General features: G+C 65.8%; 55 protein-coding genes and 3 pseudogenes (2 of these 58 running past the window's edge). 43 read left to right on the top strand and 15 right to left on the bottom strand.

The features are described from left to right. From C2U31_RS01810 to C2U31_RS01795, 4 genes are all read left to right on the top strand, one after another. Window positions 1–67, top strand: the 3' end of a protein-coding gene (locus tag C2U31_RS01810; RefSeq protein WP_103271274.1) for an NAD-dependent epimerase/dehydratase family protein. 803 nt of this gene lie to the left of the window's left edge; 67 of the gene's 870 nt are visible here — the last part of the coding sequence; the start codon falls outside the window, past its left edge; it ends in the stop codon at window positions 65–67. 14 nt (window positions 68–81) lie between these two features. Further along, window positions 82–486, top strand: coding sequence for a DoxX-like family protein (locus tag C2U31_RS01805; protein ID WP_103271273.1), 405 nt, complete (start codon window positions 82–84; stop codon window positions 484–486). Beyond that, complete coding sequence (locus tag C2U31_RS01800) at window positions 483–962, top strand: DUF2269 domain-containing protein (protein WP_103271272.1); 480 nt, start codon at window positions 483–485, stop codon at window positions 960–962. Before C2U31_RS01805 ends, C2U31_RS01800 begins: the two co-directional genes overlap by 4 nt. A 111-nt stretch (window positions 963–1073) precedes the next feature. Further along, a complete protein-coding gene (locus C2U31_RS01795; RefSeq protein ID WP_103271271.1) occupies window positions 1074–1841 on the top strand; it encodes a phytanoyl-CoA dioxygenase family protein in 768 nt (255 codons plus the stop codon). Between the two features lie 8 nt (window positions 1842–1849). Here the strand turns inward: C2U31_RS01795 and C2U31_RS01790 are convergent, their stop codons facing one another. After that, window positions 1850–3286, bottom strand: a complete 1437-nt coding sequence (locus tag C2U31_RS01790; protein WP_103271270.1) for an MFS transporter — start codon at window positions 3284–3286, stop codon at window positions 1850–1852. Between the two features lie 223 nt (window positions 3287–3509). Here C2U31_RS01790 and C2U31_RS01785 point away from each other — a divergent pair, with 223 nt between their 5' ends. Both C2U31_RS01785 and C2U31_RS01780 read left to right on the top strand, forming a co-directional pair. Next, window positions 3510–4400, top strand: coding sequence for a helix-turn-helix transcriptional regulator (locus tag C2U31_RS01785; protein ID WP_103271269.1), 891 nt, complete (start codon window positions 3510–3512; stop codon window positions 4398–4400). 83 nt (window positions 4401–4483) lie between these two features. Continuing rightward, a complete protein-coding gene (locus tag C2U31_RS01780) occupies window positions 4484–5377 on the top strand; it encodes a DMT family transporter (protein ID WP_103271268.1) in 894 nt (297 codons plus the stop codon). Window positions 5378–5416: 39 nt separating this feature from the next. Here the strand turns inward: C2U31_RS01780 and C2U31_RS01775 are convergent, their stop codons facing one another. Next, window positions 5417–5785 (bottom strand): hypothetical protein, encoded by a 369-nt coding sequence (locus C2U31_RS01775; protein WP_103271267.1) that lies wholly within the window; start codon window positions 5783–5785, stop codon window positions 5417–5419. Here C2U31_RS01775 and C2U31_RS01770 point away from each other — a divergent pair. Together C2U31_RS01770 and C2U31_RS01765 are read left to right on the top strand one after the other, a co-directional pair. After that, a complete protein-coding gene (locus tag C2U31_RS01770) occupies window positions 5762–6397 on the top strand; it encodes a PadR family transcriptional regulator (RefSeq protein ID WP_199770935.1) in 636 nt (211 codons plus the stop codon). The two genes, C2U31_RS01775 and C2U31_RS01770, sit on opposite strands and share 24 nt — an antisense overlap. A gap of 27 nt (window positions 6398–6424) precedes the next feature. Beyond that, window positions 6425–7240 (top strand): siderophore-interacting protein, encoded by an 816-nt coding sequence (locus C2U31_RS01765; RefSeq protein ID WP_103271266.1) that lies wholly within the window; start codon window positions 6425–6427, stop codon window positions 7238–7240. Window positions 7241–7319: 79 nt separating this feature from the next. Here C2U31_RS01765 and C2U31_RS01760 read toward each other — a convergent pair whose 3' ends face one another. Then, on the bottom strand, window positions 7320–8222 hold the full coding sequence (locus C2U31_RS01760) for a LysR family transcriptional regulator (RefSeq protein ID WP_103271265.1): 903 nt from the start codon (window positions 8220–8222) through the stop codon (window positions 7320–7322). A gap of 100 nt (window positions 8223–8322) precedes the next feature. On the opposite strand from C2U31_RS01760, the gene C2U31_RS01755 reads away from it, so the two are divergent. Continuing rightward, a complete protein-coding gene (locus C2U31_RS01755; protein WP_103271264.1) occupies window positions 8323–9171 on the top strand; it encodes an oxaloacetate decarboxylase in 849 nt (282 codons plus the stop codon). Between the two features lie 475 nt (window positions 9172–9646). On the opposite strand, the gene C2U31_RS01745 is transcribed toward C2U31_RS01755, so the two are convergent. Both C2U31_RS01745 and C2U31_RS01740 read right to left on the bottom strand, forming a co-directional pair. Further along, window positions 9647–12550, bottom strand: a complete 2904-nt coding sequence (locus C2U31_RS01745; RefSeq protein WP_103271263.1) for a WG repeat-containing protein — start codon at window positions 12548–12550, stop codon at window positions 9647–9649. Beyond that, window positions 12547–15834, bottom strand: coding sequence for a WG repeat-containing protein (locus tag C2U31_RS01740; RefSeq protein ID WP_103271262.1), 3288 nt, complete (start codon window positions 15832–15834; stop codon window positions 12547–12549). The genes C2U31_RS01745 and C2U31_RS01740 overlap by 4 nt, the downstream gene beginning before the upstream one ends. Before the next feature lie 390 nt (window positions 15835–16224). On the opposite strand from C2U31_RS01740, the gene C2U31_RS01735 reads away from it, so the two are divergent. After that, entirely contained in the window at window positions 16225–17475 is a 1251-nt protein-coding gene (locus C2U31_RS01735) for an MFS transporter (RefSeq protein ID WP_233772597.1), read from the top strand. 42 nt (window positions 17476–17517) lie between these two features. Here C2U31_RS01735 and C2U31_RS01730 read toward each other — a convergent pair whose 3' ends face one another. Together C2U31_RS01730 and C2U31_RS01725 are read right to left on the bottom strand one after the other, a co-directional pair. Further along, window positions 17518–17898 (bottom strand): cupin domain-containing protein, encoded by a 381-nt coding sequence (locus C2U31_RS01730; RefSeq protein WP_103271261.1) that lies wholly within the window; start codon window positions 17896–17898, stop codon window positions 17518–17520. Between the two features lie 95 nt (window positions 17899–17993). Further along, the gene (locus tag C2U31_RS01725; protein ID WP_233772595.1) at window positions 17994–19064 is read right to left on the bottom strand and encodes a S9 family peptidase; all 1071 of its coding nucleotides are present in this window, start codon (window positions 19062–19064) and stop codon (window positions 17994–17996) included. A 256-nt stretch (window positions 19065–19320) separates the two neighbouring features. Between C2U31_RS01725 and C2U31_RS01720 the strand changes: the two genes are divergently transcribed. Beyond that, on the top strand, window positions 19321–19560 hold the full coding sequence (locus C2U31_RS01720; protein ID WP_103271260.1) for an Arm DNA-binding domain-containing protein: 240 nt from the start codon (window positions 19321–19323) through the stop codon (window positions 19558–19560). Next, window positions 19557–20105, top strand: a complete 549-nt coding sequence (locus C2U31_RS01715; RefSeq protein ID WP_103271259.1) for an ureidoglycolate lyase — start codon at window positions 19557–19559, stop codon at window positions 20103–20105. Before C2U31_RS01720 ends, C2U31_RS01715 begins: the two co-directional genes overlap by 4 nt. Window positions 20106–20129: 24 nt before the next feature. Here the strand turns inward: C2U31_RS01715 and C2U31_RS01710 are convergent, their stop codons facing one another. After that, on the bottom strand, window positions 20130–20822 hold the full coding sequence (locus C2U31_RS01710; RefSeq protein ID WP_103271258.1) for a S24 family peptidase: 693 nt from the start codon (window positions 20820–20822) through the stop codon (window positions 20130–20132). Between the two features lie 236 nt (window positions 20823–21058). On the opposite strand from C2U31_RS01710, the gene C2U31_RS01705 reads away from it, so the two are divergent. The 4 genes from C2U31_RS01705 (at window position 21059) to radC (ending at window position 25012) form a co-directional block, all read left to right on the top strand. Next, window positions 21059–21634 (top strand): hypothetical protein, encoded by a 576-nt coding sequence (locus C2U31_RS01705; RefSeq protein ID WP_233772593.1) that lies wholly within the window; start codon window positions 21059–21061, stop codon window positions 21632–21634. Between the two features lie 256 nt (window positions 21635–21890). Continuing rightward, window positions 21891–23090 carry a site-specific integrase gene (locus tag C2U31_RS01700; protein WP_001062689.1) on the top strand — a complete coding sequence of 400 codons (1200 nt, stop codon included), beginning with the start codon at window positions 21891–21893 and terminating at the stop codon, window positions 23088–23090. Next, window positions 23087–24151 (top strand): YhcG family protein, encoded by a 1065-nt coding sequence (locus C2U31_RS01695; protein WP_003092331.1) that lies wholly within the window; start codon window positions 23087–23089, stop codon window positions 24149–24151. Before C2U31_RS01700 ends, C2U31_RS01695 begins: the two co-directional genes overlap by 4 nt. Window positions 24152–24502: 351 nt before the next feature. Then, complete coding sequence (gene radC, locus C2U31_RS01690) at window positions 24503–25012, top strand: DNA repair protein RadC (RefSeq protein WP_003092330.1); 510 nt, start codon at window positions 24503–24505, stop codon at window positions 25010–25012. A gap of 66 nt (window positions 25013–25078) precedes the next feature. Here radC and C2U31_RS01685 read toward each other — a convergent pair whose 3' ends face one another. Beyond that, window positions 25079–27535 (bottom strand): AAA family ATPase, encoded by a 2457-nt coding sequence (locus C2U31_RS01685; protein WP_001223964.1) that lies wholly within the window; start codon window positions 27533–27535, stop codon window positions 25079–25081. Between the two features lie 392 nt (window positions 27536–27927). On the opposite strand from C2U31_RS01685, the pseudogene C2U31_RS01680 reads away from it, so the two are divergent. Further along, window positions 27928–28608, top strand: a pseudogene (locus C2U31_RS01680) (DUF932 domain-containing protein); the annotation flags it as partial. Window positions 28609–28681: 73 nt separating this feature from the next. Here C2U31_RS01680 and C2U31_RS01675 read toward each other — a convergent pair. The 3 genes and pseudogenes from C2U31_RS01675 to C2U31_RS01665 form a co-directional block, all read right to left on the bottom strand. Next, window positions 28682–29302: a DUF3313 family protein gene (locus tag C2U31_RS01675; protein WP_000837791.1), complete on the bottom strand. Its 621-nt coding sequence runs from the start codon at window positions 29300–29302 to the stop codon at window positions 28682–28684. Window positions 29303–29317: 15 nt separating this feature from the next. After that, on the bottom strand, window positions 29318–29713 hold the full coding sequence (locus tag C2U31_RS31185) for a multidrug efflux SMR transporter (protein ID WP_369869777.1): 396 nt from the start codon (window positions 29711–29713) through the stop codon (window positions 29318–29320). After that, window positions 29605–30144 (bottom strand): annotated as a pseudogene (locus C2U31_RS01665) (TetR/AcrR family transcriptional regulator); the annotation flags it as partial. The gene C2U31_RS31185 and the pseudogene C2U31_RS01665, both read right to left, overlap by 109 nt. 100 nt (window positions 30145–30244) lie before the next feature. Here C2U31_RS01665 and C2U31_RS01660 point away from each other — a divergent pair. The 4 genes from C2U31_RS01660 (at window position 30245) to C2U31_RS01645 (ending at window position 33319) form a co-directional block, all read left to right on the top strand. Next, window positions 30245–31648: an efflux transporter outer membrane subunit gene (locus C2U31_RS01660; RefSeq protein WP_000078291.1), complete on the top strand. Its 1404-nt coding sequence runs from the start codon at window positions 30245–30247 to the stop codon at window positions 31646–31648. A gap of 93 nt (window positions 31649–31741) precedes the next feature. After that, window positions 31742–32647 (top strand): LysR family transcriptional regulator, encoded by a 906-nt coding sequence (locus C2U31_RS01655; RefSeq protein ID WP_000405670.1) that lies wholly within the window; start codon window positions 31742–31744, stop codon window positions 32645–32647. Between the two features lie 32 nt (window positions 32648–32679). Further along, window positions 32680–32943, top strand: a complete 264-nt coding sequence (locus tag C2U31_RS01650; RefSeq protein ID WP_000717310.1) for an EexN family lipoprotein — start codon at window positions 32680–32682, stop codon at window positions 32941–32943. 58 nt (window positions 32944–33001) lie between these two features. Next, window positions 33002–33319: a multidrug efflux SMR transporter gene (locus C2U31_RS01645; protein ID WP_000539741.1), complete on the top strand. Its 318-nt coding sequence runs from the start codon at window positions 33002–33004 to the stop codon at window positions 33317–33319. Between the two features lie 228 nt (window positions 33320–33547). Here C2U31_RS01645 and C2U31_RS01640 read toward each other — a convergent pair. From C2U31_RS01640 to C2U31_RS01630, 3 genes and pseudogenes are all read right to left on the bottom strand, one after another. Next, window positions 33548–33727, bottom strand: a pseudogene (locus C2U31_RS01640) (integrase core domain-containing protein); the annotation flags it as partial. 101 nt (window positions 33728–33828) lie between these two features. Further along, complete coding sequence (locus C2U31_RS01635) at window positions 33829–34359, bottom strand: hypothetical protein (protein ID WP_000043569.1); 531 nt, start codon at window positions 34357–34359, stop codon at window positions 33829–33831. Window positions 34360–34640: 281 nt separating this feature from the next. Then, window positions 34641–35546 carry a LysR family transcriptional regulator gene (locus C2U31_RS01630; RefSeq protein ID WP_023093368.1) on the bottom strand — a complete coding sequence of 302 codons (906 nt, stop codon included), beginning with the start codon at window positions 35544–35546 and terminating at the stop codon, window positions 34641–34643. A 305-nt stretch (window positions 35547–35851) separates the two neighbouring features. Here C2U31_RS01630 and C2U31_RS01625 point away from each other — a divergent pair, with 305 nt between their 5' ends. From C2U31_RS01625 to C2U31_RS01515, 22 genes are all read left to right on the top strand, one after another. Beyond that, window positions 35852–37849 (top strand): conjugal transfer protein TraG, encoded by a 1998-nt coding sequence (locus tag C2U31_RS01625; RefSeq protein ID WP_001163195.1) that lies wholly within the window; start codon window positions 35852–35854, stop codon window positions 37847–37849. Next, on the top strand, window positions 37846–38322 hold the full coding sequence (locus tag C2U31_RS01620) for a ribbon-helix-helix protein, CopG family (RefSeq protein ID WP_000085131.1): 477 nt from the start codon (window positions 37846–37848) through the stop codon (window positions 38320–38322). Before C2U31_RS01625 ends, C2U31_RS01620 begins: the two co-directional genes overlap by 4 nt. Then, complete coding sequence (trbB, locus tag C2U31_RS01615) at window positions 38319–39389, top strand: P-type conjugative transfer ATPase TrbB (RefSeq protein ID WP_023093367.1); 1071 nt, start codon at window positions 38319–38321, stop codon at window positions 39387–39389. The genes C2U31_RS01620 and trbB overlap by 4 nt, the downstream gene beginning before the upstream one ends. After that, on the top strand, window positions 39386–39772 hold the full coding sequence (locus tag C2U31_RS01610; RefSeq protein ID WP_000150010.1) for a TrbC/VirB2 family protein: 387 nt from the start codon (window positions 39386–39388) through the stop codon (window positions 39770–39772). Before trbB ends, C2U31_RS01610 begins: the two co-directional genes overlap by 4 nt. Next, window positions 39769–40038: a VirB3 family type IV secretion system protein gene (locus C2U31_RS01605; RefSeq protein WP_003092280.1), complete on the top strand. Its 270-nt coding sequence runs from the start codon at window positions 39769–39771 to the stop codon at window positions 40036–40038. The genes C2U31_RS01610 and C2U31_RS01605 overlap by 4 nt, the downstream gene beginning before the upstream one ends. A 12-nt stretch (window positions 40039–40050) precedes the next feature. Then, complete coding sequence (gene trbE / locus C2U31_RS01600) at window positions 40051–42501, top strand: conjugal transfer protein TrbE (protein WP_000933135.1); 2451 nt, start codon at window positions 40051–40053, stop codon at window positions 42499–42501. Further along, window positions 42498–43241, top strand: a complete 744-nt coding sequence (trbJ, locus tag C2U31_RS01595; protein WP_003092277.1) for a P-type conjugative transfer protein TrbJ — start codon at window positions 42498–42500, stop codon at window positions 43239–43241. Before trbE ends, trbJ begins: the two co-directional genes overlap by 4 nt. A 12-nt stretch (window positions 43242–43253) precedes the next feature. Beyond that, window positions 43254–43580, top strand: coding sequence for a hypothetical protein (locus tag C2U31_RS01590; RefSeq protein WP_014603538.1), 327 nt, complete (start codon window positions 43254–43256; stop codon window positions 43578–43580). Beyond that, complete coding sequence (trbL, locus tag C2U31_RS01585) at window positions 43577–44944, top strand: P-type conjugative transfer protein TrbL (protein ID WP_023093366.1); 1368 nt, start codon at window positions 43577–43579, stop codon at window positions 44942–44944. The genes C2U31_RS01590 and trbL overlap by 4 nt, the downstream gene beginning before the upstream one ends. A gap of 18 nt (window positions 44945–44962) precedes the next feature. Continuing rightward, a complete protein-coding gene (gene trbF / locus C2U31_RS01580; protein ID WP_001211312.1) occupies window positions 44963–45667 on the top strand; it encodes a conjugal transfer protein TrbF in 705 nt (234 codons plus the stop codon). Then, entirely contained in the window at window positions 45664–46656 is a 993-nt protein-coding gene (gene trbG, locus C2U31_RS01575; RefSeq protein ID WP_000776560.1) for a P-type conjugative transfer protein TrbG, read from the top strand. Before trbF ends, trbG begins: the two co-directional genes overlap by 4 nt. A 2-nt stretch (window positions 46657–46658) precedes the next feature. Next, window positions 46659–47939, top strand: a complete 1281-nt coding sequence (locus C2U31_RS01570; protein ID WP_003092274.1) for a TrbI/VirB10 family protein — start codon at window positions 46659–46661, stop codon at window positions 47937–47939. Continuing rightward, complete coding sequence (locus C2U31_RS01565; protein WP_000108283.1) at window positions 47936–48181, top strand: DUF2274 domain-containing protein; 246 nt, start codon at window positions 47936–47938, stop codon at window positions 48179–48181. Before C2U31_RS01570 ends, C2U31_RS01565 begins: the two co-directional genes overlap by 4 nt. 523 nt (window positions 48182–48704) lie before the next feature. Continuing rightward, on the top strand, window positions 48705–49172 hold the full coding sequence (locus tag C2U31_RS01555; protein WP_103271255.1) for a phage tail tube protein: 468 nt from the start codon (window positions 48705–48707) through the stop codon (window positions 49170–49172). A 5-nt stretch (window positions 49173–49177) separates the two neighbouring features. Beyond that, window positions 49178–49654, top strand: coding sequence for a phage tail assembly chaperone (locus C2U31_RS01550; RefSeq protein ID WP_103271254.1), 477 nt, complete (start codon window positions 49178–49180; stop codon window positions 49652–49654). Beyond that, complete coding sequence (locus C2U31_RS01545; protein ID WP_103271253.1) at window positions 49654–49944, top strand: DUF4035 domain-containing protein; 291 nt, start codon at window positions 49654–49656, stop codon at window positions 49942–49944. The genes C2U31_RS01550 and C2U31_RS01545 overlap by 1 nt, the downstream gene beginning before the upstream one ends. Window positions 49945–50002: 58 nt before the next feature. Further along, window positions 50003–51301 carry a phage tail tape measure protein gene (locus tag C2U31_RS01540; protein WP_233772589.1) on the top strand — a complete coding sequence of 433 codons (1299 nt, stop codon included), beginning with the start codon at window positions 50003–50005 and terminating at the stop codon, window positions 51299–51301. Between the two features lie 2 nt (window positions 51302–51303). Further along, window positions 51304–51642, top strand: a complete 339-nt coding sequence (locus tag C2U31_RS01535; RefSeq protein ID WP_199770934.1) for a phage tail protein — start codon at window positions 51304–51306, stop codon at window positions 51640–51642. Window positions 51643–51706: 64 nt separating this feature from the next. Continuing rightward, on the top strand, window positions 51707–52435 hold the full coding sequence (locus C2U31_RS01530; RefSeq protein WP_103271251.1) for a phage minor tail protein L: 729 nt from the start codon (window positions 51707–51709) through the stop codon (window positions 52433–52435). A 1-nt stretch (window position 52436) separates the two neighbouring features. Beyond that, window positions 52437–53216, top strand: coding sequence for a C40 family peptidase (locus tag C2U31_RS01525; RefSeq protein WP_103271250.1), 780 nt, complete (start codon window positions 52437–52439; stop codon window positions 53214–53216). Next, window positions 53213–53818 carry a tail assembly protein gene (locus C2U31_RS01520; RefSeq protein ID WP_103271249.1) on the top strand — a complete coding sequence of 202 codons (606 nt, stop codon included), beginning with the start codon at window positions 53213–53215 and terminating at the stop codon, window positions 53816–53818. The genes C2U31_RS01525 and C2U31_RS01520 overlap by 4 nt, the downstream gene beginning before the upstream one ends. Beyond that, window positions 53815–55317, top strand: partial view of a host specificity protein J gene (locus C2U31_RS01515; protein WP_233772587.1) — the 5' end (the start) only. The gene runs 2088 nt beyond the window's last position; the window shows 1503 of its 3591 coding nt (coding positions 1–1503); the start codon lies at window positions 53815–53817; the stop codon falls past the right edge of the window. The genes C2U31_RS01520 and C2U31_RS01515 overlap by 4 nt, the downstream gene beginning before the upstream one ends.

The raw sequence follows: 55317 nt of genomic DNA, 5'->3' as shown, positions 1-55317 counted from the left end.
GGAGCGCTGGTTGGGCCGACCGGGCGTCGCGCCCGGACAGCTGCTGGCCACGCTGCGCCGCGACTGAACGGAAACCGTCGCATGGCTTTGTCCGCCGTAAATACCGTCCCCTGTGGCCAGCGCCTCATGCATGCCAGCCTGGTCGTCGTCTGGCTGGGCACGGCGCTCGTCAGCGCACTGGAACACAAAGGCTTGAGCGCACGGTTGCTGGCCGACGCCGGCATCCTCGACACGCACTGGCAGGCCCTGCTGGTCTGGAGCGGCCTGCTGGCCGACCTGGCCGTGGGCCTGGCGCTTTGGCTGCGGCCCGGCCGCTCCAGCTATCTGGCCGCGCTGGCGCTGATGCTGGCGATGACCGTGACGGCCAGCGTCCTGCAGCCCGCGCTGTGGCTGCATCCGCTCGGGCCGTTGCTTAAGAACCTGCCGATCGCGGCGATGCTGCTGCACCTGATGTCGGCCCACGCCAAGAAGAAGGAGCTCGCATGAATGCCTATCTGTTGCTCAAGTCCGTGCATATCGTGTCCAGCGTGCTGATGGTGGGCACGGGGTTGGGGTCGGCCTTCTACATGTTCTTCACCAACCGCAGCGGCAACGTCGCTGCCCAGGCCGTCGTCAGCCGGCTGGTGGTGCGTGCCGACTGGTGGTTCACCACGCCCTGCGTGATCATCCAGCCGATCTCGGGCATCGCGCTGGCGCATATGGCGGGCTGGTCGCCGACGACGCCCTGGCTGGCGCTGTCCATCGGCCTGTACGCGCTGGCGGGCGCCTGCTGGCTGCCGGTGGTCTGGCTGCAGCTGCGCATGGCGGCCATGGCGCGCGACGCGCACGCGGCGCAGGGGGCGCTGCCCAAGCGGTACGCGCGGTATGCGCGGCGTTGGGAGGCGCTGGGCTACCCGGCCTTCATCGCCATGGCCGTGACCTACTACCTGATGGTCAACAAGCCCGCGCTGTGGGGCGGATGAAACCCGCGTCGGGAGCGCGGGCTTGCCCAGGGCGATTTGCAGTAATCTAGCGCCCTTGCGTCCGCTTGCTGTCGGAGCCCCGTGGACGCCCGTGTTGCCTTGAGAATCGAGATGGCCGCGTTGCCCACAGATGAACAGATAGCCGTCCTGCGCGAGCAGGGCTTCGTGGTGGCGCGCGGTTTCGCCGACGCTGGCAGGGTGGCCGCCTTGCGCGCGCTGTCCGAGCGCCATTTGCGGGATCACGTCGCGCCGATCGAATACGAAGCCGACCTGCGCTATCCCGGCGCGCCCGAGTCGCGCCAGGCCGAGGGCGGCCAGACCGTGCGCCGCCTGCTGTCCGCCTACGGTCGTGACCCGCTGTACGCGCAATGGGCCACGGACCCGGCCATCGGCCAGTGGCTGGCGCGCTATTTCGGCGAGACGCCGGTGCTGTCCACCGTGCACCACAATTGCGTCATGACCAAGCATCCGGCCTACGGCAGCCTGACCGGCTGGCATCAGGACATCCGCTACTGGTCGTTCTCGGATACCGATCTGGTGTCCTGCTGGCTTGCCCTGGGCCACGAGACGCGCGCCAACGGCGGCCTTTCATTCATCCCCGGCTCGCATGCGGCGGCGTTCCAGCCGGCCCAGTTCGACGCCAAGAAATTCTTCCGCGACGACGAGCCGCTGAACGCGCCCTGGATCGCGCGCGCGGTCTGCCCGGACCTGGAGCCGGGCGATGTGGTGTTCTTCCACTGTCGCACGCTGCACGCCGCCCAGGGCAACAGCAGTGACCGCGTCAAGCTGTCGCTGGTCCACACCTATCATCCGCAATCCTGTCACCCGTTGCCCGGCACGCGCTCGGCCAGCCAGCCGGGCGTGCCGCTGGCGGGCTGAGCCCGGCCTCAGCCGCGCCGGCCCAGCCGCCACAGCAGCAGCGCCGACAGCGCAATGGCGGCCACGTTGAATTGCAGCGCGCTGGCGAAGGCCTGCGCATAGCGGTCGCCGGCCGCCGCGCCAGCGCCGGCCTCCAGCGCGCCGCTGAACAGCATGCCCGCGGCCGCCACGCCCAGCGCCGCGCCCACCTGTTGCAACGTCGACACCACGCCGGCGGCCATGCCGGCCTGATGGTCCGGCACCAGGCCCAGCGTCAGGTTCACCAGCGGCGTGTTGACCGCGCCCTGCGCCGCGCCCAGCCACACCAGCACCGGCACCAGCGACCAGGGCGACAGCGCTCCGCCGGCCGCACCCACCTGCAGCATCAGCGCCGCCGTGGCGCCGCCATAGAGCAGCGCGGCCAGCGCGATGGCCGGCGTGCCGTGGCGCGCCACCAGTCGCGGCGCCAGCATCGAGCCGGCCACGAAGCCCACGCTGGCCGGCGCGAAGATGGAACCCGCCGTCAGCGCGTCCACGCCCAGCCCGGTCTGCATCAGCAGCGCGTAGCACAGGAACAGCGCGGCGGCCGTCGAGAACACCAGCAGCACCAGCAGGCAGCCGGTGGCGAAGCGCGGCTGCGTCAGCAGGGGCATGTCCACCAGCGGCGCGCCGCCGGCCGCGCCGATGCGGCGCTGCGCGCGCACGAACAATGCCAGCGCGGCCACGGCCAGCATGGCGCTGGCCAGCGTCCAGGCAGGCCAGTGCCGCGCCGGGCCCTCGATCAGCGCCAGCATCAGCAGGCCCAGGCCCAGCCCGGCCAGCGCGGCACCGGGCCAGTCCATCGACGAGGCCGAAGGCTCGCGCGACTCCGGCAGATGGCGCGCCAGCTTCCAGGCGGCCAGGCCCAGCGGCACATTGACCAGGAAGATCACGCGCCAGGACAGGCCGAACAGGTCGGCGTGCACGATCCAGCCGCCCAGCACCTGGCCGGCGATGGCCGCCAGCCCCAGCGTCATGCCTAGTAGGCCGAACGCGCGGCGGCGCGCGTGGCCGTCGTAGCTGACGCGGATCAGCGCGTACACCTGCGGGAACAGCATGGCCGCCGCCACGCCCTGCAGCGCGCGCGCGCAGATCAGCGCATTGGCGTCCGGCGCCAGCCCGCACAGCGCCGAGGTCAGCGCGAAGCCCAGCATGCCCAACACGAACAGCCGGCGCCGGCCCAGGCGGTCGCCCAGCCGGCTGCCGGCGATCAGCAGCACGCCATAGGCCAGCTCGTAGGCCACGATGATGAAGTTGATCTGCGCGAAGCTCGCGTCCAGCGTGCGCTGCATGCTGGGGATGGCGATGTTCACCACGAACAGGTCGAAGATGGTGATGAAGCCGCCGGACAGCAGCACGGCCAGACCCAGGCGGCCGGGACGCGCGGCCCGGGCGGGGCAGGGAGAGGGAAGGGCGGAAGTGGTCATGGAGGCGCCGGAACAATGAAATCCAGAAGGAAACGGCGCTATTCTGTGAGCCTCTTCAGGCTTATACAATTTAGCTGTTTATGCTGTTACTACAGGCAATAGACTGGCCGTTCTCCTCTGTTCCCGCGCACGCGCCCGGTGGCCCGGCGGCGAGACGGTCCGCGCCATTGCGCGCGCCCGCGCCGCGCGGGTTCGAGCGGCGCGTTCCTTGCGTCAGGCTTCCATGAACGACACCGCCGCGGTCCCCGCTTCCACCACGCCGCGCCTGGCGCGTACCCGCGCCGACCTGTCCGAATTCCTGCGCCTGCGGCGCGAACGCCTGAGTCCCGCCGAACTCGGCCTGCCGGCAGGCGGCCGGCGGCGCACGCCGGGACTGCGACGCGAGGAAGTGGCCGCGCTCGCCGGGGTGGGCCTGGCCTGGTACACCTGGTTCGAGCAGGGCCGCAACATCAGCGTGTCGGCCGGCTTCCTGGACAACCTGGCGCGGGTATTGAAGCTGGACGCGGCCGAGCGCCGCCACCTGTACCTGCTGGCGCACCAGCGTCCGCCGGCCGAGCCCGGCCGCACGCTCTGTACCGTGCCGCCGCAGCTGCGCCGGCTGATGGACGATCTGCCGGCCCGACCCGCCTACATCCTCAACCTGCGCTGGGACGTGGTGGCCTGGAACGCGGCGGCGGACAAGGTATTCCGCTATTCGGCGCAGGCGCCGGGCCGCCGCAACCTGCTGTGGATGCTGTTCGTCGATCCGCACATGCGCGAGGTCTTCGTGGACTGGCAGGCGCAGGCGCCGCGCATGCTGTCGAGTTTTCGCCGCAGCTTCGCCAGCGCCTCCGACGTGCCCGACATCGTTGAGCTGGTCGAGGAGCTGGAGCGCGTATCGCCGGACTTCAAGGCCTGGTGGCGCGAGCACGATGTGCATGGTTCCTGCCTGGGCCTGCGCAGCCTGAACCTGGGCGCGCTGGGCGAGGTGGCCTTCGAGCACGCCACGCTGACCGTGGACGAGAACCGGCACCTGAGCCTGGTGGTGTACGCACCGGCGCCCGACGATGCCAGGGCGGCCGAGGCCGCGAAATGGCTGGCGCGCCGGCCCGCCGCGCGTGGCTCCAGAGAATAGGCGCGGCGTGGCGCTACGGCGGCGGCGCGCCCGGCTCCTATAGTCTGGGCTTGTCCGCAACGCGCCGCGTGGCGCCGCAGAAAATGAGCAAGGATTCGCTTTCCCGGCGCCAGGCGCTGGCGCTGCTGGCCGTGGTGGTGCTGGCCTGGGGCTTCACCTGGGTCGTCAGCAAGCTGCTGCTGCAATACATGACGCCCTTGTGGGCGGTGGCCGCGCGCAGCGCCGTCGGCGCCGTGGCCTTGCTGCTATTGGGGCTGGCGCTGCGCCGCGTGGCCTGGCCGGTGCGTGCCGACATTCCCGTGATCCTGAGCGTGGGGCTGTTGCACATGGGCGCGTTCGCCGCGCTGGTGAGCCTGGGATTGCAGCATGTGCCGGCCGGACGCTCGGTGGTGCTGGCCTACACCACGCCGCTCTGGGTCATCCCGGCCGCGCGGCTGTTCCTGGGCGAACCGATCGGACCGGGCCGCCGCGCCGGGCTGCTGCTGGGGCTGGCCGGCCTGGTCCTGATCTTCAATCCGCTGGCATTCGACTGGAGCGACCGCGCGGCCATCTTCGGCAATGCGCTGGTGCTGCTCGCGGCGCTGTGCTGGGCCGCCAACATCGTCTATGTGCGCGCCCACCGCTGGGTGACGCCGCCGTTCGAGCTGGCCTTCTGGCAGGCGCTGCTGGCGACCGTGGTGTTGTCGGCGGTGGCCTGGGCGAGGGAAGGCGCGCCGCGCGTGATCTGGGGCGCGGACCTCGCGTGGCTGCTCGGCTACGGCGGGGTGTTCGGCATCGCCGTGGCGTATTGGGCGGCGGTGAACGTCAACCGCTCCTTGCCGGCCGGCGTCACATCCATCGGCCTGCTGGGCGTGCCCGTGTTCGGCCTGCTGTGCTCGGCGGCGGTGCTGGGCGAGCCCCTGGGCGGCGCGCTGCTGGCCGGCATGGGGCTGATCGTGGGGGGGATCGCGCTGGGGGTGCGCGAACGCGGAGGTTGACGGCGGGAAAGGCCGAGGTGTATCTTTCGATATATATCTTTAGATATATCTAAAGACTAACCAAGAGAGGCCCCCATGCGCCACACCGAATTCCTTGTCGCCTTTGCGCGCGCCGCGCGCCAGATGCGCCGCGACGCCCACGGCGGGCACCGCGGCGATCGCCGCGACCATGCCATGTTCCACCGCGACGGCCGCCACGCCGAACGACACGACCGTTCCGTCGGCGCGTTCTGCGGTGACTGGAACGAGCACTCCCATCGCCACGGCCATCAAGGCCATCACGGTCATCATGAACACCAGGGCCATCACGGCGACCATGAACGTCACGCCCATCACGAAGGCCACGGTTATCACGAACACCACGGCCGCCACGAAGACCACGGCATGCGCGGCCGGCACGCGCGCCATGCCAGCGGTGGCGGCTGGATGCCGGGCGGCCCTGGCGGTCGCGGCGGCGATGCCGACGACGATTTCGGCGGCGACGGCCGTGGCTGGACGCGCGGACGCCGCGTGTCGGCCGAAGACCTGCAACTGATGCTGCTGGGCCTGCTGGAGCAGAATCCCAGCCACGGTTACGAGCTTATCAAGGCGCTGGGCACGCTGAGCAACGGCTTCTACACGCCCAGCCCCGGCATGGTGTATCCCGCGCTGACGTACCTGGAAGAGCTGGGCTACGCCACCGTGGAGCAGGACGGCGCCAAGAAGCGCTACAGCCTGGCCGTGCCGGGTCGCGCATACCTCGACGCCAACCGCGACCGCCTGTCGGTGCAGTTCAACAAGTTCAAGCACATCGCGCGCAAGATGGATTGGATGCGCCAGGCCTGGAGCGGCCAGCCGCCAGACCTGGGCCCCGAGGGCGAGGACCGCGCCACCGGCTGGGTGCCGGAGTTCGTGCAGGCCCGCAGCGCGCTCAAGCGCGCCCTGCTGGACAGCACCGACGCCAAGCCGGCCGAACAGCGCCGCATCGCCGACATCCTGCGCCGCGCCACCGAAGCCATCACGGGCAAGTCCCGCGATTGATTCCCCGTTTTCCTGTCCGGAGCATTCATGAGCCGTAGCGATCTATCTGTCGAGCGTGTGCGCCATCACCTGAAAATGCGCATGCTCATCGTGTCCCGCGTGGAGCGCGTGGCCGGGCTGATGGCCCGCGTCACCTTCACCGGGGCCGACCTGCAGGACTTCGTGTCGCCGTCCTTCGACGATCACGTCAAGCTGTTCTTTCCGTCCGATCCGTCGCAGCCGCTGGTCCTGCCCAGCGTCACGCCCGACGGCATCAAGTTTCCCGACGACGCGCCGCGCCCGCAGGCGCGCGACTACACGCCGCGCTATTTCGACGCGGCACGCCAGGAACTGGTCATCGACTTCGTGATGCACGGCGACGGTCCCGCATCGACCTGGGCCGAGCGCGCCGCGCCCGGCCAGGTGCTGGGTATCGGCGGCCCGCGCGGTTCCTTCGTGGTGCGGATGGGCTTCGACTGGCATGTGCTGATCGGCGACGAGACCGCCTTGCCCGCGATTTCCCGGCGGATCGAGGAATTGCCCGCGTCCGCGCAGGTCATCGCGCTGATCGAAGTGCCGGATGCGGACAATGAAATCGCGCTGGACACGCGCGCGCGGGCCTCGGTACGCTGGCTGCATCGCAACGGCGTGGCGGCCGGCTACAGCACCCTGTTGCTGGAAGCCGCGCGCGAGCTGAAGCTGCCGGAAGGCGAGGGCTATGTCTGGGTGGCGGCGGAGTCTGCCACCGCCAAGGCGCTGCGCGAGATCATGGTGGGCCAGCATGGCGTGGACAAGCGCCGCATCCGCGCGGCCAGCTACTGGAAGCGCGGCGTCGCGGCCGTGCACGAGTCGCACGACGACTGAGTCTTGCTCATCCCGACAGTGGCTGGCGCCGCGGCCGCCGCGCGCGTCTGAACGCTGCGGCGGCTTTTTCAATCTCGCTTCAACGCGGTTGCACCGCCGCGCCGTCCCGTTCCCGCGCCAGCCGCAGCAGGTTGGCGGCCCGCCCGCCCGCGTCCTCGCGCAGGGCCAGCCCCAATACCGCGCGCGGCCAGTCCAGCGCGAAGGGACGGCAGGCCACGCCGTCCGGCCGCAGATGGCGCAGCGACGCCGGCACGATGGCCACGCCCATGCCGGCGGCCACCAGGTTCACCGCCGACGACAGCTGCGGCGCGCGCTGGCCGATCAGGGGATTGAGCCCATGCTGGCGGCAGGCCGCCATGATGTCGGCGCTGAGACCGTAGCCGGACTTGCGCGAATACAGAATGAAGCGTTCCTGCGCCAGATCGGCCGGCGCCAGCCGCTTGCGCCGCGCCAGCGCATGGCCCAGCGGCAGCGCCACCATCAACGGCTCTTCGTCCAGGTGGGCGAAGGCCAAGCCGCCGTCCAGCGCGAAGGGCGGCCGCACGAAGGCCGCGTCGAGCGCGCCCTCGCGCAGCTGCGCGACCAGGGTTTCGCTGTCGCCCTGGGTCAGCGTCATTTCCACATCCGGGTAGCGCTGCCGGTACTGGCGGATCAGCTCGGTCACCACGGCATTGAACGAGGCGCTTTCGGTGAAGCCCAGCGTCAGCTCGCCCACCTCGCCGCGCGCCGCGCGCCGGGCGGTCTGCAGCGCCGCGTCGGCGCGTTGCAGGATGTCCTGGGCGCAGGTCAGGAAGGCGCGTCCGGCATCGTTCAGCCGCACGCCGCGGCCCTTGCGGTCGAACAGCGGCGTGCCAACCTCTGCTTCCAGCTGGCGGATCTGCTGCGACAGCGGCGGCTGCGCCATGCCCAGCTGCTCGGCGGCCTGCGTGAAGTGCTGGGCTTCGGCGGTGGCGACGAAATAGCGCAGATGCCGCAATTCCATATTGATACCTTTTAAATTCTAGTTATCAATTTCCCATATATTGGACATTCTAGTTCGAGCCGGCGAAGATGAGCCATCGTTCATCTTCCAAGGATTCATCATGAAAGCCAGCACCCGCTTGCGCGAACTGCTGTCGCGCGGCATCGTCGCCGCCCCCGGCGCCTACGACGGCCTGTCCGCCCGCTTGGTGGAAGCCGCGGGCTTCGACGCGGTCTACGCCAGCGGCGGCGCCATCGCCCGCGCCGCCGGCTATCCCGACATCGGTCTGCTCAGCTTCAGCGAAGTGATGGACCGCGTCGAGAAGATCGTCGACGCCGGCGGTCTGCCGGTGGTGGCCGATGCCGACACCGGCTTTGGCGGCTCGGCCAACGTGGAGCGCACCGTGCGCGCGATGGAGCGCGCCGGCGTGGCCGCCTTCCATATCGAGGATCAGTCCTTTCCCAAGCGCTGCGGCCACCTGGACGACAAGAGCCTGATCGACGCCGGGGAAATGTGCCGCAAGATCCGCATCGCGCGCCAGACGCTGTCCGACGACGACGCGCTGGTCATCGCGCGCACCGACGCCATCGCTGTGGAAGGTTTCGATGCCGCCATCGCGCGCGCCGAACGCTATATCGAGGCCGGCGCCGACATGATCTTCGTCGAGGCGCCCGAAACGCTGGAGCAGATCCGCGCCATCGCGCAGCGCCTGCCGGGCCTGAAGCTCATCAACATGTTCTACGGCGGCAAGACGCCGCTGGTGCCGCTGCCCGAGCTGGAAGCGATGGGCTATCACCTGTCCATCATCCCCTCGGACCTGCAGCGCGCCGCCATCCACGCCATGCAGGCGACGCTGGCCGAGATCCGCAAGCACGGGGACAGCAGCGGGCTGGCCGAGCGGCTGGCCAGCTTCAAGGAGCGCGAGGAGATCGTGCAGACCCGGCGTTATCTGGAGCTGGATCGGGTGTAGGGCGGGAAGTTAGGCAACGGCTGGCTTGCAGTCAGACGCTCTGCCCATGCTCGCACGGCGTGGTGGTCGATGACGCGATCAGCATCCACGTCAGCTAAGCCTTCGTGGGTCATTCGGTCGCGATGCTCTTCCTGTGCGTTTCGAGTGGAAGGCGATTTTGTCATGAAAAAGTCGCGTGAGCGTCCGCGCTATGCGGCTCTCTGATCCGCCCCGTCTGTCGATGGAAGATGAACGTACGCCGTACGCCCCTTGGGTGCCACCCTCATGTCCCACCTTTCATCTGAGTTGGTTTTAGCCCGCGTTGGGGACCAGCATGTGATTGAAAATGATGATAGTGGTTGCGTTTCAATCGATTAAACAAGAGATTGAGAACAGTCTCAGACTCGATGACGGGAGTTCACGGTCGGGCGAACGTTCGGCCGCGAGGGGGAGAGAATGAAGCAACGGCGGCGAAAACACTCCCGCCGCCGTTGCCTTATTCCCCCGTCGGTTCGGCCGGGCAGCGCGGCGGCAGGCTCAGCGGCCACAGGCGCTGGCCGCGCGCATTGCGCAGGGTACGCATGCCGCACTCCATGCCAACCGAGGCCAGCATGTCGCCGCGCGTGTCGATCAGCAGGGAGGCCGCGTCGGTCGATGCCACCGCGCGCTGGTCCTGGAACGTGGAGGCGCGGGCATACGTGGCGGGGATGGCCAGCTTGCCCTGGCCGTCAACGTAGCCGTAGTGCTGGTCCACGCGCGCCACCGCCAAGCCGTCGCGGCGCTGCCACAGCTCGTCGTAGACCGGGCCGACGTGCTTGCCCTGCTCGTTGACCGCGCGCGCCTGGCCGTTGGCCAGCGCTTTCACCGCGCGGCCTTCGGAGTAAGCGCCGACCCGGCCCGGCACGGCGCTGAGCTTGGGCTTGCCGTCGGTGTCGAAGTAGTCCGTGACCATGCCCTGGTTGGCCACGTGGCGCTGCCGGATCAGCCAGTCCGAGCCAGTCGGCCAGCTCCAGTCGCCGACCGGCAGCGTGGCCACGGTATTGCCCTGCGTGTCGACCAGGCGGTCTTCCTGGCCTTCCTGGTGGCCCAGGCGCAGCGCGCGCGCCGGCGAGCCGTGGAAGACGGAACCGCCCAGGCGCTCGGGCGCGATCTGCCAGCTTCCCGAGCTGTCTACGTAGCCGAGCCGGTCGCTGCGCTGGATGCCCAGCCAGCCGCCCAGCGGCGTGATGTCGGCGTCGGAGATTTCCCGGACCGACGTCGTGTCGCGCGAGATCTGCCACAGGCGCTGGTTGGTCCGGGCCATGTAGCCGCCGGACGCGTCCTGCGCCACCTCCAGATGCGCGGCGAAGGGCGTGAGCACGCGGCCGTCGCGGGACGCCAGCGCGGACGGGCGTAGGTATTCTTCTGTCTGCGCGCCGGCCTGGCGCAGCTGCCACAGGTCGCCGACCTCCGGGCGCGCCTCGCGGTACTCGGGCGGCACGATCCACTTGCCCTGCGTGTCGATGATGCCGGCGCGGTTCTCGCCCAGCGCGGCCTCGGCGCGGCCATCGCGGAACATGCCGATGCGCTGGAACGCCGGCGGCGAGACCTCCTTGCCGGCGATGAAGTCGTACAGGCCCCAGGGATCGCCCTCGGCGGCGGTGTTCAGGAAGCGCACCAGGCCCGGGCCGGCTACTTCGGCCTCGAAGAAATCGGGCAGTTCGTACAGCTTGCCGGCGCGGTCCACGATGCGCGCGGCGCCCTGGGCATAGGCCAGTGCGTAGCCGTGGCGGAACTGGCCGATGTGTTGCTGCGGAGGCAGGTCCATGGGCTTGCCGCGCGCGTCGAGCAAGCGCATGCCGGCCTCGGTGCGGGCGACAAAGCGCATGTCGTTCGCGGCCGGCTTGTCGCCGTCCTCGTCGCCGCCATACTCGTCTTCGGATTCGTCCAGCGAGGCCACCGATTCCCAGGATGGGTCGGTCACGATGGTGCCGTCGGCCAGCACCAGGCCGGCGCGCGCCTCCTCGCATTGGCAGTGGCCCTGCGTCAGCAGGGCCAGCGGCGCGTCCGGTCCGGCGTGGCGCAAGGCGCGCATGGGCTGCTCGCTCAGCGCTGCCAGCGCGGCGGCGTCCAGCGCCGGCTTGCCATCGGGATTGAACACGGCCAGCAGCTTGCCGTCGGCGTCGTGCAGCCACAGACGGCCGTGGACTTCGTCGAAGCCATCGATCTGGCCGACGGTGGCGGGCAGGGCGGCGCCGTCGACCCAGCCGCCGCCTGGCGTCAGCAGGCCGAGCGGCCGGCGCGCTTCGCTCAGGAACAGCGCATAGCCTTGCGTCTGGCGCGGCGTGGCCAGATCCTTGCCCAGCGTCACCGCCTCGGTCCTGCCAGGCACCCACAGCTTCGCGGTGTCGCCGCTCATGGACAGCAGCGCCTTGCCTATTGGTTCGATGCGGCGCGATTGGCGTTCGTCGATGTTGCCCAGGCGCTGGCCCTTCGCGTCCAGCAGCTCGTAGCTGCCGCGCCGCAACTCGGCCAGCCAGAAGGCGCCCATCGGCGCCAGGCTGCGATAGCCCTTGCCTGCACCTATGGCCTCGCCCTTGGCGTCCAGCAGCACGACTTCCTCGCGGCCCTGGGCGACGGCCAGCGTCCAGTCGGACTGGACCGTGATTTCCTCGTAGCGCGGTTCGACCACCCATTCCCACTTGTCGTTCAAGAGCCCGTATTCGCCGCGCTCGGTGGCGGCGATCAGCAGGTCCTTGCCGTAGGCGCCGGTAATGCGCCGGCCCGGCTCGTCGTAGCGCCGGGTGCCGTCGGGCGCCTGGTACTCGGGGCGGTAGCGCACGATCAGCCGCGCGGGCAGGCCGTCCGACAACTGCGCGTTGTCCACGGACGCGTCGAGCGCGTCGCCGGTCGGCTTGCCCTGGCGGTCGATGATCTGGCGCTTGCCGTCCAGCGTGACGATCGCCAGCCCGGCCTCGACGAAATCGGAAACTTCGTCGAAGCGCGGCGCGATGGCCATGCGGCCGCGGGCGTCGATATAGCCCCACTTGCCTTGCCACTGCACGGCGGCCAGCCCGTGATGGAAATCGCCGACCTGGTCGAAGATCGGCTTGACCGCGAGGCGGCCCTGGCCGTCCAGGAAGCCCCAGGCATGTCCGCGCAGCGAGGTGTCGGTCGGCACGCGCTTGATCGAGCGCAGGGCGGAAGGCAGCAGCACGGCGGCGCGGCCTTCGGAAATGGAACGGATGCAACCGCTGACGGCGTCGCTCTCGCCATCGTAGAAGCCGCCCGTCGCCAGCGGGCTGGGCGCGTCGTAGGCGCAGGACGCGTGCCAGTACTGCTGCGCCTGCGCGGCCAGGGGCAGGCCCAGCACGGCGACGGCGCAGGCCAGGCGGGTGAGGGGAATCAGGCGTAAGGTCATGACTGTCCGGCTTGGGCGGTTTCGGTGGCCGGCGCGTATTGCAGGCCGGCGGCGTCGGGGCAGGAGAGCGGCTTGGCCGGCCAGGTCACGCGCTGCTGCGCGTCCCGGATGACGACGGCGCCGCAGACCAGCGAGAACGAGGCGGCGGCCTGGCCGCGCGGGTCGATGTACATGAGCTGGTCGCCACGCCGCGCCAGGGCGCGGCCCTCGCGGAAATCGTCGGCCCAGGCGAACGCGGGCGCGATGGCGTAGCGGCCGGTGAGGTCGATGTAGCCGTACAGCTTGCCGCTGCGCTGCTCGCGCCGCGCCCGCGCCAGGCCGTCGCGCAGCGGGCCCAGCTTGTTGAAGTACGGGCCCACGACGCGCTTGCCCTCGGCATTGACGAACCCATGGCGGCCGTTGTCGCCTTCGTATACCACCACGCCTTCGCTGGCGGTGGACGCGTCCACGCTATAGGTCTTGTTGAAGCGCGCGATCTCGCGGCCCTGCATGTCCACCATCACGCTGCGCGAGCCGTCGCGGTCCTCGACCACCAGCCGCTGCATCGAGGCCAGCGGCATGGCGTCGCCCAGCCTGGCCTGCACGATGGCGCCGTTCTGGTCCATCAGGCGATAGCCCTGCGGGGTATTGACGCGCGCCAGGCCATCGGGCTGCACGAAGAAGGGATTGAATTCGCCGTTCTCGGCGGCGATCTTCATATTGCCGCGCGCGTCGATGGCGCCCTTGCGGTCGTCGTAGCTGAGCGAGATCCAGTCGCCGAACTGGCGCTGGTTCTCGGGCTTGCCCTGGAACAGGCGGACCGAACCGCCGCGCGTGTCGAACAGCATGGTGCCGCCGTCGGCCAGCAGGCCCATCTGGCGGCCGCCCTCCAGCGCCTGGGGCTTGCCGCGCAGCAGCGGCGAGGCCTTGCCGGAGGGCAGGTGGTGCAGGCGGTAGAAGCTGTCGTAGGCATCGGACTGCCCGGCCGGCTTGGCTTCCTCGGTCAGCATGTAGCCCTGGCCGAGGTAGTCCAGCCGGTACGCGCCTTCGTAGTCGGGCTTGATGCGCCATTTGCCGTCGCGGCCGATCACGCCCCAGCGGTCGCCGGATTGCGCGCGGGCCCAGTCGCCCTCGCACTTTTCGATGGCGGCGAGCGAGGGCTTGAGCGCGGGCGCGTTCTTGCGGATGTCCCACAGGCCCCAGACGCGTTCGTGATCGTCGTCCAGCGCGTAGTACGTGATCAGGCCGCCGTCGAGGTACTCGCCATTGCGGCGGACGGCATCGGGCAGGGCCGTCTTGCGGCCCAGCGCGTCGAGTAGCACGGTCTGGTTGCGGCTGTTGGCGTCAAAGGGCAGGGCCCAGGCATAGCCGCTGTTGAACGTATCCAGCTCCTGGTACCTGGGCGGCACCGCCCAGCGGCCGGCGGCGTCGATCGCGCCGACCTTGTCGTCGCGCGTGTGCGTCACCAGCGGCAGGCTGGCGTCATAAGTCGCGATGCGGCTCCACGAGGGGTCGATCACGATCTTGCCGTCGGCGGTGAGGATGCCGTTGGGCTGCTCGTAGTCGCTCGGCGATAGTGTCGCCAGCGGCAGCAGCGCGGCCTCGCGCGCCGACAGCCGCTTGTCCGGCTGCACCGGCGTCACGCTGTAATCGCGCAGGCGGGCCGCCTGCGTGTGGCTCAGCAGCGGCTGGCCGTCGGCTGCGTAGATCTGGATTAGGGTCTCCGGGCGGTTGGCCGAGCCTATGGCTGCGTCGGCCGCTGCCGCGGCTGCGTCGGCCGCCGCTTCCGCGACAGCTGCTTCCGCGACGGCGGCATCCACGGCCTGGCCTGCTTCCTGCGCCGCGTCCACCGCCACGGGCGCGGCATCGGCGGCTTGCGCCTCGACCGGCATGGCGGTCGGCCCTGGCGCGGGCATGTTCGCGGCGGGCTTGGGCATGATGACCATGGGCGGCGGCGGATCCGCGACGGCGGGAGGATCGGGCAGCCGATAGACCGGAGGGGGCGTCGGAGGCGCCGGGTCCGGCTCGCGCGCGGGGCGGGCCTGCGCCGCGTCGGCGGCCGCGCCCGGCTCGGCATTCCTGTCGTTGCGCTTGCGCGCCGTGCGCGGGGACGGCGGCTCGGCGAGCGAGGTGTTGGCGGCGGCCTGCGAGGCGTCGATGGCGGCGTGGGTGGCGTCAACCGCCTCGTCCGTCGCCCCGTCGGTCGTCGCATCGGTGGCGCCGTCCGAGGTCCGGGCATAGACCCAGGCGCGACCGTTCTGGATGTCCACGCGGCCTTGCGGCAGGGACAGGATGCTGAGCCGGCCGACGGGATCGACCAGCAGGATCGCTTCGTCGTCGCGCAGCACCGTCCAGCCTTCGCGCTTTTCCGGCCAGGCATAGTCCTGCCTGAAGCTGCGCATCGGCCGGAGGTCGGCGTCCAGCAGTATCGCCGGAGCGTTGTGTTCCCGCTTGACCAGCCATGCGCCCGGCGCAAGCAGCGCGACGCGATCGCCATAGCGTTGCTTCGACAGCGGTCGGCCCTGCGGGTCCACGAACTGCCAGCGCCCGTCGCGGCGCACGGCGATGACGTTGCCGTCGCGCAGCGGCGCCTCTTCGGAGCGCAGCGTTTCCGGCGGCACGGCCCAGCGGCCATTGGCGCTCAGCAGTCCCCACCAGCCGTTGTAGCGCGAGGCGCGCCGTTGCGCGGGGATCTGGCCCTGCGTCGGCTCGCCCAGCGCCATGACGTCGTCCGGCAGCGTCAGCGCGCGGCCCGTGGCGACGTTGAACAGGCGCGGCGGCTGCGGCACCTCGATCTCGGCCAGCGTCTGTCCGGGCCGGAAGCCCCAGCTGCGCGCGCCCAGCGGCAGCGTCTTGACTGTCTGGCCCTGGCGGTCGATGAGCACGTCGCGCTCGTCGATCCGGACCAGCGCCGTGCCTTGCGCGTTGAAGCCGGTGGCTTCCGCGTAGGCCGGGCGGATGGCCCAGGCGCCCTTGGCGTCGATATAGCCCCACAGGTCGTCCTGGCGCACCGCGGCCAGCCCGTTCTGGAACGGCGTGGCCTCCTGGAACGCGGGCGCGATGGCCATGCGGCCTTGCTTGTCGATATAGCCCCAGCGGCCGGCCTCATCTTCCTCGCTGCCGGTCATGACGGCGGCCAGCCCTTCGTGGAAGGGCTGCGCGCAAGGCGTGTAGGGATTGATCTCGTAGGTGCCGCGCTGGCATTCGCGCTGCCAGTCGGACATGGCGTGGGCGGGGCCGGCGGCGCCCAGGGCGGCCAGCGCGGCGGCCAGCGCCAGCGGACGGAAGAACGGCGCGCGCGTCATGCCGCCTCGCGCGCGGGGGAGGGCGCGCGCGTGCGCGCCGCCTGGATGTTGCCTGGCCGGACCTGCCGCATGGTATGTCTGCCGGAAATAGTTGGGAAGCGGGCACTGTAACCAAGCGTGGCTGGCATCGCCGCGATAAATGTAACTATAGAAAACGATCCGTTAACAAGAGGACGTCATGGGCGCCGCGCATTCCGGCGAGCCGCGCGCGACTGCTCGCCTGTGCCAACCGCGCCGGGCGCGTGCCGATACGCGCCGGCCGCCAGGGACTGGCATGCGCCGCGCGCATGCGGAACGTGAAAAATAATCGGTTGAGCGCGCGCCCGCGCGAGGCTGTAATGCCACCATGCCCGCCAGCATGGGGGCCGACGCCACACGCCGGAGTCCGCCATGCCCCTTGCCGCCTCTTCCTCGCCGCCGCGCGTCACGCCCGCCCTGCCGTGGGTCATGGTGCTGGCCGGCGGCGTCATCATGGGCCTGGCCCTGGGCGTGCGCCATGTGCAGGGGCTGTTCCTGCTGCCGGTCAGCATGGACCGGGGCTGGTCGCGCCAGACCTTCGCCATGGCCATGGCGCTGCAGAACCTGACCTGGGGCGTCGCCCAGCCCTTCACCGGCATGATCGCCGACCGCCATGGTTCGGCCAAGGTCATCGCCGCCGGGCTGGTTTTCTATGCGGTCGGACTGATCGGCATGACGCTCGCGGCCACGCCGGCGATGTTCGTGCTGACGGCGGGGATCTGCGTCGGCATCGCCCTGTCCGGCACCGCCTTCGCCGTCATCTACGGCGCGTTGAGCCGGCTGGTCGCGCCCGAGCGGCGCAGCTGGGCGCTGGCCGTGGCCGGCGCGGTCGGCGGACTGGGGCAGTTCACGCTGGTGCCGGCGGCGCAGGGGCTGATCAGCGGCGCGGGCTGGACGCGGGCGCTGGCGGTGTTCGCCGTGGCGCTGGCCGTGGCCTTGCTGCTGGCGCTGATCCTGCGGGAAGCGCGGCGCCCCGCGTCCGGCGTCGGCCCGTCGGAGCGCGACCAGCCGTTGGGGCAGGCGATCCGCGAAGCCCTCGCGCAGCGCGGCTTCTGGCTGCTGAACCTGGGTTTCCTGGCCTGCGGCTTCCAGCTGGCCTTCATCGGCACGCACTTGCCCGCCTATCTGGCCGACCGTGGCCTGCGCGCGGCCGATGGCGTGGCGGCGCTGGCCATCATCGCGCTGGCCAATATCGCCGGCACCTATGTCTGCGGCATCCTGGGCGCGCGGTATCGCCGCAAGCACCTGTTGGCCTACATCTACCTGATCCGCGCCGGCGCGATGGCGCTGTTCTTCCTGCTGCCGCTGTCGGTGTGGTCGGTCTACGCCTTCTCGGCCGTCATGGGCTTCATCTGGCTGGGCACGGTGCCGCTGACCAATGGCCTGATCTCGCAGGTGTTCGGCGTGCGCTACATCACCACGCTGTTCGGCTTCGTGTTCTTCGGCCACCAGCTGGGCTCGTTCCAGGGCGTGTGGCTGGGCGGGCTGGTGTACGAGGCAACGCACTCCTACGACCTGATCTGGCTGGGCGCGATCGCGCTGGGGCTGCTGGCAGCCATGCTGCATTGGCCCATCGACGACCGCGAACTGCCGCGCCCGCGCATGGCGCCGGCACGGGCCTGAAGGCCGGCCCCGGCGCCCGCGCACGGGAACGGCGCCGGGGCGCTACAGCGGCCGATGCTGCGTGCCCGCGCCCATCGTGATGTGCAGCATGCGACAGGGGGCGGCCGCCTTGGCCGTGTGCCAGACGCCCCTGGGCACGACATAGGCCTGGTCGGCGCGCAGGATCACGGACTGGATGCCGGTGGGCCATTCCAGCTGCAACTCGGTTTCGCCGGCGATCACGCGCAGCAGCTCGTCGGCCTCGGGGTGCATTTCCCACTGTTTCCAGTCCGAGGCGAATTCATATTCCGACACCAGCCAGCCTCGGCCGTAGGCGTCGAGCTGGTCCGGCGACTGCGACCAGAAGGCATTGCCGCCCTGTGTCGTGATGGAGGCGCCGTCGGGGTTGAGCAGCACGTAGTGCTTCGTGAGATCGGTGGCCATGGCATGCGCTCCTGCGCGGGGTGAGGTTGCGGCCATGGTACGGCCATTCCATGTCAGCGGAAAAGCGGTTGGAGCGGCGACAGGGAGGCCCGTCTTCAATGGCCGGCGGCGGCCTGCCTGATCCAGTCGGCGATGTCGCGCACGGCAGGCTGCACGTAGGCTTCGCGGCCCAGCAGCATGAAGCGCAGCTTTTTCCAGAGCGTCCAGTCGCTGGCGATCTGGTCGTTGAATTGCGGCGCGCGCAGCAGCACGTGGCCGGCGTCGGGCACCAGCATGACGCGCTTGTCCGGTGCGTCGGCGAACAGCAGGCGATAGCGCGCGGCGTTCACGGCTGCATCGACGTTCGGGTCCATCTCGCCCCACACGGCCAGCACCGGGCCGCGCATTTTCGGGATCCAGCCGGACGCATCCGACAGATAGTTGCGTTGCACGTAGCGGGCGCGCGCCGGAGTCATGTCGGGCCGCGCCGCCAGCACATCCGCCAGCGGACGTGGTTCGCCGAACAGCGCATCGTTGCTGGTCCGTTCGGCCGCCAGGCGGCGTTCGATCTCGTCGGCCGCCACGCCCTGGGCCTGCAGCCGCTTGCGCGTGTAGTAGGCGCCCTGGTCACGCCAGTTCACCGCGCCGCCGATGATGACGGTGAAGGCGGGTTGCGCGCGGCTGGCGACGATGGGCAGCACCCAGCCCGCTTGCGAGTAGCCCAGGAAGCCGACCTTGGCGGCATCCACGCCGGGTTCGGAGCGCACGCGCAGGTAGGCGGCCATGGCCTCGGCGGCGCGGTCCTGCATGGATTGGTCCAGCCAGTTGCCGGCGCTGCGGCCCACGCCGGGCTTGTCCCAGGTGAACACGCCGATGCCCTGGTCCAGCAGTTGGTTGATGAAGGGCTGGTAGCCGTCGTCCGCGTAGCGGTCCTGCGGGCCGTCGCCGTGCACGAACAGGGCCACCGGCGGCGCGGCCACGTCGCGCGGCAGGATCAGCGTGCCGGACAGACGGTCCGACCCGGCATGGAAAGTGAGCGTGCGCGTCGTCGCCGATTCCAGCGAGAAGTCGCGCAGGCCGCTGAAGCACAGCAGCGCGGCGATCGCGGCGCTCAGGGCGAGTACGGCGGCGATGACGATCCGCGCGCGCCGGCGCAGCGGGAACAAGGTCGACGGAAAGGTGGGCAAGACAGGCCTGTCGTGGTCGGTATGCGCGGTTTTATTATTAGATTGATTAGTCTAATTATTATTCATGGCGCCCGGGGACCTGTCAAATCGCGCACCGGCGGGCGCGGCGCGGATACCGGGGGCGATGCGCCATGGTGGTCGCTGCAGGGTTACAGTAGGGGCCTCGCGGACGGGCCTTCGCCCGCGCCGCCATCATGAACAGCCATGGCCGCCGCGTCGCCTGACGCGGCGATGCAGTGGCGCACGGGGGAACAGCATGAATCGCGGATTCGAAGGCGTCAGGCCGGCGTCCGAATCATCCATCGAGATCAGTTTCGAGTTCGCAGGCCGGCGCTGCGTCGAGCGCATCCGCGCCAAGCCCACCGCCGCCAACCTGAAGCGCGCCGCCGAGCGAAGGAGCGCCATCCAGGCAGCCATCGCGCGCGGCGATTTCGATTACGACACCGAGTTTCCCAAGCGCGGCGCTGCCGGCAAGCCCACTCAAGATCCAGCATGACCAGCGATACCTCCATACCCCTGCAGGACCTGACGCCCGACACTTTCCGCGCCTATGGCTGGATGCTGGGCAAGCCCATGCCGGACGGCAATGGCGTGCCGCTATTCACGAACGCCGCCACGGATTTCTGGCAGGAACACGTGTTCAACACGGGCGGCGGCGGCGATGCCGAACTCTTGTGGGTCAACTATCGCAGCCGCGACGCCGACATCGCCAGCCTGGAAAAGCATCTGCTGACCCAGCAGGCCATCGTGCCGCTGACCGGCGCGGTGGTGCAGGTGGTGGCGCAGAGCGCGCAGGACGGCAGCCCGGACCTGGCCACGCTGGCGGCCTTTCGCGTGCCGCAGGGGCAGGGCGTCTGCATGCGCGCCGGCTGCTGGCACGCGACGCGCGTGGCCGGCGATGAAGTGGCCTGTCTGATGCTCACGCGTCGCTCGACCACGCTGGACCTGATCCAGCACCTGAGCACGGACGCATCGATCACGGAAAGCGCCATCGCGGCGATTCCGGCGCATCGCCTGGCCGGCCTGGAACGCCTGGACTGAGCCGCGCCCGGCGAGGCGGCGGCCCTAGAAGTCGTCGCTGCGCCAGACCTTCAGCACGCGGCCGAAGATCTGCAGGTCCATGCCTTCGGTGATGTCCCAGGCGTCGTACTTGGGGTTTTCCGATTTCGCGCGGATCAGCAGGCCGCGCGCGCTGGGTATGCGCTGCAGGCGCTTGATGAACCCCTCGTTGCCGACGCGGAAGAAGAACACGCCGTCGATATCGGCCTTTTCCACGCCCAGGTCCACCAGCAGCGGATCGCCCGGATTGAACATGGGGCGCATGCTGTCGCCGAAACCCGTCACCACGCAGAGCTTGTTGGCCGCCGTGTAGTGGCGCACGTTCCTGTGCAGCCATTCCTGGCTGACGCGCAGACTCTGGATCACGCCCGGCTGGTCGCGCAGTTCCACGCCCGCGCCCATGGCGCCACCGGTGTCGAAGCGCGGGATGCGCAGGTCATCGTCATCCGTGGACGGCTGATGCGGCGAGTCCAGCACCAGCGAGCCGGACCCCGAACCGGCGTCGGCCGATTCGTCCAGCAATTGCTCCAGCGTCAGGCCCAGCCCGGCGGCCAGCCGTGATGCGTACTTCGAGCGTTCGCTGTCGCGGCCTTCGAGCGCGGCGATGGTGCCGACGCCCACGCCGGTGCGGGCTTCGAGTTGTTCGAGGGTGAGGCCGAGCGCGCTGCGGTAGCGCCTGATTTGTTTTCCGAGTGCCATGGGGTGGGACGCTAACAGTTGTGGAAAATTGTGCAACAACAAGTGTTGAAATCAGGATTATACATTTGTAGAATTGCCGTATGAACCACACGAAATATGTACGTCTTTCAGATGGAAGCATCGGTAGCGTATTGCTACTGAAACCCGGCTGTCCGCCGTTGGGCGCGTTGGCGCGTGCCCGTGCCGGCGCGGCGCCGGCAAGACTGGCGGCGGAGCCGGGCAAGGCGATGGATCACATGGACAAGGAGCGGCAGATGGAACAGGCAAGGCAGGCGGTATTACGGGTGTCGCAGGGCTGGGTCGCGCCGGCGCGGCGTGAGGCGGCGGTCACGCCCAAGGCGGCGGCGCCGCGCGCGGTCATCAGGCTGGCGCCGCGCACGGCGCCCACGGAAGCCGATCAGGCCGAAGCCCTGATCATGGACTGGTATCACTGGACCCGCGGCTATCGCCCCAAGCTGGGCGTGGGCCGCATCGCCGCCTTCGCGCGCGGCATGGTGCCGGACGACGCCTATGTCGACAGCGAAGACGTGGATGCGCGTTTGAACGCCGCGCGTTGCCAGCAGGTGGACTTGTGCATCGACGAGCTGCCCTGGCAGCAGCGCGCCGCCATCGGCGTGCATGCCGGCAACAAGGCCGCCGGCGCGGCCGTGTTCCGCAATCCGCGCCTGTCGCCGCAAGCGCAGCATGCCGCCTACCTGGACGCGCGCGCCGCCTTGTTGCCGGCGCTGCGCCGGCGCGCGCTGCTGGTCGCTGGCCAGGTGCGACACGCCGATCGCCAAAGCGCTTGTGAGGGTCGGGCGGCCGCTGCATAATGATTTCCGTCGGGGCAAGTTGCGCCCGGCCAAAACAGAACCCGCGGAACTGCACCGACTAGCAGGCCGCGGGTTTTTTGTTTCACGATGACTCCAGCCCGGTAGTTCGCTGGACTGCGACGTAGCCCGATACAGCAGGTTTATCAATAGCTTACGCGCTTCCATCATATGCCGGTGCTTTCTGAAACTTGACCCGGTTCTCCCTCGCGCCGCTCCTATCTGGCTCCTGGAATCCGGGTCGTTCCAAGGAGTCATCATGGCAAAGATCAAGCTCACCAAGACCGCCGTAGAGTCGGCGCAACCCCAGGCGAAGGACATCGAACTACGGGATACCGTCGTGCCCGGCTTCCTTTGCAAGATTACCTCGACGGGACGCCGGGTGTTCATGCTCCAGTACCGCACGAACTCTGGCCAGCCCCGCAAGCCCTCGCTGGGACTCTACGGGGAGCTAACCGTCGAACAGGCGCGGGTCAAAGCGCAGGACTGGCTGGCCGAGGTTCGCCGGGGTGGTGATCCCGGCGGTGCCAAGGCCGAGGCGCGCAAGGCGCCCACGATGGCCGAGTTGTGCAAAAAGTTCATGGAGGACTACTCCAAGAAGCGCAACAAGGTCAGCACGCAGGACGGCTACCAGGGCGTCATCGACCGCAACATCATCCCGCTGCTGGGCCGCAAGAAGGTGCATGACGTGAAGCGGCCCGACATTGCGGGGCTCATGGAAAAGCTGGCCTACAAGCCGACCGAGGCCAACAAGACCTTCGGCGTGCTGCGCAAGATGTTCAACTTGGCCGAAGTCTGGGGCTTCCGCCCGGACGGCACGAATCCGTGCCGCCACGTCCCGATGTACCCGCCGGGCAAGGAAACCCGGCTCATCGTGGACGAGGAAATGGTGCGGATCTTCCGCCAGTTGGAGAAACTGGAGGCGGAGGGGCTGGAGAACTACGTCATCCCGTTGGCGATCCGGCTGCAATTCGAGTTTGCGGCGCGGCGCTCCGAAATCTGCCCGCTCGAATGGAGCTGGCTGGACTTCGAGAACCGGCGCGTGGTGTGGCCCGACAGCAAGGTTGGCGGCATTTCCAAGCCCATGAGCGAGGAAGCCTATCGGCTGCTTTCGACGGCGCCGCGTCTGGAAGGCTGCCCTTACGTCCTGCCGTCGCCGAACGACCCGGCCAAGCACCTGACCTTTGGCGAGCACTATGGCGGCTGGTGCCGGACGCTCAAGGCCGCCAGCGTGCCGCACGTAGGCACGCACGGCATCCGTCATCGCTCGACCACCGACATTGCCAATTCCGGTGTGCCGACCAAAGTGGGAATGAAGCTGACGGGCCACAAGACCGTGGCGATGTTCATGCACTACGTCCACACCGAGGACAAGCCGGTGCGCGAGGCGGCCGAGCTGGTGGCCAGCCGCCGCCAAGCCATCACGGGCGCGCGGCAGCTTGCGGAGGCGGTGGCATGAACGGGCGCCGGCCATCAGCAGCATCGCTCGCAGCGCCCGCGGCGCTGCTGGGCGACATTCGGGCACTGATCGAGGCGGCGCGCTTGCGCGCCGCCTCGACGGTGAATAGCGAGCTTACGATGCTCTACTGGCGCATCGGCCAACGCATCCACACGCAGGTCTTGGACAGGCGCCGGGGCGCCTACGGCAAGGAAGTTCTGCCCACCTTGGCTGCGCAGTTGGTGGAGGAGTACGGCAGCAGCTTTGCAGAGCAGAACTTGCGCCGCATGGTGCAGTTCGCCGCCACCTTCCCCGACGAGCGAATTCTCGTATCACTGATACGAGAATTGAGCTGGACGCACTTCATCGCCCTGATGCCGCTGAAAGACCCGCTCCAGCGGGACTACTACGCACAGATGGCCAGCACCCAACGCTGGAGCGTGCGGACGCTGCGCGAGCGTATCGACTCGATGCTGTACGAGCGCACGGCGCTTTCCCAAAAGCCGGAAGAAACCATAGCGCAGGAGTTGGCGACCCTGCGCGATGCGCAGCGCATGTCGCCGGCCCTGGTCATGCGCGACCCGTACATCCTCGACTTCCTGGGCCTGCGGGACACTTGGCAGGAAGGCGACTTGGAAGCGGCGATCATCCGTGAAATGGAGTCCTTCCTGCTGGAGCTGGGCGCGGGCTTCTCATTCGTCGCCCGGCAGAAGCGCATTCCGATCGACGACGAGGATTTCCACCTTGACCTTCTGTTCTACAACCGCAAGCTGCGGCGGCTGGTTGCGGTGGAGTTGAAGGTAGGTGACTTCAAGGCGGCCTACAAAGGGCAGATGGAGCTTTACCTTCGGTGGCTAGACAAGCACGAACGGGAGCCGGAGGAAGCCTCGCCGCTCGGGATCATCCTTTGCACCGGCAAGAAGCGCGAGCAGATCGAATTGCTGGAGCTGGACAAGTCCGGCATCCACGTTGCCGAGTATCTGACCGCCTTGCCGCCGAGGGGCGTGCTGGTGGAGCGGCTGCAACAGGCAACGCAACGGGCGCAGTTGCAAATCGAGCAGCGCAAGACGGACAACGAGTAGTCCTGTCCCAAGCAGTCGGGCGTCCCGGCGTGCCGCCGTCGCGCTGTCGTGCTGCGCATCGAGCTTCGCTGCGCGAGTCTCGCCCCTGTCGGGCTTCCATCACTGACGCCTCCGTCCCGGCTCGTTGATCCGGGCCTGCGCGCTCCGCTTGCCAAAAATCGACTCTGTGCAGTGGGCGGGTGTGGGCGGTCTTGCTGTTCCCTTCACCGTATCACGGCGTTCTCGCCGTCAAGGGCGGCGCGCGCCATGCGCGCTTGCGTCCTGGCGGCCGTCTGCGACCCCTGACTGCTTGCGCTGCGCCGTGCTGCCGCCGGTTCCGGGCAATTCCGCCCGAGCAACCGGAGCACGATCATGTCGCAACTGTCCTTTCCCTCGTTCGATTCCTGTCTGCTGGTGCGCGACGCGCACGGGCGCTATCTACCGGCATCGGCCGACGACATTCTGGAAGCTGCGCGCCAGGTCATTGACCGGAAAATGCGGCGCGGAGCAGAGTTCACTTCGCCGGCGGCGGTCAAGGAATACTTGCGTACAAAGTTGGCCAGCTTCGAGCATGAGGTGTTCGTAGTGCTGTTCATGGATACGCGCCATCGTCTGATCGAATACAGGGAGATGTTCCACGGCACTATTGACGGTGCGTCGGTGTATCCGCGCGAAGTGGTCAAGGAGGCGCTGCGGCTCAATGCGGCGGCGGTCGTCGTTTCGCACAACCATCCGAGCGGAAACCCCGAGCCGAGCGCGGCTGACCGGGCGCTGACCCAGCGGCTCAAGGAAGCGTTGGGTCTGGTGGACGTGCGCGTGCTCGATCACATCATCGTTGCGGGCAACGAAACGGCATCGTTCGCCGAGCATGGGCTGATCTAGCCCAAGGGGCTTCGGCCCCTTTTTGCTGCGCCTGGTGGCATAGCTATGGCCCTCGCGGCCTGATGCTCAGGCCGTCGCAACCTGAATCATCTCGTCGTAATGTTTCTTGTCCACCTCTTCCAGCCACTGGAAGATGTTCCCGATGACGCTGTGGCTTTCGCCTGCCAAGTTTTCTGCGGATTCCTCTGTTATCTCAATAACGTCGCTATGTGAATACTTATTGATAAAGCGGTAGATTTTTTCTTTAAGCTCTGGTGTCGTGATGGTGCAATCTTTTAGGCCAGCCTCCATCAATTGACTAATGTCGCTTCGACGCCTTGGATATTTGAAGGTGAAAAACGATTCAACAAGCTTTCGGGCGAGGTTGGCGGTCAAGAACGCCTCATCTCGATTGAGTGTTGTGTGCGCCCTATATTCGTAGAGCTTCTTGAAGATATAGTGGTACTCGGAACCGTAGTTCTTGAGTGAGTCGTCGGCATCCACAAGTAGGGAGTGACGAGGGGAGCCAGGTGGCGCATCCAGGCGATAAAAGAAGCAATTCTCGGCGTTGCCTTTTTTGACTCGATTCCTATTGGTGCCAGTGAACCAGTCTCTCACTAGCTTAAAGTAAGTGAAGTTGTGAGTCAGCACAAAAAGTTGCTTGGCTTCAGTGCATTGCGTTCTCAAAAACGAGTAGGCGTGAAACAAGTGATTAGAATCAAAGCTTGAGACCGGATCGTCAACGACGACGATCGTATCCTTGATGTTATTTCCATTTTCTTTGAGCTTCGTGATGAAATAGACAAATGCAATCGCAGTTTTCTCACCTTCGCTCAAATTCCCATCGTGCTCACCAACCCCGTTTCTGATGATCTCATAGCCTTTCTTCTTCTGATTGAAGTTCAGGCAAAGCTCAGAGCGGCCAATGAAGCGATGCAGGATGTCATTGAACTCCTTTGCCCCGACCGTTTCATTCGAGAGCGCCGCTTCTATGGCTCCGACCTCTAGACTAATTTTTTCAATTTCCTTATGGTCGTTCTTTGCTTCTGACTCAAGGTCATTGCACTTCTTCTCACTTCCAGCATAGTCAAACTCTTGCACCTCAGCCGCAGCAAAGTGAAGCTCCAGTGCCACCTTGCTTTTTGAGGTCTCAGATTTGAAATTTGAAGTCTTATTGTTGTGCTTTCCAACGAGAGCAACAATCGATTTCAGGATGTCATTGAAATTGGTGACATCGTCTTCAACCACATCCGAGATCTGAATGTCTGTCTTCCCAGGGTCTGTGATCTTGGCCTTCAGGGCTTCCCGCCAGGCGTCGATTTGCTGGTCGATCTTTTCAGCAGCAGTTGCGTAGTCCTTTTGAAGCTTCTCTGCCTCGGCCGATAGTTCTTTATAAAACTCGGTCGATGCGGGAAACTGATTAGCTGGAGCGCCTTGAGATTCAATCCATGTCGCCGCGTTCTGAAGTCGGCTCTGAAACTCCGTGAACTCCTTGCTGAAGTGGGCAGCAAGCGCCTCGGCACGAAGCTGGGCGAACGGAGAGCCGCAGAACTCGCAGGATTGCGAGTCGTGGTTTTTATGGATTTCCAAGCCTGCTTGAACCCATTCGCGGATTTCCGGGTTATCGGTCAGCCGCTGGATTGCTTGATTGACCGCCGTAGTCCCAATCAAATCTCTGATGCGGCCCGCCGCTTTCTTAAAGTAGTCCGGCTCAATGGCCGTTGAGGCGAAAGCAATGCTTGGAAGCTGATCTGGCTTGGCGGCATTCGTAAGGTCGATAACCCTCTCATCTGGAAGAACCGACTCCGCCTTGATAATTGTCTCGCCGTTATTCTGTATGAAGTTGAAGAGCTTGCGGCGGTCGTAATTCAAGTAATAACTGTCGCTCGTATCAATCGCCTGAAGTCCAAGCTTCATTTTCTTGGCAGCATTGGTCAGGAACTTCTCTAATGCCTCACGCTGCTTCTTGATATCGCTTTGCTTGTCGTCGTGAGCCTTCTTTTTCGACTGAAGCTCGCTCTTCAGCTTCTCCAGCTTCTGCAAGTCATCAATCTTCTCTTTCGCAATAAGAAGGATGCTCTTTACGGATTTGTCCCAATCAATGTTCTCATGCACGAAGCGTTGATTGAAAACATGAATATTCAATTGGGATGAGTGGAGTGTGGATTCCGTGATCGTTGAGCCATCCTCCAGAACTACTGAAAATTGGCCCGTGCTGAAGCGGGGAACCATCGAGCGAAGCTCAAAGCAAGAGAATAGATTCGATAACGTTGACTTGCCTGTTCCATTCCAACCATAGACCAGGTTGTACCGGCCGAACTTTTGGATCTTCGTTCCATTGAAGTCGCTGAAGATTCCGAACTGTTTGAGGCGGTTGATGCAGACAATCATCTCTATATCTCCGTGTTCTTGCTTTCCCATCATTTGCTTGCGAAACAAATGGTAAACGAAGAGTCCTCTTGCGTCTCCGCTTCGCGGATCGCGCTGCTCCAGGTTCGCTAGTCGCTCATCCCTGGCGGGACTGGCTTCGCCAGCCTTCCGCATCGCTGACGCCTACGGCCCGGCTTCCAGCTTCGGGCCTGCGCGCTTCGCTTGCGTGCGGTCAGCACAAAGGGATGGCCGTTGCCTTGTCCAGCCGTCTCCCCTGACTTCATCACCTTACCCGCGACCGTAGCCCGCGACCGTGTGCCGTCAAGGCGCGCAGGGCCGTGTCCTCGGCTGCGCCTGCGGGCCGCACCAACCCTGCGCTTGGCTCCTTGACGGCCCCCGTCCGCGCGCTCCTTTGGGCGCGGGCGATGAACTCAGGAAAGACGGTGGCAACAGGGCCAACCGGGTTCCTCGTGCCGACCGCACCAAACAGCCGAAAGGCTGGGCTCCGAATCTAGAAATCCGGTGTGCGGTGTGAACAGCAAACCTCTTTTGTCAGGAGAAAGACCATGCAACTCGCATCCCGTTTCGCTTTCCGCTCCCCCTCGCTGCGCAGCGATTACCCGCTGTCCGACGACCAGATTCACCGCGTGGCCCCGTCCATCTTCGCGGATGCCCCGCACGAGAGCCGTTCGCAGCGGTACGCCTATATCCCCACCGCCGCCGTGCTGACCGAGCTTCGCAAAGAAGGCTTCCAGCCTTTCATGGTGACGCAAACCCGCGTGCGCGACGAAGGCAAGCGCGAGCACACCAAACACATGATTCGCTTGCGCCATGCCAGCCAGATCAACGGCGCGGAGGCCAACGAAATCGTGCTGCTGAACTCGCACGACGGCACCAGCAGCTATCAGATGCTGGCCGGAATGTTCCGGTTCGTGTGCAGCAATGGCCTTGTCTGCGGCAACACCGTGGCCGATGTGCGAGTGCCCCATAAAGGCGACGTGGCCGGTCTGGTCATTGAGGGGGCTTACGAAGTCTTGAGCGGTTTCGATCGGGTGAAGGAATCGCGCGATGCCATGCGCGGCATCACCTTGGACGATGGCGAATCCGAAGTGTTCGCCCGCGCCGCGCTCGCCCTCAAGTACGACGACCCCGACAAGCCCGCGCCCATCACGGAATCGCAAATCCTGATGCCGCGCCGCTTCGACGACCGCCGCCCCGACCTGTGGAGCGTGTGCTCTATCGTCCAGTCGCCACCCGCCAGCCATTTGTGATCACCGCCGACCATGGCATCCTGCCGGAGCCAAGCCTGTGAAGCGTTGCTCATGGCTGCGTGTCCCGCCAAGCGCTGTCGATGCGCTCGATGCAGTTCGTGATCGCCGCTTTGGCATGACCCAGCAATGTGTACGAACCGGCGAACTCTTTAATGACGTTGCCGCGCTCGAAGCAACTGGCGGCAGCAACCCGGCGTCCCGTCCTTAAATCGACTGCTTCGAACTCTAGGCTGGCACCACCCGTCGTCACGGGTCCAACCAGCAGGGTCGTCATTGCATTGACTGCCCGATTCGGTGTCTGCAGTTCGGTGACCGCTACACGCACCCGAACCTGTCCCGCGCCACCTGGGGGGGCGGGACTTTTGCCTTCCTGGCGTTTCAGTTCGCTCGTCACATGGTCTAGCACTTCGCGCTGCTGCGCGTCATCGAGCCCATCGATGCGACCCGAGGCGGTCTTGATCTGCGCTTCTTCCACCACGACAGCGGCATAACGCTTGGGCTCGAATCCCGCTGCGCGGTACATCAGTACGTTCTCGTATCGTGTCGGCGATAACTTCTCGTAGTCGCCGAGAAATCCGGAGCGCGTCATGCTGTTGGTCGCGCATCCAGAGAGCGCGCCTGCTACGCAAAAAAAGATGCCGCCGCGGATCAATGCAGTTTTGCTCTTCATAATGGGTCTCCTTGATCAAACGAAACTAAGACAGGCAATGCCTGCTGCGATGAGGGCGGTGCCAGACCAGCGCGTTACCGATGCGACATCGCCTAGTAGGAGGGCGCCGACGCCCAAGTTTCCAAGTAGCCCGATTCCTGCCCAGGCTGCAGAGGCCGCGCTGATCGGAATCCGCTTGAGCGCGAACCACAAAAGTGCGCCGCTGTGCGTCCTTTTGCCGGGACAAGTTCGAGATGGCCCGAGGCGAGATCCTGGAGCGCCCGAAAGAAATGCCGCCGCTCTGCGGGTGCGAGTATTGGCAAACCCAGAAGATCGGCGAACAGGGCGCCATCCAATGCCAGCATGATGAGTGCCGCGGTCTCGGTGCCACGCGGGGATCGACGCACGCGTTCGTACTGCACGCGGTACCACTCGCGCAGTGGGTCGAGAAGTGTTGGATCTTCCGCAGCTGCCGCGAGCAGCGCTGCGCCCATCTTCTGCATCTCGTCGTCGGGCATCGCTTCCACCTGGCTCGACAGCCAGGGGTCCGGATCTCCGGCAAACCTGCGCTCGTGATTGGCTTGTACCGCGTCGAACGCCCGGATCATCTCGTCGATCAGTGTCACGAACAAATCGCGTTTGGTCTTGAAGTGATAGAGAAACGCCCCTTTGCTCAACCCGGCCCGCACAACGACGGCGTCCAGTGTCAAGCGACTGGCACCTTCCTCCAGCACCAGTTCGCGGGCGGCCTGCAGGATGCGGTCGCGAGTTCGCTGGGCTCCTTGCTGGAGGCCGGGCTGCGCATCGGCGCTGCTATGGGCAGTGGACGGGGGGGGCAACTTTGTTTTCGCGCGGGGCGGCATGGTCGTGCTCCAAAAAAGCTTGAGTCATATACAGTCCAGACGGTATAGTAGAAGCCATACAACAGTCCGTCAAGACTTTTTCGGAGCGCAAGGAGCTGCCATGTCTCAAATTCTTGAACGCTATCGCCTCATTGCCATGATTTCTCCGCTACTGCTTCTTGCGGCCTGCAGCCATGCCCCGCACTCTGCCGATCCACCTCGCCTGGATGTACCGGCCCATTTCTCAAATGAAGAGGGAGGTGAAGGCATCTTGGACAAATCGTCCCGCCGTACTCTTCCCGTCGATTGGTGGACGGCCTACGGCGATCCGCACCTCAATGCCTTGGTCCGGGCGGCGCTGGAGCGCAATACCGAACTGACGATTGCGCGAGCGCGCGTGGACGAGGCATCGGCCGCCACGCGGCGAGCACGGGCCTCCCTGCTCCCCTCGTTGTCCGCGGGCACGCAGGCAACTCGAGGACGCGACTATTCAGAGAACGTTGCAATCGGCAATGATGGCCGCGCCACGTTGTCCGCATCGTGGGAGGCAGACCTGTCGGGACGGCTTTCGCAGGCAGCAGAAGGTGCGCGCCTGGATGCGGTGGCAGCCGAACAAGCGTGGGTTGCCACGCGGTGGCAGGTCGCGTTTGAAACAGTGTCGGCGGCTGTGCAGCAGCGCCAAGCCAGTGAGCTCGAAGCGCTAGCCGCGGCGCGGCTGGCATCCGCAGAACGACTCGTCTTGCTGATGCAACGGAAGTTCGAGGCCGGACAAGCTACCGGCTTCGACATCGAGCGTACCCGCGCCGGCGTCGTCGCACTGCGCGTGGAGCAAGAGCAACTGCGGCGTGCGCGCGGCGAGGCGACGCATGCACTCGATGTACTAGTGGGACAAACGCCCGGAGCGCCTGCAGCTTCCCCAACTCTTGCGTCGCTCGCCGTCCCGGACTGGACACCGACACGCATACCTGCGGACCTGCTGAGTGAGCGGCCCGACGTGCGCGCCGCCGAAGCGAAGTTCGCCGCCGAAACCGCGCGCTGGAACGCAGCCGAAGGCGAACGCTTCCCCAGGCTGGTGTTGGACCTGAGCGGCGGACGGCAGCGCGTAGAGAGTGTGGGAACCCGCATCACTGGAAACATTTTTTCACTTGGGGCCGGGGTGTCGTTGCCGATCTTCGATGGTGGCGCGATCCGTGCCGGCATCGAGACCGGAGAGGCGCGCAGCCGAGCTGCCCGTGCGGAGTTCGAGCGCACTTTGTTGAGTGCTTTGCAGGACGTAGAGAACGCATATCTCGGTTGGCATACGCAGCACGCAGCACTGGAGCATCAGGCCGAGGGTGTCGCAGTCGCGGAGCGTCAGCTCGATCGCAGCCGACGTCTGTTCGAGGCGGGACAAGTGGACGCCACGGTGGTGGCCGAGGCTGAGGCCGGGGTGCTGTCAGCGCAGGCTTCGCTGATCCGCACGCGGGCCGAGACAGCCATGCAATGGGGCGTCCTGGCAAAAGCATTATCCGGCTCTCCTGTTTGATCGCAGAAACATGCTGGAGCAGCTTGCGAAGGCTAGCTAAATAGCGTGACGCAAGGCGAAGGTGGTGAGGCCTGAGTGATGAGGAATGCGAACATGGAAATTCGACACCTGCGCTACTTTCTGGCGGTGGCAGAGGAGCTGCACTTTGCCCGAGCCGCAGAGCGCCTCCACATAGAGACATCGCCGCTGTCGCGCGCCATCAAGGAACTTGAGGAAGAGTTGGGCGTAGCGCTATTTGCGAGAACCACTCGGAGCACCCGCTTGACTCGTGCGGGCAGGCTCTTCTTTGAGAGCGTGCCGCGTGTCTTCGCAGCTTTGCAGCAGGCGCGCGACAGTGTGAACGCCGCAGCCAATGGCTTTCATTGCCAGCTCCGTATTGCATTGTCTGATGGAATCACGCCATCGCGCCTGCCTGCGTTGTTGGCGCTCTGCCGGCAGGAAGAGCCGGAAGTGGAAGTTCGCTTCTTCGAGGTGCCTTTGGCACAGCAAATCAAGGGATTGTGTGGCGAACTGTACGATCTCGGCTTCGCTCAATCGGATGAAGTCGGCGAAGGCATCATCGCCGTGCCGGTGTGGAGTGACCCTCTGATGGTAGCTGTGCCCGCACGGCACCCCTTGCTATCCCACAAACAGATTCCCCTAGAAGAGCTGTTGCGGTATCCGCTGGTGCTCTGCGACGCGGTGGCGTGTGAGGGCCATGCTCGGCAAGTTGAACGGGTGCTACGTCGCGTGGACATAGAGCCACTGATTGCCGAACGCGTGACTTCCAGCGATCTAATGATGGTCCTGGTTTCGGCGGGACTTGCACTAGGCCTCACAGGAGGCGCGCATATCACAGCCAGCAGGGAACAGGGGGTGGTCGCACGGCCGCTGACTGGACGTTCGCCAATGCTCACGACCTATCTACTACGGCCGGCCAGCGAGCCGTCAGAAATGCTGACTCGCTTCATGGAACGCGTTCATTCGATCAAATCTCCAGATGCCAAAGGTCGGCGGTAAACCATCACACAATCTCCCAAAGAAAATTAACCATGAAGAAGATTGCTCTCATATTGCTTTCCTCGACATTGGCAGCCTGCAGCCCATCTGGGAAACCAGATAAAGCCAACCTTCCGACAGTCGATGAATTAGCGCTCAATCCTGAGCGTCTGAAAGAGTTGCGCAAGCAATGCAAGTTGGATCGACCAATGCTGGGCGACCAACTATGTAACCGGGTTGCCGAGGCTACGCGAAAGCGCTTTTACGAAGATGGCGATGTGCCCCACACCACGCCTAAAGAGCCGCCGAAGTTCTAAGCTGGTGGTCATGCCGGAGTATGTATGCCGGATATGAAAAATTTGAAGGAGAATCGCAATGGGTTGGATCTATCTTGTTTTGGCTGGATTGTTTGAAATCGGATGGCCGGTCGGGCTGAAAATGGCGCAAGAGCCAACATCGCGTTGGAGTGGGGTCGCAGTAGCCGTCTCTTTCATGACAATTAGCGGCGCCTTCCTATGGCTTGCTCAGCGTCAGATACCGATTGGGACTGCTTATGCGGTGTGGACGGGTATCGGAGCGGCGGGAACTTTCTTAGTCGGAATTCATTTCTATGGCGACCCAACCTCCCTGATGCGATACCTTGGCGTGGCGTTGATCATCCTGGGCGTTATCACGCTCAAGTTATCGAGTTGATCGCTAGCTCCATTGGTAGCGTAGTCGCTAGGCGACCCAGCTCCCAGAGTGGATCGGGCGCTGGGAACTCGTACGGTCACCTCCTCTCTCTAGTCGCTATGTGACGAGCTTGCCGGCGCCTCGGGAGAGTTCGAGCCAGTGCGCGTAAGGCGGTGGGAGCACCCATTCCGGGTGGCTCCACCTTCAGTGCCTGCGCCAAGGTGACCTGAGTACGAACTTTGTAGCCAGTCAGGCAGTGAGTTCGGAGGGGATGCTATCGGATTGGATCCAGTTGCGCCGGATCGTCGCCGGCGGTTTGTAAGCATGCGCGCTATGCGGCCGCTGCTCGTTGTAGAACTGTCGCCAACGTTCGATCAGCACCTTCGCTTCGGTCCGACTGCGGAACCATTCGCGGTTGAGCAGTTCGTCGCCCATCGTTGCCTGCGAAGTCAGGACCAGCAGAATCCTGAGGGGAGTTCTCATCATGGTTTTCTCCGTTCAGACGCTTGGGATCAAGCGGCCGGAGACCACTACGCCTGCTTGGCTTTGCGCGCTGCCTCGACCAAGCTGTCGAGCCAGTCCTGATGGCCGTTGATCATCGGGTTGGGTTTGGCGTTGTGCAGCTCCTCGGCCGGTTTGCCCTTCTGAGTTTCCTGCGTGAGGATGCGCACGCGCCTGCCGTCCAGGTTCTCAACCAGCCAGGCGTGATGCACATCCAGGCGCGTATCTGTGCCTTCCTCGCCGGACCAGCCGTGCCAGGCCACGCGGCCGGGTTGCCCATCCGCAGGTGGCACGTATTCGTTGCACTGCCCCTCTACCGGGAAGCCGAAGGTCTCGAAGTAAAACCGATCGCCGTCGGCCAGTACCGGGCCTTTGCCGTCATGAAAGCACACGTTAGCCGAGTTGGCGTAGTAGCTTGGCCACAGCGATGGTGTGACGAGTAGAGGCCATACGTCGGCCGCGCTCAAGCCGGCGGCGATGATCTCATTGGAGGCGAAATTCTCAGTAAAGCCCGGCGTGTAGCCTTCGGGCCAGAGGATGGCGTTCTGTTGCTTGCTCATATCGAAGCTCCTTCACAAAATGTCGATGACGCAACAGGGGTGGCTGCGTCATTCAAGTGGTCATGGAGCAAATCATGAGCCTCCATCTGCAATAAGTGAAATCCTAAGTTTCTATTTTTGATATCATAAAATATGATATCAAGGCCTAGGTTCTGCCATCCACCGACTAGGCTATCTCGCAGCGGCGCTACGAAAGGGCGCGTCTCCAATTGAGCCGACTGATTGCTTATTTGTAGTGCGAGGTAGAGTTGTGCTGAGCATGACGATAGGAGCGATCTTGCCTACTTGTTGTTAGCACAGGAAGTGAACAGCAGTGCTCGTATCCAGCGATGTGCTGGATCGTGATGGGTGCGTTCGTGCCAAGCAGCCGTCTTGGTGAACCCCGGTATCTTCACCGGCGGCAGGGAGATAGCCAGCTTGTCCATACCGGCGACCAAGCGGCTCGGCAAGATCGCAACCATGTCACTGGCACGCAGGATGTCTGGCAAGATCAGAAAGCTCTTGACCGACAGTGTGACGCTGCGTCGTTTGCCCAACTGTTCTAGCGCATCGTCGGTGACGCCGCGGAAACCTCCACCATCGTAGGAAACAAGCGCATGGTCGAGAGCACAGAACTGTTTAACGGTCAGCTTGCGCCCCATAGCCGCAGGATGGTCTTCCCGCAGGACACACACATAGTGTTCCTTGAACAGCTCTCGGGCATGCAGATTTGGCGGAGTGATCTCTGGCGTCAGGAGGGCTAAATCGATCTGACCGCGCTCAAGCTGGTTCTGTAGCTGCCCGCTCTCGACTGGCACTAATGAGACTCGTACACGCGGTGCGTGCCGTTTAAGTGCCGATAGAAATGGGACAGCAACGGCACGCAGCGCATAGTCCGTCGCGGCGATGGAGAAGGTCAGTTGTGCGGTGGCCGGATTGAAGGAAGGTGGCTGGAGCAGCGCGTCGATTTCGGCGAGCACCTGCTTGACAGGCATCCCTAGATCCAGCGCCCGCTGCGTTGGAACGATACCCCGCTGCGAGCGCGCGAAAAGCGGGTCACCGAAGCTCTCGCGCAACCGCGTCAGCATGCCACTCAAGGCCGGCTGGGTTAGTCCCAGACGGGCCGCCGCCCGTGTCACATTGCGTTCGTCTAACAATGCGTCCAGCGCCTTGAGCAAGTTGAGATCCATACTCTTGATATTTTTCATTTTTATTCCAATCTTAAATATCATCGTTTTTCATGATATCTAAATATTGCCTATGAGTGGAAGCAAGGCCCATTGACGGCTTTTTTTGGGTAACTTGCTTGGAACTCTGTATGCGCCGCAGTGCGCTTTCGCTTGCGGCGCTTTTCTTTGACTCGCCACCGCGCTCATTCTTTCTTTTCCCTCGACCATTGTGCTGCGAACGGTCTTTGACCGGCACTAGCCCAGAACCGATCCTGACGCCTGCGACACCCCCTGTGCAACGCTTTCAATGAGACACCAGCGCAGGAGAAATCGGAGGACAGGTCATGCAAGGGACGAACGTTCTGTTCGGCCAGATCGCTGTGGTAATCGGCATCGTGATCGCCGGCGTCTGGGGCGCCACACAATGGACAGCAGCGACCCTTGGCTATCAAGTACGCCTCGGATCGCCCTGGTTCGATCTTCTAGGTGTACCGGTTTATCACCCGTGGCGCTTGTTCGAATGGTGGTTCTTCTTTGATGCCTACGCGCCGCACGTCTTCGACACAGGCGGTGCGATTGCGGGTGGTAGCGGTTTGTTCGCTTTACTCGTCGCCATCGCCATGTCGGTATGGCGTTCTCGGCAGTCGCGGCTGGTTACGACTTATGGTTCGGCACGCTGGGCCGATGCCGTCGACATCCGCAAAGCTGGACTGACCCTCCCGGCGGGCGTCTTCCTCGGCCAACACGACGACCAATACCTCCGACATGAGGGGCCGGAACATGTCCTGAGCTTCGCACCCACGCGCTCGGGCAAGGGCGTGGGCTTGGTGGTGCCTACGTTGCTTTCGTGGCCGGCGTCCGCCGTCATTCACGACATTAAGGGAGAGAACTGGAAGATCACGGCGGGCTGGCGTTCGCGCTTTTCGCACTGCCTGCTTTTCAACCCCACCGATAGGCAGTCGGCCGCCTACAACCCGCTGCTTGAAGTCCGGCGCGGCGCACATGAAGTGCGCGACGTGCAGAACATCGCCGACATTCTGGTTGACCCTGAAGGTGCGTTAGAGAAGCGCAATCATTGGGAGAAGACCAGCCACGCGCTACTGGTCGGTGCAATCTTGCATGTTCTGTACGCAGGCGAGGACAAGACGCTGCGCGGCGTCGCCAACTTCCTCAGCGACCCGGCGTGTCCGTTCGAGCTGACGCTGCACCGGATGATGACGACGAAGCACCTGGGCGATGCGCCTCACCCGGTTGTCGCATCCGCTGCCCGCGAAGTGCTCAACAAGTCGGACAACGAGCGATCGGGCGTGCTCTCCACCGCCATGTCGTTTCTCGGCCTGTACCGCGACCCGACCGTGGCCGAAGTCACATCGCGCTGCGATTGGCGCATCGCCGACCTGATTTCCGCCGAGCACCCGGTATCGCTCTATCTGGTGGTGCCGCCCTCCGACATAAGCCGCACCAAGCCGCTGATCCGGCTCATCTTGAACCAGATCGGGCGGCGGCTGACCGAATCGCTCGACGGCAGCGATGGCATCGCGCGCCGGCACAAGCTGCTGCTGATGCTGGACGAGTTTCCGGCGCTGGGTCGCCTCGATTTTTTCGAGTCCGCGCTTGCCTTCATGGCCGGCTACGGCATCCGCAGCTTTCTCATCGCTCAAAGCCTGAACCAGATCGACAAGGCGTATGGGCAGAACCATTCCATCCTCGACAACTGCCATGTCCGGGTGACTTTCGCCACCAACGACGAAAGGACGGCGAAAAGGATTTCCGAAACCCTCGGCACCGCCACCGAGCTTCGCGCGCAGCGCAACTACGCGGGCCACCGCCTCGCTCCGTGGCTGGGGCACCTGATGGTGTCGCGTCAGGAAACTGCACGTCCGCTGCTGACGCCCGGCGAGGTGATGCAGCTTCCACCTGAGGACGCCGTAGTCATGGTGTCCAGCGTTGCCCCGATCCGCGCGAAGAAGCTGCGTTACTACGTCGACGCCAATTTCAAGGATCGCGTCCTGCCACCGCCCGTGCTCGCAGTCGGGAGGTACGCCGACGCGCCGCCAGCCCGCCCCGACGACTGGAGCGGCTTGGCGATCCCGGCCGTACCTACGGCGCCGACCTCGGTATCCGCCGATGGTCCGGGCGGCACCGATGACGGCGGCCCGCGCCGCCAGCTCGAACTCTCCGAAACCGTCGCCTACGAGCCCGAGTTGGACGCGTGTGCGAACGACCTGGAGCTGCTCGATGACGACGACCTGGCGCTCCCGCTTCCCGGCCAGCTCGACCCGGCCATGCAGCGCACGGCCCGGCTGGCTTCTCTCGACCCCAACGACGGAATCGACCTATGAGCCAATACCGCCTCAATCTTTTCATCCAGCCCGAGCACGCCAAGCGCCTGGATGAACTTGCCGCCAAGAAAGGCGTGTCCAAGTCCTCCATCGTCGCAGCGGCCTTGGCGTCCTGGCTGTCACCCGATGCGGGCGACCAGCGTGAGGCCGCCATTGCCAAGCGGCTGGATCGACTGTCGCGGCAGACCGAACGCATGGAGCGCGACCAGAACATCCAGATCGAAACGCTGGCGCTGTTCATCCGCTATTTCTTGACCATCAGCACGCCGGTGCCAGAAGCCCACAAGGACGCGGCCCGCGCCCAGGGCAAAGCGCGCTTCGAGCAGTTCGTCGAGCAGTTGGGTCGCCACCTGCTGCGTGGCCGCAGTCTGGTGCGCGACGTGGTGGAGGAACTGCACCCCGATCCGATGCGGATGGATGACGCAGCAGCGATGGCGTCCGCCGATGAGCGAGCTGCAGAGCGTGCGTCATGAGTGCCGTTCCGCAGATTCCGCCTGAATCTCGCTCATCCGCCGCGGCGTCCCAGGATCGCCGCATCCAGATGCTGCGCACGGCGATGGGGCCGCTGATCGCCGCTGCGCTCGAAGATCCGGATGTTGTGGAAATCATGCTCAACCCCGATCGCACCCTGTGGGTGGATCGGCTGTCGTCGGGTCGCTCGCCGCTGGGCGTGGAGATGCCCGAGGCCGATGGTGAACGCATCATCCGCCTGGTCGCCGCGCATGTCGGCGCGGAGGTGCATCGCGGCCAGCCGCTCTTGACCGCCGAGTTGCCGGAAACCGGCGAGCGTTTCGAGGGCATCCTGCCTCCGGCCGCCCCGGGGCCAGCCTTCGCGCTACGCAAGCGGGCCGTGAGCATCATCGGCCTGGATCGCTACGTGGCCGACGGCATCCTGACCGCCGGGCAGGCCGAGTTCCTGCGCCGCGCCGTGCGCGAGCGGCAGAACATCCTGATCGCCGGCGGCACCAGCACCGGCAAGACCACGCTGGCGAACGCGCTGCTGGCCGAGATCGCCGCCACAGGCGACCGCGTGCTGGTGCTCGAAGACACCATCGAGCTGCAATGCGCGGCCCGCGACCATGTGCCGCTGCGCACCCGCGCCGGCGTCGTCACAATGACCGAGCTGGTGCGGGCCACGATGCGCCTGCGGCCTGACCGCGTGATCGTCGGCGAAGTGCGTGGCGGCGAAGCCCTGGACTTGGTGAAGGTCTGGGGCACCGGCCACCCCGGCGGCATTGCCACCATCCATGCCGGCTCCGCCTTGGGCGCACTGCTGCGTCTGGAGCAACTGATCCTCGAAGTGGCAGTGAATCCGCCCCGCGCCCTGATCGCCGAGGCGGTCAACGTGGTGATTCACATCGCAGGCCGTGGCCGCAAACGTCACGTCGAAACCATCTCCCGTGTCGTCGGCTTCGACGGTGCGGGCTATCGCCTGACAGATGCGCTGGAAACGCCGTTTCCCGAGCTGCCGCCGGTTCCTCTTGCAGCCGCTGCCGCTGCGCCTTCCTCGACCCCTGACCAACCTGGAGAACTGCCATGACGCACGTTGATGCTTTCCGTCTTTCCGTAAATCCTATTTCTCGCCTGTCCAGCATGGCGCGGCTGCGCCACCTGGCCCGTCCCGCAGGGCAAGGGCTGCTGCTGGCCGCGCTGATGCTGTTGCTGGCGGGCACGGCGCAGGCCGCCGGTTCCTCGATGCCGTGGGAAGGGCCGCTGACCTCCATCCTCGAATCCATCCAAGGGCCAGTCGCCCGGATCGTGGCGGTGATCATCATCATCTCGACGGGGCTTGCGCTGGCGTTCGGTGATACCAGCGGCGGCTTTCGCAAGCTGATCCAGATCGTGTTCGGCCTGTCCATCGCGTTCGCCGCGTCCTCGTTCTTCCTGTCGTTCTTCAGCTTCTCCGGAGGGGCCGTCGTATGAGTAAGGCCACCGATCTTCCGGGCTTTGAAGTGCCGCTGCATCGCTCGCTGACCGAGCCGATCCTGCTGGGCGGTGCGCCGCGCACCGTGGCGATTGCCAACGGCACGCTAGCCGCCGCCGTCGGGCTGGGCCTGCAACTGTGGATTCCCGGCGTGGTGCTCTGGATCGTCGGCCACTCGCTGGCCGTATGGGGTGCGCGCGTCGATCCGCAGTTCATGCAGGTCTTCGCGCGGCATATCAAACACCGCCCGCTTCTGGACGTGTGAGGGGAGGACGCCATGCTGAACCTTGCCGAATATCGTCAGCGCCCGGCCTTGCTTGCCGACTGGCTGCCCTGGGCCGGGCTGGTCGCGCCGGGCGTTGTGCTGAACAAAGATGGTTCGTTTCAACGCACGTTCCAGTTTCGCGGCCCCGACTTGGACAGTGCGACACAGGGCGAGCTGATTGCCACGTCGGCGCGGCAGAACAACGCGCTTCGCCGTACCGGGTCTGGCTGGGCCTTCTATATCGAGGCCGAGCGGATGCGGGCATCGAGCTATCCGCAATCCTCCTTTCCCGAACCACTGTCCTGGCTGGTGGATGAGGAGCGACGCGCGGCGTTCGAGGAGTCGGATGGCCATTTCGAGAGCGTCTATCACTTCACGTTGCAACACCTACCGCCGCAAGAGTCTCGCGCCCGTGCGGCTGGGATGCTGTACGAGAACCGGCCCACTGAGGGTGTGGACTGGCGTGGTCGGCTTGATTCCTTCGTGGCAGAGACCGATCGCGTGTTCGACCTGCTCGATGGTGTGATGCCGGAGATTGCCTGGCTGGACGATAGCCAGACGCTGACCTACCTGCATGCCACAGTCTCCACGCGGCGCTATCGCGTCGGCGTGCCCGACGTGCCGTTCCATATCGACGCACTGCTGGCCGATGCCGCGCTGGTCGGCGGCCTGGCGCCCATGCTGGGCGATCAGCACCTGCGCGTGGTGTCGGTACGAGGCTTCCCGACCTCGACCTGGCCGGGGATCTTGGACGACCTCAACCGCCTGGGCTTTGCGTATCGCTGGAGTACGCGCTTCCTGTGCCTGGACAAAGCCGAGGCGGAACGGGAATTGGGGCGCTTGCGGCGCCAATGGTTCGCCAAGCGCAAGAACGTCATCGCGCTGCTGCGCGAAACGATCTTTCAGCAGGAAAGCCCGCTGGTCGATACCGATGCCAGCAACAAGGCCGCCGACGCCGATGCCGCCTTGCAGGAGCTGGGCAGCGATCAAGTCGCCTTCGGCTACCTCACCGCCACGGTGACGGTGCTCGACGCCGACCCGGCCGTGGCCGACGAGAAGCTGCGCATGGTGGAGCGCGTCATCCAGGGCCGGGGTTTCGTGACCATCCCCGAAACCCTCAACGCAGTCGATGCCTGGCTGTCGTCCGTCCCCGGCAACGCATACGCGAACGTGCGTCAGCCCATCGTTTCGACGCTGAACCTGGCGCACATGATGCCGATGTCAGCGGTATGGGCTGGGCCGGAGAAGAACGAACACCTCGATGGCCCGCCGCTGATCGTCACCCGCACCGATGGCGCGACGCCGTTCCGGCTGGTGACGCACATCGGCGACGTGGGGCACACCCTTGTCGCCGGGCCGACCGGCATGGGCAAGTCGGTGCTGCTCGCCATATTGGCCATGCAGTTCCGGCGCTACTTCGGCTCGCGGATCTTCGCCTTCGACATGGGGCGCTCGATGCGCGCCACCATCCTCGGCCTTGGCGGTGAGCACTACGACCTCGGTGCCGATGGCGGCATCGCCTTCCAGCCACTCGCGCGAATAGCCCACGAGGGCTACCGCACCTGGGCCGCCGAATGGGTGGAGGGCCGGCTGCTGCACGAAGGCGTGACGGTCGGCCCGGACGAGAAGGCTGCCATTTGGTCGGCGCTGCGAAGCCTTGCCGGTGCGCCAGTGGAGCAGCGCACCATGACCGGCTTGTCGGTGTTATTGCAGTCCAACGCGCTGCGCCAAGCGCTCGCGCCCTATGTGTTGGGCGGCGCCCACGGCAAGCTGCTGGACGCTGACCACGACCGGCTGGGCATGGCCGACGTGCAGGGCTTTGAGATGGAAGAACTGATGCACAGCCCCGCCGCCGTGCAAGCAGTGCTGCGCTACCTGTTCGCCCGCTTCGACGAACGTTTTGACGGCGCGCCCACGCTGCTGATCCTCGATGAAGCGTGGCTGTTCCTCGATGAGCCGTCCTTCGCGGCCCGCATCCGGCAATGGCTCAAGACGCTCAGAAAAAAGAACGTCAGCGTCATCTTTGCCACGCAGTCGCTGGCCGACATCAAGGACTCGACCATCGCGCCAGCCATCATCGAAAGCTGCGCGAGCAGGATCTTCTTACCTAACCCGCAGGCCACCGAGCCGCAGATTCGCACGATCTACGAAGGCTTCGGCTTGAACAGCCGCCAGATTGAGATCGTGGCGACCGCACAGCCCAAGCGCGATTACTACTACCAGTCGCGCCTCGGCAATCGCCTGTTCGACCTCGACCTGGGGCCTGTCGCGCTCGCATTCGCGGGCGCATCCACCCCTCAAGACCAACGCGATATTGACCGCGTGCTGACGCAGGCCGGCGCTCCCGGCTTCGCCGGCGCGTGGCTGCGCCATCGCGGCCTCGGCTGGGCCGCCGACCTGCTGCCGTCCGCTCCGGCGGCAGCTTCCTTTCTCGCTTCTCAACCGCTGGAGGTTTCACCATGAAGACCAAGCCCCGTTTGCTCTCTGTCTCACTCGCTGCCGTGCTGTCGGTATCGCTGCTGGCCGTGCAGCCCGCATCCGCGCTGACGGTGTTCGACCCGTCCAACTTCGTGCAGAACACGCTGACCGCCGTGCGCACGCTGGAACAGATCAACAACCAGATCAACCAGCTTCAGAACGAGGCGCAGATGTTGATGAACCAGGCCAGGAACCTGGCAAATCTCGACTTCAACATCGTCAACCGCCTGCGCTCGACGCTCGCCACCACCGAGCGCCTGATCGCCGAGGCGCGCGGCTTGGCCTACGACGTGCAGAGCATGGATGCCACGTTCGCCCGCCTGTACCCGGAACAGTACGCCGCCACCATCAGCGGCGACCGCATGGCACAGGACGCCCGCGAACGCTGGCAGAACACCTTGAACGGCTTGCACACCGCGATGCGGATGCAGGCGCAGGTGTCGCAGAACCTCGCCCAAGACGAAAGCGCGCTGGCCGATCTCGTGAGCCAGAGCCAGTCGGCCACCGGCGCGCTGCAAGCGATGCAGGCGACGAACCAGCTCCTGGCTTTGCAGGCCAAGCAGTCGATCCAGGCGCAGCAGCTCCAGATCACGCAAGACCGGGCCGCTTCACTGGAACTGGCGCGGCAAGCGGCGGCTATGGAGCGCGCCCGCGAAGTGCGGCGGCGCTTTCTGGGCACCGGCACGCCGTACACGCCGCAGTCCGTCAACTTCTATAACAACTGACCGGAGGCGGCCATGCGATGCGCTTCCGTCCTGATGGCCGTGCTGCTGACCGCGTGCGGCCAGCAGCCGGCCGAGAACCTGGCCGACGCCCTGGCCGCAGATCCGGTGCGGCTCAAGGCGTTGCGCGGGCAATGCGCGGCCGACCGGCAGGCCGTGGGCGAGGATGCCTGCCGCGCCGCCGCTGAAGCCTTCCGGCGGCGCTTCTTCGCCGGCCATACCGGGCCGGATGAATACAACTCGCTGGCTGAACTCCCGCCGATTCCGCCGAGCTTCGATACGCCCGCAGATGAATTGCCAGAGGGCGCCGTTCCGCTCACTCCGCCCGAGGATTCGCCATGAACGACGTGACCATCATCGACCGTTTCCTCGATACGTTCTCGCGCTACATCGACTCGGGCTTCGGCTTATTGCAGGGCGAAGTGGCATTTCTCACCGCCACGCTCATCGTCATCGACATGACGATCGCTGGCCTGTATTGGGCCATGAGCCACGCCACCGGCCAGGGCGACGACGTGATCGCCAAGCTGCTGCGCAAGGTGCTCTGTGTCGGCGCGTTCGCCTACATCATCGGCAACTTCAACTGGCTGGCGAGCATCGTGTTCCGCTCGTTCGCCGGCTTGGGAATTACCGCTACCGGCTCGGCCATCACGATGGAGAACTTCCTTCAGCCGGGCCGGCTGGCGAAGACCGGCATCGACGCAGCCGCGCCGATTCTGGAACAGATCGGGGACATGGCTGGGTTCCCCGAGGTGTTCGTGAACATCGACCCTATCGTGGTTCTGTTCATCGCCTGGCTGGTGGTGATCCTCTGCTTCTTCGTGCTGGCCGTACAGCTTTTCATCACGCTGATCGAGTTCAAACTGACTACGCTCGCCGGCTTCGTCTTGATCCCGTTTGCACTCTGGAACAAGACCTCGTTCCTCGCGGAAAAGGTGCTAGGCAACGTGGTGTCGTCAGGCATCAAGGTCTTGGTGCTGGCCGTCATCGTCGGCATCGGTTCAGGCCTGTTCGCCGAGTTCCAGGTGCATCCCGACGAACCATCCATCGACCACGCGCTGGTCGTGATGCTGGCCTCGCTCGCGCTGCTGGCGCTGGGCATTTTCGGCCCCGGTATCGCCACCGGCCTGGTGTCCGGTGCGCCACAGCTTGGTGCGGGCGCGATGGCTGGTGCTGCGGTCGGGGCTGTCGGCACCGGCGTTGCCATCGGCGCCGCCGTAACGGGCGTGGGCGGCGCCGTCATGGCCGGGGCACGAATGGCCCCGGCGGCCGCAAAGCTGGCCGGTGCCGGTGCGCGTGCCGCGACTTCGGCGGCCGGCAGTGCCCGATCGGCGTTCCAGGCCGGTTCCGCTGCGGCCGGCGGCGGTGCCAAGGGCGCGGCGGCTGGCCTCGGCAATGTCGCCAAGACTGGCGCACAAGCCGCAGGCCGCAGCGTCACCTCTGGTGCTTCCGCTGTTGGGCAGAAGGTGGCCGACTCCTTCCGCGCTGGCTGGAACGGCACAGAAGCCGGCAGCGACGGTGCTGGCCCCGGCCAGACCGCAGACGGCACCGCAGGCTCGCAGAAGCAACAGCAACCGGCCTGGGCCAAGCGGATGCACCGCCGCCAGCAGGCTACCCATGCCGCGACCACTGCCGCCCACACGCTGCGCGGCGGCGACGGCGGCGGCTCCGGGCAAGGCCCGAGCCTGCGGGATTCCGATACCTAACCTTCAAGGAGAACACCCATGCGATTCAAACGACCGCAGGTGCGCTACGCCGATACGCCGCAGCCTGCCACCCCGTATCAAGCCGCCGCCCAGGTGTGGGACGACCGTATCGGCTCCGCCCGCGTGCAGGCGAAGAATTGGCGCCTGATGGCCTTCGGCTGCCTAGTGCTCGCGCTGTTGATGGCCGGCGGCCTGGTGTGGCGCTCGGCGCAGTCCATCGTGACGCCCTATGTCATCGAGGTCGATCAAGCCGGGCAGGTGCGCGCCGTGGGAGAGGCCGCCACGCCGTACCGGCCCGGCGACGCGCAGATCGCGCACCACCTGGCGCGCTTCGTGACGCTGGTTCGCTCGCTGTCCATCGACCCCATCGTGGTGCGGCAGAACTGGCTCGATGCCTACGACTACACCACCGACAAGGGCGCGGCGGTGCTCAACGACTACGCCCGCACCAATGACCCATTCGCCCGCATCGGCAAGGAATCGGTAACGGTGCAAATCACCAGCGTGGTTCGCGCGAGCGACACGTCTTTCAACGTGCGCTGGACAGAGCAGCGCTATGTCAACGGTGCGCCCGCCGGCACCGAACGCTGGAACGCCGTGCTTTCGACCGTCCTGCAAACCCCGCGTACTGAACAGCGCCTGCTCAAGAACCCATTGGGTATCTACGTCAACGGCCTGTCATGGAGCCGCGAACTGGATTCTTCCGAAGGAGCCAAACCATGAAACTTCGTTTCCGCCTTTACGTTGTTCCTTTGACGCTGCTGGCCCTCGCGGGCTGCGCCTCGCAGGGGAAGCCGCCGCCATCCATCTCGCTCGACGAGACGGTGCTGGCCCAGCCGTTGCCCGAACCGCCCAAGCCCGTCGAAGTCGTCGCCGTCCCTGAACCGCTGGCGCTGCCGGCGCAGTTGAAGCCCCTGCCGGAACTCGATGAGGCCCCCGTTGCGCCGGAGCCGGCCGACGAAAAGGTGCGCGTTTCCCGTGCCAATGCAGAAGCGCGTATCGCGCCTACCCGTGAGGGCTACGTCAACGCGATTCAGGTGTGGCCGTTCACCGATGGCGCGCTTTATCAGGTCTATGCGTCGCCGGGGCGCGTGACGGTGGTTTCGCTTCAACCGGGCGAGGAACTGGTAACGGTCGCCGCCGGCGATACCGTGCGCTGGATCGTGGGCGACACGTCCAGCGGCGGCGGGGCCGATCTGCGCGTCAATGTGCTGGTCAAGCCTATCCGCTCCGGTCTGAAAACCAATCTCGTCATCACCACCAGTCGGCGCACCTACCTGCTGGAGCTGACCTCGACCGAGAGGGCATGGATGGCGTCGGTGTCCTGGGACTATCCGAAAGACCGAATGCTCGCGTTGCAGCGCCAGGCGCAGGCAGCGCAGGCAACAACGCCTGTCGATACGGGCCTGTCGCTGGACAAGATCCGCTTCCGCTACGCGGTATCGGGCAGCAACCCGCCGTGGAAGCCTCTGCGCGCCTTCGATGATGGAGAGAAGGTCTATATCCAGTTCCCGCCGGGCATCGCCCAGGGCGAGCTGCCGCCGCTGTTTGTCATCGGCGCGCAGGGCGACGGGCAACTGGTGAACTACCGTTTTCGCTCGCCGTACTACGTCGTGGATCGCCTGTTCGGCGCGGCCGAACTGCGGCTGGGCGGCGATGGCGGCGACGTGGTGCGGATCGAGCGCACCGATGGTGTTGCACGGAGGAACTGACCATGAGCCAGGATGACACTCCCGACCTTGCCGCGCCGCAGGCGGACAAGGTGGCGCCGGAGGCAGTGGCGCTGCGCGCCCAGCCGCGTCCAGTCACACGCCTGAACCGGCGCTCGCTGGCCATCCTTGCCGGCGTCCTAGCGGTCGCCGTGCTCGGCGCGCTGATGTGGTCGCTGCAACCTCATCGACGCAGCACAGGCGAGCAGACCGAGCTTTACAACGTCGATCGCGTGTCAAAGTCGGAAGGACTGGATGCGCTGCCGACGGACTATTCCAAGCTGCCGCCGGCGTTGCTGCCTGCCGTTCCCGAACTAGGGCCACCGCTGCCGGGCGATCTTGGCCCGGCTATCGTGAAGTCGCAGCAACCGGCGACGGCTGCCTACGCGGCCCCCGGTCACGACCCGAACGATGCCCTGCGAAAAGAAGCCGAGGCGGCCGCGGCCTCGTCCGTGTTCTTCCGCTCGGGTGGGCAGAATGCGGCGCCGGTAGCGCAGACACAGGTGGCCGCTGCGCCGGGCTTCGCCGCCAATGCGGCGTTTGACCCGCTGGCGGCCGGGCCGGCCTCCACGGCGGCCCAACCTGCTGACCCGACAGCGGTGCAAAACCGGCAAGACCAGAAAGAGGCTTTCATGAAAGCTGGCCCCACTGAAACCCGTAATTCCGGCAATCTGACTCTGCCAATTTCGCCGTATCAGGTTATGGCCGGAACAGTGGTCGCAGGTGCCTTGGTGACGGGCATCAAGTCGGACTTGCCCGGCGACGTGATCGCCACGGTGACGGAGCCGGTCTATGACACAGCCACCGGGCGCTTCCTGCTGATTCCGCAGGGTTCGCGCATCCTGGGCAAATACAACAGCCAGGTCAGCTACGGGCAGAGCCGCGTTCAAGTCGTCTGGAACCGGATCATCCTGCCGGACACGTCTTCGCTCACGCTCGACAACCTGGCCGGCACCGACCCAGCCGGCTATGCCGGGCTGGAGGACGATGTGGACTACCACTGGGGCCGCATCTTTGCCGGTGCGGCACTCACCACGCTGCTGGGCGTCGGTGCCGAGCTGGCCGCGCCGGAGAACCGGCAGGATGGTGATCGCGTCATCATCGCTGGGCGCGACAGCGCGCAGGACAGCATCAATCAGGTCGGCCAGGAGATGACCCGGCGCAACCTCAACATCCAGCCGACCTTAACGCAACGGCCGGGCCTGCCGGTTCGCATCATCGTCAACCGGGATCTGGTGCTGCGGCCGTACCAGCCGCTGTTCTTCAACCGGGGGACTTCACGATGAGCACGACCAAGAAGCTGCGGCTCGGCCCGCTGCCGAAGACCGAGAGCACCAAGCTGACTTTCGTTTGCCCGACCAGCTTGAAAGTCGACCTCGACCGCTACGCCGCGCTACACGCGCAGGCGTATGGCGAGGCCGTTGATGCGGCGACGCTGATCCCGCATATGCTGGAAGCGTTCATGGCGGGGGATCGAGGATTCAGGAAGGGCACGGCGACCCGCAGCACACCACCGAAGCCGCCATGATTGCACCGCATGCTATTCAACGGCATCCATCGAACGCGCAGCCCAGGCTGCGCGTTCTTCATTCTGGATGCCGCCGAGCCTGTTGGGCTATGATGATGCGACAGGCCCGCCGTTCCTCGGCAATCCAGCACTACACAGTGCGATGCGGCTTTCTCTCCCAACGCTCCTATGTCGCTCCTAGCCGACAACGCCGCTCTTCTTCTAAGCGGCCCCGAAAGGAGCTAACCTACTGTCCCATATACGGTTTCAAGTCCTTCTTGATTTGCGCGAAAGAATTGACACCGGCACTTTTTTGTTGCCGGCCGATCGCGGCATTCCGACAGGTTTTCGAAGAGGCTCCCGGGCGCATGCCCAGGAGCCTCTTTTTCTTCGCAGGACCATTCCGTCCGCGGCGCACGCGACTTGCGTGACGCAAGCGCATCGCCATGCGCGCGGCCCGGTGGTCCTTCTTTCATGGATGCGCGGCAGGGGCCGCAATTCCGTTTCGCCCGCCATTTCCGGCGGGTTTTTTTTGGAGTCAGCAATGGCTGGTACTACCGTTTCGCAATTCGTTCAGACCCAGGGCACGCAGCTGGAAGTGTCCACCACGAGCACCAACGACCTGGCCGCCACCGGCCTGACCTACGCCGACCTGGCCATCACCATCAAGGACCCGAACTTCCAGGGCGGCCAGACCACCGAGATCGACGTCACCGTGCTCAAGTCCGCCGCCAAGGAATACGCGCTGGGCCTGGACGACAGCGGCACCTTCAGCATGGCCGGCAACTGGAAGGCCGGCGACGCCGCCCAGAAGGTGCTGGTCGCGGCCCGCAGCGACAAGAAGAGCCGCGCCTTCCGCGTGACCTTCGCCGATGGCTCGAAGTTCGAGTTCCTGGGCCTGGTCACGCAATACCAGTGGCAAGGCCAGCTGGACAACGTCGTGTCCGCCACGTTCAACGTGCGCGTCACCGGCGCCGTCAAGATGACCGACGCCCCGGCCAACGGAGGCTGAGCGCCATGACGGACACGTCCATCAAGGCCCGCGCCAAGGCGCCGGCCAGCCTGCGCGACCGGGTCACCGATCCGCTGGCGGGCTTTCGCTCGGAAGCGCTGAACGTTCCCGAGTGGGACGGCGCCAGCGTCATCGTGCGCGCGCCCAGTCCCAGCGATCACCTGTTCCACATCCGCGCCATCTGGGCCGCCGCGGGCGTCACGCCCGGCGAGGCCGATGACAGCGTGCGCGCCAAGCTGGACGCGCCGGGTGTGGACTACACCCGCGCCTCGGCCAGCCTGCTGGTGCGCACGCTGTACGAGCAGACCGAAGCCGGCCCGCGCCGCGTCTTCGGCGACGCCGACGTGGACGCCGTGGCCGCGGCTTTCGGCCCGGCGCATCTGATGCTGGCGGCCAAGGCGATCGAGCTGGGCAACCTCGGGGAGGGAGCCGACGCGCACGCAAAAAAGCCTTCCAGGAAACGCCAGACCTCCGTTTCCTGATGATCCTGGCCCTTCGGCTGGGCCGCACCCTGGGCGAGTTGATGGATGCCATCGACACCCATGAGCTGTCCCTGTGGCGGGAGTTCAACCGCCAGTCGCCGCTGGGCGACGAGCGCGCCGACCTGCTGGCCGCCAGCCTTGCCGCCGTGGTGGCGCAGGCGGCGGGCGCCAAGGTCCGCGTCACGGACATGCTGGTGCGCTGGGACGCCGACGATGCGCAGCCGTCCGCCGAAGCGGGCGCCGACGCATTGAAGGCGTTCCTGCTGTCGAAGGTCAACAAGGGGTCTTGATGACGTGTCCGGCCCGCCGCGTGCGGGCCGGGGACGGCACGATGATGTGTGGAAAATCATGACGAACAACTCAAGCAGCGTCGCCGCGCAACAGGCCTTGGACAATGCTGTGAAGCAGACGACCGCCAGCCTGAAGGCGCAGACGCTCGAAATGCAGAAGGCCGCGCTGGCCATGCGCGACTACAACAAGGCGGCGGGTCTGGCCGGCACGACGGGCAAGGCCGAAGCCGTCTCGCTGAAAGCCTCCAATGCCGAACGCGGCAAGTCCGTGCAATTGCTGGGCAAGGAAACGCAGGCGCGGCAGTCGTCGCTGGCCGAGCAGACCATCGCCGACATGGACCGCGCCCTGGCGCTGTCGGGCAAGACCTCCGCGGCGGACAAGATGGTGTACGAAACCTCGCGCGGCAAGTTCGCGGGCGAGGACGAGGGCACCAAGAACATGCTCATGTCGGCGGCCAGGGAAGCCGACTGGAACGACGAGGAAAGCGCACGGCGCGCCTATATCAACAGCGTGACCGGCAAGAATCCGGAACGCGACGCCGAGAACGCCAGGAAGCTCGGCTGGGCCAGGGACGAGTACGCCAGGGGCGGCCTGACGGATACGCAGCTCTACAAGCAGGAACGCGAGCTTGGCAAGAAGGACGACCCGGACTTCATGACCAAGCTGATCGACAGCCTGACCGACTCGGCGCGCGAGGGCGCGGGCAAGATCCAGGACATCCTGGGCACCCGCATGTACGACTTCGTCTCCGACAAGTTCGACAAGATGGGGCTGTCGTTCCTGAACTCGGTGGCGAAGATGGTCAGTTCGGCCGCGTCGGCCAAGCTCATGGACCTGATGTTCGGTGATTTCACCAAGGGCGGGCCGCTGGGTGGCTTGCTTGGCGACATCGGCGGATTCTTCGGGGATATCGGCAATTCGGTGATGGGTCTATTCGGGTTTGGTTCCCAGCCCGTCGCACAGGCCTTCCCGGTCAAGTTCGCGACAGGCGGCGCATTCACCAACGGCATCGTCAGTCGCGCCACCGCCTTCCCCATGGGCCTGATGGGCGAGGCCGGCCCCGAAGCCGTGATGCCGCTGCATCGCGGCGCCGACGGCTCGCTGGGCATCCGCGCCTCTTTCGCCGGACTGCCACAAGACAGTGGCGCCGGCACCGGCGCGGGCGGCGTGGCCGTGAACGTCTACGTACAGGACGGCAACGTCAGCGCCAGTTCCGATTCCGGCGAACCGGGCTGGAAGCAGTTCGGCCAGCAGATCGGCGAGTACGTCACGCAGCTGGTGGACCGGCGCATGTCGCAATCCTACCGCCAGGGCGGCCTCGCCTGGCAGGCCAGCAACAACCGTTTGGGAGCCTGAGCATGGCATTCGAAGTCTTCAACTGGTCGCCCCGGCCCAACCCCGTCGGCGCGTTCAAGGACCGCACGCTGCGCGTGCAGTTCGGCGACGGCTACGAGCAGGAGGCCGCCGACGGCATCCATACCGTCACGCAGTCCTGGCCGTTGCAATTCGTGGGCAACGAAGTCTACGTGCGTCCCATCCTGGATTTCGTGCGCCGGCATGCCGGCGGCAAGTCCTTCATGTGGACGCCGCCGCTGGGCGAGGCGGGCCGCTACAAGGCGCGCTCGCTGTCGGTGCAGCCCATGGGCGCGGACATGTACACCATCGCGGTCACGTTCGAAGAGTCCGTGACCCCCTGAAGCGCGCGCCGGCGGACCCGGCCGGGCGCGCGCAATTTCCGCGACGCGGATGGAGTTTGAGCAAATGGGCATCAACGCAGACATACAAAAACTTGAGCCGGGCGCGCTGGTCGAGCTGTTCGAGCTGGATGCCAGCGGCATCGGCGGCGAGGTCCTGCGGTTCCACGGCTATATGCAGGTCGGACCGATCTTCTGGCAGGGCCAGCGCTACGAGCCCTGGGCCATCCAGGCCGAGGGCTTCGAGCAGGTGGGCGAAGGGCAGCAGCCCTCGCCCACGCTGCGCGTGGGCAACATCGGCCAGGATGCGCAGGGCCGGCCGTTGGCCGGCGTGATCTCGTCGCTGTGCGTGCACCTGGACGACCTGGTGGGCGCGCGCGTGGTGGCGCGGCGCACGCTGGGCAGATATCTGGACGCCGCCAATTTCCCGGAGGGCAACCCCAGCGCCGATCCGCGCGAAGAGCTGCCGCCGGAAATCTGGATCGTGCAGCAGAAGACGCTGGAGACGGCGCAGGTGGTCGAGTTCACGCTCGCCAGCGCGCTCGACTTCAATGGCCAGAAGCTGCCCGACCGGCCCATCATCGCCGGCGTGTGCGCGTGGCTGCGCAAGGGCGGCTATCGCGGCCCCTACTGCGGCTATACCGGCGGGCGCATGTTCGACCTCAATGGCAACCGCGTCACCGATCCCACGCTGGACCGCTGCTCGGGCCTGATGTCCGACTGCAAGAAGCGCTTCGGTGAATACGAGGTCATCAACTTCGGCGGCTTTCCGTCGGCCGACCTGATCAGGGGCTAGCATGCGCAAGAAGACCTTGCAGGCGATCCGCGACCATGGCGTGGCGGCCTATCCGCTGGAATGCTGCGGCTTGGTGCTCAAGGCCGGCCGGCGCGAATGGTACCAGCCCTGCCGCAACACGGCGGCCAGCGCCGAGCACTTCGTGATGTCGGCCGAGGACTACGCCGCCGCCGAGGAAAGCGGCGACATCGTGGCCGTGGTGCACTCGCATCCGGACGCGCCGGCCGCGCCCAGCGAGGCCGATCGCGTCGCCTGCGAGGCGTCGGGCCTGCCCTGGTACATCGTGGCGGTGGAGAAGTCCGAGAACGGCGATGTTGTCGCCGGCGAGATCCGTGGCTTCGCGCCCGAAGGCTACCGGGCGCCGCTGCTGGGCCGCCAGTTCGCGCACGGCGTGCTGGACTGCTACACGCTGGTGCGCGACTGGTACGCGCGCGAGCGCGATATCGTCCTGCCCGATTTTTCGCGCGACGACGGATGGTGGGAACCCGGCAAGCCGGGCGACCTGTACATGGACCACTACGCCGAAGCCGGCTTTCGCCCCTTGCGGGCCGATGAAGCGCTGGGGCCGGGCGATGTGGTGCTGATGCAGGTCCGCTCGGACCGCGCCAACCACGCCGGCGTATTCCTGGGCGACGAACCCCTGGCTGAGGCCCCCGGCCTGCACCCGTTGCCGGACGCCATGCTGCATCACCTGTACGGACGCGATTCCGAACGCGTGGTGTACGGCGGCTTCTGGCGCGAATCGACCCGCGCCGTGCTGCGCTACCAAGGACAACCATGATCGAAAGAATACGTACCGTGCGGCTGTACGGCTGGCTGGGCCGCGCCTTCGGCCGCGAGCACCGGCTGGCCGTGGCCAGTCCGGCCGAGGCGGTCAGGGCGCTGTGCGCGCTGCTGCCCGGTTTTGAGAAGGCGCTGGCCGACAGCGGCGAGCGCGGCGTGCGCTTCGCCTGCTTCGCGGGCAAGCGCAACCTGGCCGAGGACGAGCTGGGCCTGCCGGTGGGCGACGATGCCATCCGCATCGCGCCGGTGCTGGCCGGGGCCAAAGGCGGCGGCCTGTTCCAGACCATCCTGGGCGCCGTGCTGCTGGCGGCGGCGACCTTCTACTCGGGTGGAATGGCCGCGGCCTTCAAGGCCGGCACCTGGGTCAGCGCCGTCGCCGCCATGGGCGCGTCCATGATGCTCAACGGCGTGGCGCAGATGCTGTCGCCGCAGCAGCGCATGCTGAGCGTCGGCGACGGTCCGGACAACGGCGCTTCCTACAACTTCAACGGCCCCGTGAACACCACGGCCCAGGGCAATCCCGTGCCGCTGCTGTATGGCGAAATGTTCGTCGGCAGCGCCACCATCTCCGCGGGCATCTACTCGGAAGACCAAGCATGAAACAACGACAACGCATCAGGAAAAAGGCGCCCGAGGGCGCCTTTTCTCATGGCGCGCCCATCCCGGCCGGCCACAAGGGCGGCAAGGGCGGCGGCGGCGGGCGCACGCCCGTGGAAGTGCGCGACAGCCTGCACAGCACGGCCTATGCCCGCGTCATCGACCTGCTGGGCGAGGGCGAGATCTACGGGCCGGTGCATGGCATGGACAACGCGCTGCGCGACGTCTACCTGAACGGCACGCCGGTCGCCAACGCCGACGGCACGCTGAATTTCAGCGGCGCGGCCATCGACTTTCGCACCGGCACCCAGCTGCAGGAGCCGTTGCCCGGCTTTCCGGCGGCCGAGAACACCATCGCCGTCGGCGCCGAGCTGAAGGCCGCGCAGCACTGGACGCGGCTGTTCGCCAACCTGCAGGCATCCGCCATCCGCGTCACGCTGGGCGTGGAGGGCCTGAGCAAGGCCAACACCGGGAACGGCGACATCAACGGCTATCGCGTCGAATACGCCATCGACCTGAGCGTGGACGGCGCCGGCTACCAGGAAGTGCTGTCCAGCGCGTTCGACGGCAAGACCACGCAGCGCTACATGCGCTCGCACCGCATCGAGCTGCCGCGCGCTCGCCAGGGCTGGAGCATCCGCCTGCGCCGCATCACGCCCAATGCCAACAGCAACACCATCGCCGACCGTACCTTCATCGACAGCGTCACCGAGGTCATCGACGCCAAGCTGCGCTATCCCATGTCGGCCGTGGTCGGCATCAAGATCAACGCCTCGCAGTTCCAGAGCATCCCGACGCGCGCCTATCACGTGCGCGGCCGCATCATCCGCGTGCCGGCCAACTACGATCCGGAACTGCGCAGCTACAGCGGCGTCTGGGACGGCACCTTCAAGCTGGCCTGGACCAACAACCCGGCCTGGGTCTTCCACGACCTGATCAGCAATGATCGCTACGGCCTGGGCACGCGCGTGCCGGCCGGCTGGCTCGACAAGTGGGGCCTGTACCAGATCGGCCGCTACTGCGACGAGATGGTCGACGACGGTTTCGGCGGCAAGGAGCCGCGCTTCACCTGCAACGTCTATCTGCAGCAGGCCGCCGACGCCTACCGCGTGGTGCAGGACTTCGCGTCCATCTTCCGAGGCATGGCGTACTGGGCCAATGCCTCGGTGTTCGCGGCGGCGGACATGCCGTCCGATCCGGTCTATACCTACTCGTCGGCCAACGTGGTGGACGGCAAGTTCAGCTATGTGGGCTCGGCGCTGGGCACCCGCTATACGGTGGCGCTGGTGTCGTGGAACGACCTGTCCGAGATGGGCCGGCAGAAGGTCGAGTACGTCGAGAACCGCGAGGGCATCGCGCGTTACGGCATCCAGCAGGTCGAGGTCACGGGCTTTGGCTGCACGTCGCGCGGCCAGGCGCACCGCGTCGGCAAGTGGATGCTGCTGACCTCCAACCTGGAAACGCGCTCGGTCACGTTCTCGGTGGGCCTGGACGCCTGCCGC

It is taken from the genome of Achromobacter sp. AONIH1 (assembly GCF_002902905.1).
GTDB lineage: Bacteria > Pseudomonadota > Gammaproteobacteria > Burkholderiales > Burkholderiaceae_B > Achromobacter.
The sequence above is the reverse complement of the archived record's forward strand: the minus strand, read 5'-3'. Positions and strand labels throughout refer to the sequence as shown.

Excerpts from the sequence above, each read along its gene's own strand:
- C2U31_RS01805 (WP_103271273.1), top strand. The coding sequence starts at position 82 with ATGGCTTTGTCCGCCGTAAATACCGTCCCCTGTGGCCAGCGCCTCATG.
- C2U31_RS01800 (WP_103271272.1), top strand. The coding sequence starts at position 483 with ATGAATGCCTATCTGTTGCTCAAGTCCGTGCATATCGTGTCCAGCGTG.
- C2U31_RS01795 (WP_103271271.1), top strand. The coding sequence starts at position 1,074 with ATGGCCGCGTTGCCCACAGATGAACAGATAGCCGTCCTGCGCGAGCAG.
- C2U31_RS01790 (WP_103271270.1), bottom strand. The coding sequence starts at position 3,286 with ATGACCACTTCCGCCCTTCCCTCTCCCTGCCCCGCCCGGGCCGCGCGT.
- C2U31_RS01785 (WP_103271269.1), top strand. The coding sequence starts at position 3,510 with ATGAACGACACCGCCGCGGTCCCCGCTTCCACCACGCCGCGCCTGGCG.
- C2U31_RS01780 (WP_103271268.1), top strand. The coding sequence starts at position 4,484 with ATGAGCAAGGATTCGCTTTCCCGGCGCCAGGCGCTGGCGCTGCTGGCC.
- C2U31_RS01770 (WP_199770935.1), top strand. The coding sequence starts at position 5,762 with ATGCGCGGCCGGCACGCGCGCCATGCCAGCGGTGGCGGCTGGATGCCG.
- C2U31_RS01775 (WP_103271267.1), bottom strand. The coding sequence starts at position 5,785 with ATGGCGCGCGTGCCGGCCGCGCATGCCGTGGTCTTCGTGGCGGCCGTG.
- C2U31_RS01765 (WP_103271266.1), top strand. The coding sequence starts at position 6,425 with ATGAGCCGTAGCGATCTATCTGTCGAGCGTGTGCGCCATCACCTGAAA.
- C2U31_RS01760 (WP_103271265.1), bottom strand. The coding sequence starts at position 8,222 with ATGGAATTGCGGCATCTGCGCTATTTCGTCGCCACCGCCGAAGCCCAG.
- C2U31_RS01755 (WP_103271264.1), top strand. The coding sequence starts at position 8,323 with ATGAAAGCCAGCACCCGCTTGCGCGAACTGCTGTCGCGCGGCATCGTC.
- C2U31_RS01745 (WP_103271263.1), bottom strand. The coding sequence starts at position 12,550 with ATGACCTTACGCCTGATTCCCCTCACCCGCCTGGCCTGCGCCGTCGCC.
- C2U31_RS01740 (WP_103271262.1), bottom strand. The coding sequence starts at position 15,834 with ATGACGCGCGCGCCGTTCTTCCGTCCGCTGGCGCTGGCCGCCGCGCTG.
- C2U31_RS01735 (WP_233772597.1), top strand. The coding sequence starts at position 16,225 with ATGCCCCTTGCCGCCTCTTCCTCGCCGCCGCGCGTCACGCCCGCCCTG.
- C2U31_RS01730 (WP_103271261.1), bottom strand. The coding sequence starts at position 17,898 with ATGGCCACCGATCTCACGAAGCACTACGTGCTGCTCAACCCCGACGGC.
- C2U31_RS01720 (WP_103271260.1), top strand. The coding sequence starts at position 19,321 with ATGAATCGCGGATTCGAAGGCGTCAGGCCGGCGTCCGAATCATCCATC.
- C2U31_RS01715 (WP_103271259.1), top strand. The coding sequence starts at position 19,557 with ATGACCAGCGATACCTCCATACCCCTGCAGGACCTGACGCCCGACACT.
- C2U31_RS01710 (WP_103271258.1), bottom strand. The coding sequence starts at position 20,822 with ATGGCACTCGGAAAACAAATCAGGCGCTACCGCAGCGCGCTCGGCCTC.
- C2U31_RS01705 (WP_233772593.1), top strand. The coding sequence starts at position 21,059 with ATGGACAAGGAGCGGCAGATGGAACAGGCAAGGCAGGCGGTATTACGG.
- C2U31_RS01700 (WP_001062689.1), top strand. The coding sequence starts at position 21,891 with ATGGCAAAGATCAAGCTCACCAAGACCGCCGTAGAGTCGGCGCAACCC.
- C2U31_RS01695 (WP_003092331.1), top strand. The coding sequence starts at position 23,087 with ATGAACGGGCGCCGGCCATCAGCAGCATCGCTCGCAGCGCCCGCGGCG.
- radC (WP_003092330.1), top strand. The coding sequence starts at position 24,503 with ATGTCGCAACTGTCCTTTCCCTCGTTCGATTCCTGTCTGCTGGTGCGC.
- C2U31_RS01685 (WP_001223964.1), bottom strand. The coding sequence starts at position 27,535 with ATGCGGAAGGCTGGCGAAGCCAGTCCCGCCAGGGATGAGCGACTAGCG.
- C2U31_RS01675 (WP_000837791.1), bottom strand. The coding sequence starts at position 29,302 with ATGAAGAGCAAAACTGCATTGATCCGCGGCGGCATCTTTTTTTGCGTA.
- C2U31_RS01660 (WP_000078291.1), top strand. The coding sequence starts at position 30,245 with ATGTCTCAAATTCTTGAACGCTATCGCCTCATTGCCATGATTTCTCCG.
- C2U31_RS01655 (WP_000405670.1), top strand. The coding sequence starts at position 31,742 with ATGGAAATTCGACACCTGCGCTACTTTCTGGCGGTGGCAGAGGAGCTG.
- C2U31_RS01650 (WP_000717310.1), top strand. The coding sequence starts at position 32,680 with ATGAAGAAGATTGCTCTCATATTGCTTTCCTCGACATTGGCAGCCTGC.
- C2U31_RS01645 (WP_000539741.1), top strand. The coding sequence starts at position 33,002 with ATGGGTTGGATCTATCTTGTTTTGGCTGGATTGTTTGAAATCGGATGG.
- C2U31_RS01635 (WP_000043569.1), bottom strand. The coding sequence starts at position 34,359 with ATGAGCAAGCAACAGAACGCCATCCTCTGGCCCGAAGGCTACACGCCG.
- C2U31_RS01630 (WP_023093368.1), bottom strand. The coding sequence starts at position 35,546 with ATGAAAAATATCAAGAGTATGGATCTCAACTTGCTCAAGGCGCTGGAC.
- C2U31_RS01625 (WP_001163195.1), top strand. The coding sequence starts at position 35,852 with ATGCAAGGGACGAACGTTCTGTTCGGCCAGATCGCTGTGGTAATCGGC.
- C2U31_RS01620 (WP_000085131.1), top strand. The coding sequence starts at position 37,846 with ATGAGCCAATACCGCCTCAATCTTTTCATCCAGCCCGAGCACGCCAAG.
- trbB (WP_023093367.1), top strand. The coding sequence starts at position 38,319 with ATGAGTGCCGTTCCGCAGATTCCGCCTGAATCTCGCTCATCCGCCGCG.
- C2U31_RS01610 (WP_000150010.1), top strand. The coding sequence starts at position 39,386 with ATGACGCACGTTGATGCTTTCCGTCTTTCCGTAAATCCTATTTCTCGC.
- C2U31_RS01605 (WP_003092280.1), top strand. The coding sequence starts at position 39,769 with ATGAGTAAGGCCACCGATCTTCCGGGCTTTGAAGTGCCGCTGCATCGC.
- trbE (WP_000933135.1), top strand. The coding sequence starts at position 40,051 with ATGCTGAACCTTGCCGAATATCGTCAGCGCCCGGCCTTGCTTGCCGAC.
- trbJ (WP_003092277.1), top strand. The coding sequence starts at position 42,498 with ATGAAGACCAAGCCCCGTTTGCTCTCTGTCTCACTCGCTGCCGTGCTG.
- C2U31_RS01590 (WP_014603538.1), top strand. The coding sequence starts at position 43,254 with ATGCGATGCGCTTCCGTCCTGATGGCCGTGCTGCTGACCGCGTGCGGC.
- trbL (WP_023093366.1), top strand. The coding sequence starts at position 43,577 with ATGAACGACGTGACCATCATCGACCGTTTCCTCGATACGTTCTCGCGC.
- trbF (WP_001211312.1), top strand. The coding sequence starts at position 44,963 with ATGCGATTCAAACGACCGCAGGTGCGCTACGCCGATACGCCGCAGCCT.
- trbG (WP_000776560.1), top strand. The coding sequence starts at position 45,664 with ATGAAACTTCGTTTCCGCCTTTACGTTGTTCCTTTGACGCTGCTGGCC.
- C2U31_RS01570 (WP_003092274.1), top strand. The coding sequence starts at position 46,659 with ATGAGCCAGGATGACACTCCCGACCTTGCCGCGCCGCAGGCGGACAAG.
- C2U31_RS01565 (WP_000108283.1), top strand. The coding sequence starts at position 47,936 with ATGAGCACGACCAAGAAGCTGCGGCTCGGCCCGCTGCCGAAGACCGAG.
- C2U31_RS01555 (WP_103271255.1), top strand. The coding sequence starts at position 48,705 with ATGGCTGGTACTACCGTTTCGCAATTCGTTCAGACCCAGGGCACGCAG.
- C2U31_RS01550 (WP_103271254.1), top strand. The coding sequence starts at position 49,178 with ATGACGGACACGTCCATCAAGGCCCGCGCCAAGGCGCCGGCCAGCCTG.
- C2U31_RS01545 (WP_103271253.1), top strand. The coding sequence starts at position 49,654 with ATGATCCTGGCCCTTCGGCTGGGCCGCACCCTGGGCGAGTTGATGGAT.
- C2U31_RS01540 (WP_233772589.1), top strand. The coding sequence starts at position 50,003 with ATGACGAACAACTCAAGCAGCGTCGCCGCGCAACAGGCCTTGGACAAT.
- C2U31_RS01535 (WP_199770934.1), top strand. The coding sequence starts at position 51,304 with ATGGCATTCGAAGTCTTCAACTGGTCGCCCCGGCCCAACCCCGTCGGC.
- C2U31_RS01530 (WP_103271251.1), top strand. The coding sequence starts at position 51,707 with ATGGGCATCAACGCAGACATACAAAAACTTGAGCCGGGCGCGCTGGTC.
- C2U31_RS01525 (WP_103271250.1), top strand. The coding sequence starts at position 52,437 with ATGCGCAAGAAGACCTTGCAGGCGATCCGCGACCATGGCGTGGCGGCC.
- C2U31_RS01520 (WP_103271249.1), top strand. The coding sequence starts at position 53,213 with ATGATCGAAAGAATACGTACCGTGCGGCTGTACGGCTGGCTGGGCCGC.